This window comes from Gordonia sp. i37 (assembly GCF_002043085.1).
In the GTDB taxonomy this organism is placed as follows: domain Bacteria; phylum Actinomycetota; class Actinomycetes; order Mycobacteriales; family Mycobacteriaceae; genus Gordonia; species Gordonia polyisoprenivorans.
This window is the reverse complement of record NZ_MVPX01000357.1, coordinates 1-53,328: the sequence shown is the minus strand read 5'-3', so window position 1 is coordinate 53,328 and position 53,328 is coordinate 1. Positions and strand designations below refer to the sequence as shown.

Genomic DNA, 53,328 nt, shown 5'->3' with positions numbered 1-53,328 from the left:
GCGGCCGCGCTTTCCGTTCGAGACCGGCACCGTCGTGGAATGGCGGGGTATCCGTACCTTTCCGAACACGGCGTCGGCGCAAGAGCAGGTCGCGTGGCTCGAGACCGTCGTTGGTGATCTGGTGGCGCACCTCGGCCTCGTGTTCCACCGACTGATCGCCACGGGCTTGGCGATCACGATCGATGTTCTCGACGAGGCCATCGGACGTGCCGGAGCACCGCGGACGGTGCGCGGAATCGATCCGTTCGGCTACCGGGTGAGCGGGCGAGCCGGTTACCCGCGGCCACTGGCGGCCCTCGGTCGCGACGCGGTGCAGGCGCACATCTGGCCGGCTCGCAGTTCGGCACCCGAGTACAAAATCGGTGGCCTACCCGGTCGTGACTCGCAGGGATTTTTCGTCTACCGCAATGACCGCCTGCTCCATGCCGCCGGGTGGCTCGGCGTGCTCCGGCCCCGGCCGGACTGGGCGTTGGCACGAGTGAGTGTCGACCTCGATGACGTTCTCGCCCAGCACATCACCATCAATCCGGAGAAGTCCGGGGTGACCCTGGACGCGACGCTCTCCGCCGCGCTGCACCAGGCGCTCACCGACGACTACCTCGATGACGCGGCGACCACGGCCGTCGCGGCCCGCCGTGTGCAGCGCCGACCGATCAGCGTCGTCGAACCCGGGATCGGTCTACCGGATGAGGTGGCCGACGAGTTCGCCGACAGCTTCTCGTTCGTGGACACGGCGGAGCCGGTCGCGATCGGGTGGCGGGTGCTGGCCGCCGATCGGTTCTTCGAAGTTGATCTGGAGTCACGCACGTTGTGGCTCAACGCCCGGTTCCGCACCCAACTGGGTGGGCGTCGGCGTTCCGCCGACGACGTTCCGGTGCTGCGGACTCTGGTGTACCTCCTTGCCCAGGACATGTTCGACGCCGTGCGGCATAGTGCCAGACAGGTCGAGCAGATGGATGCCTGGCAACGTGTCCTGATCGCGGCGCTCGCCGCCGACGAGGGGAGTCCGAAGTGATCGACGTGGTGATTGACGCCCTGGTCCGAGAGTTCACGACCGACCTCGCACCGACTCGATTTCTCGGCGCGGTGGCCGGGCGCGTGATGGACGCCGGACACGACCCCTCCGCCGTCACCATGGATCTGGTGGTCGACGTCATGGTCTCCGACGAGGCCGCGTCGGTCCAGTCGGCGGTGCGATCGGCCCTGATTCGTTGGGACGCCGAAGAGGCTGCGGCGTGGACCGGTGGTACCGAGGCACAGACCCCCGAACGCAGGACCCTGATCTATACGCTCCTCGGGATTCCGCCCGCGGCCTTCGAGCCGCTCACCGAGGATTTCCCGATCACCGGCGGGCCGACGGTGATCGTTGCGCCGCAGCCCTGGGAGCCCTGGTACGTGCCGGAACGGCGTGCGGCGCAGGACTTCTACTGGTCTGCCTATCGTCGACTCCTCCTCGACAAGGGGTGGGACGGGGATACCGTCGATGATCTGGAGGTGGCCACCAACGCCGTCGTGCAGCGTCTGGCGGATCCGACTCGTGAGGAGCCGTATCAGTCCAAGGGGCTGGTCGTCGGCTACGTGCAGAGTGGCAAGACTGCCAACTTCACCGGTGTGATCGCGAAGGCGATCGACGCCGGGTATCGGTTGGTGATCGTGCTGACCGGGACGATCGAGTTGTTGCGCAGTCAGACCCAGCGTCGGCTCGACATGGAACTCATCGGCATGCAGAACATCGACGAGGTCGAGTACGCCAACGACGAGGATTGGCACGCCGGCAAGTTCCTCCATCACGTGCTCGACCCGAATCACTCCAACGAGGCTCCCGCCATCCGTCGACTGACCGGTCGTGTCGACGACTACAAGGCGCTCGCGAAGGGGATCGGCACGCTGCACTACGAGTTCGTTGATCATTCGAAGCCGTTGTTCGACCCGGTCAACCTCTTCCAGAGCAACGTTCGGGTTGCGGTGGTCAAGAAGAACGCGGCGGTGCTGAAGAAACTCGTCGCCGACGTCGGACGGATCCCTACACCGCTCGACCAGCTCCCGACTCTGATCATCGATGACGAAGCAGACCAGGCGTCGGTGAACACGCAGAACCCCAAGAGCTTTGCCGCAGGGCGGATCGAGCGCACCGCGATCAACGAACAGATCTCGCTGCTTCTCGAGCGGCTCGGACGCAGTCAGTACGTCGGCTACACCGCCACACCGTTCGCGAATGTGTTTGTCGATCCGGATGATTCAGTGAACATCTTCCCGAACGACTTCATCGTCAGCCTCGACCGCCCCAAGCAGTACATGGGTGGTGCCGACTTCCACGACGGCGACACCGACCTCGGCGATGATCTCTCCGAGACGGTCGAGAAGACCCCTGCCAACTCCAACGAGAAAGCCTTTGTCCGGGGTCTGCGAGCCCAATGCGACGAGGACCGTGACGCCGAACGGTTGGGGGCGCTGGACTCCTACGTGCTGGCCGGGGCGATCAAATTGTTCCGGCAGAGCCGGGGAGTTCGTGGGGACTTCCGTCACCACACGATGCTCGTGCACGAATCGGTCAAACAGCAGGAGCACGAGTCCCTCGCCGCCGACTTCGAGAGTCTCTGCAAAAATGCAGGCTACAGTCAGCCGCACGGACTGGCGCGCCTGGAGGGGCTGTGGGACAGCGATTTTCGTGTGGTCTCGGCCGATCGTGCCGAGCCGGGGACACCGACCCCTCAGACCTTCGACGAGCTCGAGGAGTTCGTCGGGGAGGCATGCGACCGGATCGGCGCGGGGATCAGTCCGGTGATCATCGTCAACGGTGCCGCGGACAAGGATTATGTACAGGAACCGTTGGACTTCCAGGAACGCTCGGTGTGGAAGATCCTGGTGGGCGGCACCAAGCTGAGCCGCGGCTTCACCGTCGAAGGGCTGACCACCACTTACTACACCCGGCGAACTGCACAGGCGGACACGCTGATGCAGATGGGTCGATGGTTCGGTTTCCGCCCCGGATACCGAGATCTGGTGCGGCTGTTCATCGGTCGGGAGGTTCCCGGACCCGGCGGGACGGTGGTCGACATGTATGCCGCGTTCGAGGCCATCGTCGGCGACGAGGAGGAGTTCCGCGACGAACTGCGAAGATTCAAGGGGCTGAACGAAGCCGGCGAGCCGATGGTCACGCCACGAGACGTGCCGCCGATGGTGTTCCAGCGGCTGCCATGGCTCAAGCCGACCGCCACCAACAAGATGTACAACGCAGAGTTGAGCTATCGCAGCGTCGGCGGCCAGAGTTTCAGTTTCACGATGCAGGCCCCGCGCGGCGACGGCGCCAACAATGCGAGCCATTTCCGCGCCGTTCGTCCGTTGCTCGACGCACTCGAGCGTACCGGTTCGTTCTCGTTCATCGACAAGGACCAGACGCCACGGATCTTCGAGGCGAGCTACGGGATCGTCGGTGCCGACGTCGTTCTCGACGCGATCAGCCAGTTCGTGTGGGATGCCAACTGGGACTTCGAGCCACACCGCAAGGCCTTCGAGTCGGCGATCGAGCGTGGTGCGCTGGAAGATCTCGCGATCCTGCTGCCGATCCCGAAGACCAAGAAGCCGGTGATGATCGGCGACTACCCGAGAGAACTTCCTCTCGTGAACCGCAAACGTGAAGAGGCCGAGTACCGCACCGGATTCACCGGCACCGCGGTGCGCGAGCGGGATGCCATCGAGCACATCGCCGGCAATCCGAAGAAAGACGTCGGTGGTCCACTCGCGGCGCAGCTCCGGAAGCGGACGCGCGGCGCGATGATCCTGTTGTTCGCCAGCGACCCACCGCCGCGAAGCCGGCATATCAAGTCGCACAAGCGCGGTGTGGCCGACCCGCGTGACGTGGCGACCCTGTTCTCCTACGCGCTTCCATACCTGGCCGATCCTTCGCCGAAGGTCGGATTCACCGTCCGCAAGGACGGAGCAGGAGCGATTGTCGATGCGTGATCACAAGAAAGGTGAGAGTTCTCGATGGCAAAGGTGATCGCGACGATCAGCTTGAAGGGCGGGGTCGGCAAGACCACCGTCACCGGCGGACTCGCTGAGTTCATGTCGGCGGAGTTCGGTCAGCGAGTGCTGCTCATCGACCTCGACTCGCAGATCAACCTGACCACGATGATGATCAGCGAGGCACGGTGGTTCGAGCTCAACACCAACGGCCGGACCCTGGCAACGCTGTTCTCCGACGCGGTCAACGGCACCGAGTACTTCCGGCTCGACGAGGCGATCGAGCGGGGCGTGTCGCCGGTGAAGCGGGTGACGACCGTCGATTTGCTCGCGTCGTCGCTCGATCTCATCGAGGTGCAGGAAGAACTGAGCGCCCTGCGCGTGCAAGGCGGGGTAGCAGACGGGGGCACCGGCTTTCTGCGGCAGGCGATCGCGCCGGTTATCGACTTCTACGATTACGTCCTGATCGACTGCCCGCCGAACATCGGACCGGTGACCCTCAACGGTCTGGCCGCGGCGGACGCCTACATCATCCCGACGATCCCGGATGTGTTGTCCACCTATGGAATTCCGCAGATCCAGAATCGCGTGCGCAAGTTCAGCGAGGAGATCGGACGGACCATCGTCGAACTGGGCGTGGTGATCACCAAGTACAAGGCCAATTCCGCTGTGCACCGGTCGACGACCAAACGTCTACGCCGTGACCCCACCATCCAGAACGTGCTGCCCAGCTACATCAACGAGGCCAACTCGGTGGCTGCGGCGGCGGAGTTCGCCGGCTACGGGACGCTCAAGACCAAGTACGGCACGCAGGGGCAGTTCGACCAGTTCCGCGCCCTCACCGTCGACGTGATGACCGAGGCACAGGGGAAGATCGAATGAGTTCTGACGACGCACGCCGCCGCACGGAGTACTCCGCCATCGGAGGAGCCCTCGCCCAGCTCGACAGCAAGAATCCGCAAGCGGCGCAACTAATTGCCGGGCTGACGCGGGTGATCATCGACGAGGCGGAGAAGTCCACGAGGTTTGCCGCGGCACTCGTCGGCGTCATCGACTCGCTGCGCGACGACGGGGCGACGGCGCCCGTTGCGGTACGGGCGCCGCGGAAGCGAGCACCGGCCAAGAAGAAGGTCGCGCGGCAACCGGGTGCTTTTGACCCGTTTGTGGTCTACCGGGAGTCGGGAGCTGTCGGACTCGGGGAGCGACTTGCGTCGCTGGATCTCGAGCAACTGCGTGACATCATCGCCGAACAGGAACTCGACACGCGCAAGGAAACCGCGCGCAAACGCAACCTCGAGGTGATCTCCGCCTGGATCGTCGAGCGCGTCGAGGCGTCGGAGAACAAGGGGAGTGTGTTCCGGTAGGGCATTGCCGGCGAGGCCCGTTCGAACGAGAAGGGTTCAGGGCTGCGGTCCGAACACATCGTCCGGGGTCACCGCGAGGATGTTGTCGGTAAGGCTGATCCGATTTCGTGCGGCCAGAAGGTAGGTGATCGAGTCGACGTCGTCGACGAGAGCCGCCGCCTTGTCTCGTAGCGTGCGCAGCAATCCGGGGTCGCTGATGTCGCTGCGCCACTTGACCTTTCCGCACAGGGTGACCGTCTCGGCTCGGCCGCTGAGCGCGACGAGATCGATCTCGACAGAAGACGTACGGTTCCACCAACGACCGACACGCACGATCTCGGGTCCGATGGTTCCAGCTGCCGCCATACGTCTGACATGGCGAAGCACCATGTCCTCCCATCGGTCACCCATGAAGTCATCGAGAGTGTCGATCAGCACGGGCAGGATCGATTCGCCCAGTCCGCGTTCGATCTCGGTTTTGTACGACTCCACAACTCGTAGGTAGAACGCGAGGAAGTTGTCGACGATGCGGTAGATTCGGCGTCGCGTCGAGCTCTCTTTCTCGGTGACGGGGACCATCCGCTCGACAATTCCCAGCGAGACAAGGCGATCGAGCGTACGCGTCGGGTTGAATCGGGTGATGTCCTGGATCTCGCTGTATCGCGTCCGACCGGAAGCGATCGCGTGCAACACCGCGGCGGGGGACTCCTGAGCCTCGAGTTCGGTTGCCATCACGAGTTCACCCTCGGTGAGCAGCGGCGCCGACGGAGCGATCACCAGTCGACGGAGGTTGTCGGTGATCGAGGCCGATGTGTCCCACCAATTGAGGTATAGCGGCATTCCGCCGAGCAGGCCGTATATCAGTGCCTGCTCCCGCGCGGAGATTCCGCTGAGGATCTGGGCGGCCTCCCATGGTTCGAACGGCTGCACATGGAGTCGCAGGGTGAATCGTCCGAACAGAGCCGAACGTTCGGCCTGCAATTCTTGCATCGCTCGCACCGCGGAGCCGCAGAGGAGAACGCGCAATCGCGAGCTGTTCCTGGTGCGTTCGAGGAACGCGCGCAGCAGATTGTCCAGGCGTGGAGTGGACCGCAGGATCTCGGGGAATTCGTCGAGTACGAGCAGGATCTGGCGGTCGGCGGCAGCAGTCGACAGGTGTTCGAGCGCGTCGTCCCAGTCTGCGAATGGCCGACCGATGAGGTCGCGTATGCCGGCGAGTCCCTGCCGATTGACCTCCCGACTGAACGTGATGAGTTCACCGCGCTCTGACTGACCGGTGGCGGTGTAGATGACTCCCGGAAGATCTCGCGCGAATTCGCTGATGAGCACGGTCTTGCCGACCCGGCGTCGACCCCACACGATGCCGGGCGATCTGTCTTCGGACGCCTACCACCGACGTAGCTCGGCCAGCTCGCGCGCGCGGTTGACGAAGTGCATACCAACCTCCCTAGCATACGCCTGGTGTATGTTACATCGCCTGTATGTTATAGCTGTCGCATGCTATTGCGTCGCTGCCTTGGTCGCGGCGAAAGTATCTGAACCCCGTTTCTGGCACAGTGGGGAGTGGATCGCCCGTTGCGCCCGCACTGAGTGCCGCGGTTGTGTGTCGCCTCCCGGCAGTGGTCGGGACTCCATTGAGGCGTATTTCTTGCAACGCAAACGAACGACACCGCGATCCGTCCCCCCAATAGGGGAACTTTGTATTACTTGCAACGCAAGCACTTGCCGAACGCCTTGACGCGATGCATCATCAGTACACCAGTTGGTACTGACAGTTATGGGACCAGCGACCTACGCACTCGAAGGAGCAGTGCATGTTGCAGTTCGAATCGTTCGACGACTTCTTCCGTGAGGCGACCGGGAGGCAGCCGTACCCCTACCAGGTGCGTGTCGCCACTGACGGCGCGAAGCTCCCCGACGTGATCGATGTACCGCCCGGACTCGGCAAGACTGCTGCCATCGTTCTCGGCTGGTTGTGGCGGTACCTGAATGACGAGACCGGTCAGGTCTCGCGCCGTCTGGTTCTCGCGCTTCCGATGCGTACGCTCACCCGGCAGTCGATGTCGGTGATTCCGCAGTGGATTCACGAGCTGGGGCTCAAGGACGCGATCGATGTCGTGCAGCTCGTCGGAGGCATCGGCGCCAACGGGCACGGCTGGCGCCGATCGCCCGGCAAACCTCAGATCATCGTCGGCACGGTCGACATGATCGTGAGTCGGATGCTGATGCGGGGCTACGGCTCGAGCCGAGGTGTCTATCCGATCGACGCCGGACTCCTGTGGAATGACACGCATCTGGTCGTCGACGAGACGCAGCTTGCGCCCGCATCGACCGTCACCGCTCGGCAGATTGCCGCGTTCCAGCGTGAGTCCGCTGCTCTGAACGTTGGCCTGACTTGTATGAGCGCGACAGTCGATGAGAACTTGCTCAACACCGTGAACAATCCACTGACACCCGAAGCCAACGTGCTTCGCCTGACCAATGAGGACCTGACACCCGAAGTGCGACAACGCCTCGATGCCGAGCGGGTCGTCCGCGAACTGTCCATTGCCCAGGCGAACCCCAAAGCGATTGCCGAAGCGGTTGCTGCGCACCATCGTCGGGGACTCACACTGGTCATCGTCAACACCGTCGCCACCGCTGTCGAAGTGTACAAACGGTTAGCGGGAAACAAACCCCCACTTGGTGAAACAAGGGTGATTCTGTTGCATTCGCGGTTTCGGCCGGTCGACCGCGATGGAAAGCTCGATGAACTTCAGCATCTCGACAACGCCGTGGTGGTCTCAACTCAAGTGATTGAGGCCGGCGTTGACCTCGATGCACGGACCCTGATCACCGAAGCCGCTCCGTGGCCCTCGCTCATCCAGCGCTCGGGTCGCTGTAACCGGGCCGGAATCACCGACGACGCCGAGCTCTGGTGGTTCGCGTCCGGCAAGAGGAGTCCTTACGAGTTGGAGGACGTCGAGGCTACGGCCGGGGCGCTGCGTGAGCTGGAGGGTCAGGCCGTGACCAACGCCCGGCTGTTGGATCTCGCCGATGAGGTCAAGACCTCCGCTCCTGCCATTCAGGTGTTGCGGCGCAGCGACTTTCACGCACTGTTCGACACCTCCCCGGATCTCTCCGGCAACGACCCGGATATCTCGCCTTTCATCCGTGACGCCGACGACCCCGACGTCCAGATCGCTTGGGTGGACTTCGTTGGTACCAGCCGGCCGAGTCAGGATCTGCGGTTGCCGGAGCATGACCACCGTTGTCGGGCGCGGATCGGTGATGTGAGAGACCTTCTTTCTGCCGGAAAACCGCTGTGGTTCTTCGACGTCGCGCAACCCGCATGGAGTGATGCGCGGTGGTCGGAACTCAAGACCAGCATGCCGATCCGTCCCGGCCAGGTATTCGTCATCGATGCGGAGAAGGGTGGGTACACCACCGGGTTCGGGCTGGACCCCAAGTCTTCCGCGCCGGTTCCGGTGCTTGCCGACGCGCCCGCCGACGGACCGCAGGGCGCCGAGGAGCCGGGGAGTGACGGCAATACCTCTGATAGCGGTGCCATCGGTTTCGGGGACTGGCTGGAGCTCGACCAACATCTCCGAGAAGCCGAAGACCAAGCGAAATCGATCGTCAACGCCCTCGATCTCGCCGCGGAACTCCGGGCCGACATCGTGCTGGCCGCGCGACTCCACGACATCGGCAAGGCACATCCCCTGTGGCAGAACGCTCTTCAGCGAACAGTAGAGGTCCCCGAATCAGGTAAGGTGTGGGCGAAATCGCCGGGGCGCGGACGGCTCGTGTACGCAGACGATGTGAAGTCGTTCCGGCACGAGCTGGCCAGTGTCGCGCTGCTCGACGCCGAATATGCGGATCTTCTCGAACCGGCTCGTGACCGGGATCTGGTGCGGTACTTGATCGCGGCGCACCATGGGAAGGTCCGAGTGCAGGTCCGCGACGACTCCGGTGACGCGAAACGTGTACTCGGACTTTCGCCCGGGGAGGTCATCATTCCTCGGTTGCTCGACGTGGAAACCCGCACCGCGACCATCAAGCTTGAGCCGTTCAAGGCGGTCTCGGATACCGCTGAGGTATGGGCCGATATGGTCCATCGCCTTCTGGGACAATATGGTCCGTTTCGCTTGGCGTACTTCGAGGCATTGGTTCGCATCGCGGACTGGAATGCGAGCGCACTTCATGAGGGACAGGCGAGCGCATGACTGAACATCGGTTTGTGGCTGCGAGAGGACGCAATCTGCAGCGATCACTTGCTGCGTTGGGGTTGGTGCGAGTGCTCGCTGAACAGCGTGATCCTGACCTGCGGTCCCGCGTCGACGGCGATGATCTCGTTATCGATACCACAGTGGATGACATCGCCCGATGGCTGGTCGACGAGTACAGGCCAAGGCCTGTGCTGAGCCCGTGGAATGGTGGCTCAGGCTTTGGGGAGAAGGACCGGAATCAGCGAGCGATTCTCGACGATTTGATCAACTTTTCGGATCGGGACCGGGTATCGGTGTTGCGAGCTGCGGTGGGCGTTGTCGATCGTCTGCTGGAACACGGGCGCGCAGAAGGGGGGGACAAGCGCGACCTGATCCGGGAGATCGGCAACAGATGTCCCGACGAGATGTTGCCGTGGCTGCGTTCGGCGGTAGTGGTACTCGGCAACGACGACCTGGCATTCCCACCGCTTCTCGGCTCTGGCGGCAACGACGGCCGTCTGGAATTCTCCAGCAACTACCACCAGCGACTGCTCGACGTGCTGCCCACCGATGCGAAAGCCGAACGCAGCAGCCTCGGGTGGGCGCAGGATGCGCTTGCCGGGACGTCGCGAGAGAAACTGGTGAAAGCGTCGGTCGGACAGTTCGATCCAGGAACTGCGGGGACCCCGAACTCATCGGCGTACGGCGCAGCGCCCGCAGTGGTGAATCCGTGGCTCTTCGTCCTGATGGTGGAGGGCGCCACACTGTTCGAGGCCGGGCCGGCTCGTCGTATATCCGCGCAATCCAGCGTGGACAAAGGCGCGGCCATGACGTTCATGACCCGCGGTTCGAGCGCAGGATTCGACTCCGGAAGCGACGACGAGGACATTCGCGGCGAGGTCTGGCTGCCATGGTGGAACCACTGGCTGCGTTGGCCGGCCATCCAACGAATCTTTGTGGAAGGTCGTGCGACCTGGCGCGGCAAGACTGCGACCAGATCTGGTGACATGTACCTTGCCGTCGGAACCCAGGGGGTGTCGGCGGTGGTATCGGAGTTCGATCGGTTCATCATCGCCAAACGAAATGGACTGGCATTCTCGGCTATTCGAGCAGACACAGTCGATGTCACCGATGATCAGCTGCTGCGTGTGGTGGCACTCGTCGAGGATTGGCCTCAACGACTCGGCGGTAGAACCACCGGGCTTCCGGGAACGGTCACCGAGGAAAGGCGGAGGTTTGATTCGGCGCGTGTCGACCTCGCGCGGAAGCGATCTCGCGCGGAGCGACTCAGCCACCTCCGATCACTGCTGCGATCTTTGACCCGACTCGAGGTTGCAGTCGGTCGCAGTCGGACGGTGAAGGAATCCGTGTGGCCACGGGCGACCAAGCGTGGAAGCGGGCAGGAGATGCTCACGATCCTCCGGGATGCGACGCTCCTCGACACTCTCGTCGAGACTCCGGAGTTTCGACTGGCACTCGGACTGGCATCACTCCGGTTGAAGTGGAGTGACGGACCGTGGGTGGGAACTCGGGACCTGCTACTTCCGATTATGGCCGGAGGAACGTCGAGACCTGCGTGGCGGGAGCGAAGCGAGATTGCCGGCTACGGAATTCGTCCACTCGCTGCTGTGATGACCGACCTGCTGGCACGAGTCGCTATCGATGCCGGTGCGATTGATGACGTCATGAGTGCAGGGGGGGATTCCATCTCCGGCATCGCGATGCCATCGAGTATCCCCGTGCCGCTTGCGCACCTGCATCAGTTCGCTGCCGGCGGTTTGGACGATGAGGAAGTCGCCGAGTGGTTCGACGCGTTGCTCGTCTTCGATTGGAGCGGAGAGCGAATCGAGCTCGACTCACCCGGATTGGATGCGGTGATTCCAGAGCCCGCGCTGGGGCTTCTTGGCCTGCTGCGGAACGGGATCGCGGCATCGGCGTCGGGAGCAAACGGCCACGACAAGTCTGACGAGCCAACAAAAGGCCTGACCGCCGAGGTACTCGGAGCACTTGTCGGTGGCAACGTGGATCGTGCCGTGCTGCTCGCGCGTCAACGTATTCATGAGGCAGGTCGCGTCGCCGTGTCGACAGTCCCGTCTCGGTCGGACTATCAGAAGATCTCGACCGCCCTCTTGCCGCGGTCTCCGCACCACGCAATAGCACCACAGTTCACCTTCTCGCCCAAGATCATCGACGACGAATCACCACAATCCGACCTGGCAGACGATCACCAATCAGAAAGTGAGGCCACCCATGGCCAGCAAGCGTGACATCCGTAAGTATCTCCTGGAACCTGTTGTGGGGAGCCGTTTCCAGCCGACAGGGTTTCCCGATCTGGGAGCCGCCACCTACGACGGACCGGGTGGTGACACACGACTGCTCGTGGAGTCGGTGCAGTCGCTGGCTAATCACCTCGAGGGAACGACCTGGGATGAGGCAGCACAGCAACCTGTGTCGACGGTCGAGGCAATTCCGTATGTCCGGGTCGTGGATGCGGACGGCGGATTCCTCACCAGCAGTCGGCTCGAAGCACATCGATTGGCGTCGGCGTATGTTCTCGATGCAAAGGATGGTGGTGTGGGGTTTCGCAAGACCCTCGTCGAGCGATTCGGCCTGGTGAAGAACAAGCCGCTCGACCTGCGGAAGGTCTACTCGGAGATCTACGCACTGGACCCGTTGAGCCTGTTGCACGGTGTGTTCTTCGCGCAGGGGTCGTGGCCCTGGCAGCCGAAGATCAGCCGGGCAGTGTCGGCATTCATTGAGGCGGAAGGGGTGAATTCTGCGGTCAGTGGCGGTGTGAAGAAGGACAGCGTCAACAACAACCTCGACAAGGACGCCGGCCGTACGTCGGATCGAGGTTATGGGATGGTTCCGCACCATCGCACCGAGTACACAGCCGACAAGATCACCCTGTTCGTGGTGATCGACGAGCAACAGATCCATTCCTACGGGCTCCCTGAATCTGCGACTGAATTGCTACTGGCGCTGGCGGACTGGGAGGTGGCGACACTCCTCGACGGTGGATTGCGACTGCGTACGGCGTGCGACTTCGAGGTGATCGGCGTGGATGGGGCGGGCGAGCTCCCGGACATCGAGGCGTCCGAGAAGCGACTGACCGAGGCCATCACGGCAGCCGATCTCGGTGCCGTCACCGAGCTGGTCTGGACCGGATCAAAGGGCTAGTGGCGCATGGGAACAACGGTTGATATCAGCTTTCCGCTCGGCCGATATCACGCGACCCCATGGGATGCGGGGGCGAACTCTGGGTACGTGGAGTGGCCACCGGCGCCCTGGCGGGTGATGAGGGCGTTGGTTGCAGTGGCGCATGCCCGATTCATCGATGTGGATGAGACGGTCGCGCTGCTGGGGCGACTGGGGAACCCATCGGCGTTCGAGTCTGCACCGATCACAACGGGCTCCACCAGGCACTACATGCCTGACATCAAACATCGCAGTGACGACCGTGGCGGTACCGACCTCGTCATCGACAGCTATGTGTCTGTCCAACGACGCAGTTCGTTGCCCGACCTCCGGATCCACTGGGATGCGGATCTTGCCGACGATGATCGGAAGCTGCTGTCAGAGCTTGTCGAGAACTTGCCGTACCTCGGACGGAGTGAGTCCGTGTGCGAGGCCGTGCTTGCAGAACAGTCGGCGCAACCGGATTCGACCTGGTGGCGAATCGGGGCGGTGGGCGATCGAGTTGAGACGGTTGTGGTGCTGGGGGCAGAGGGCGTTCCGACGCGTGCCGAACTCGAGGCGACACCTACATCAGTGCGAACGAAACTGCGGACCGTCTATCCGCCGGGAACTCGACTCCTCGGATACGGGCGGAATCGATCGGAACCCAGTTCTTTTCGTCGAGCAGAGGTACTGCGTTCGTCGAGGACGTCGGACAAGCCGATCACGACCGTCCGATTCGAGCTCCACGGGTCCGCTTCGGTAAGGATGCGGGACTTTCTGATGCCGACGGACGTCGCGCACAGCGCGGTACGAAAAGCGTTGCATGCCTTGGGCGATGATCCGGAGGTTGCGGCCGTCATCGGTAAGGACGGTAAGGATCCGCGCCAACAGGGGCACGACCATCTGCACATTGTGCCGCTGCCGTCTGAAGTGGATGGACTCCGCTTTGACGGATCCCGGCCCATCAGTTCGGTGGTGCTCTGGACGCCACGTGGGATGTCCCGTGAGGCGGTGGCGCGGATTTCCCGGCTGGGATGCCTGTGGACACCAGATCGGATCACCGAGAATTCTTTCCCGAAGCAGACGATGCTGGTCGCCGGTCTGGGTGATGTCTCCGACGTCGCACCTGAGATCGTTGCCGATGATGCAGGATCGACCACCTGGGTCTCGGCGACGCCGTACTTTCCCGTGCGACATCGCAAGAGGCGGTCGGTGCGCGATTGGATCGAAGTCGACCTGAACAAGGAACTGGGTTACCGAGCCGCGACGGCAGGAGTTGAGGTGGTGGACGTCAACGTTGACGACTCTCGCGCGACGGTATCGGATCTGGTGCATTTCCGTCGTCGACGGTTGTGGGAGCAACGCGACAGTACCCGCCAAAGTTTTGCTGTGACGGTCACATTGTCGAAGCCCGTTGCTGGACCACTCTTGCTTGGACAGCTGAGCCATTTCGGTGCTGGACTGTTCATTCCGGCGCGATCGTGATCATCTGACCGAACGACGGTATGCGGCAAGAATGTCGGAGGTCGGTGCGAAGGTTTCCTCGCACCGACCAACGACGGCCGGGGTTCCCACACCTCTTCCCACCACACGGAGCCCGTCATGACCACCGACTTGCCGGAACTACTGCCCGCCAGGATGCTCAACGAATACGTGTACTGTCCGCGTCTGTTCTACTTCGAATGGGTCGATCAAAGGTGGGCTGACAGCCACGACACCGAACAAGGGCACTTCACTCATCGCGCCGTCGACAAACGAACGGGCTCCCTCCCGGAACCCGAATCAGGAGACCCGGCCAAGCGTGTGACGTCGTTGCGAATCGAATCGCATGCGCTCGGTCTGGTGGCAGTGCTCGATCGCGTGGAGGACGGCGGAGACGGCACAGTGGTGCCCGTCGACACGAAGAAGGGTAAACCCGCGGCGAACGGGTTGCCGTGGTCGGCTGACGTCGTCCAGCTCTACGCGCAGGCAGCACTGCTCCGGGATGCCGGATACGAGGTGGATAGGGGCGTTCTCTACTATGCCGCGGTGCACAAACGAGTTGTGATTCCGATCAGCAACACCGAAGTTGCTGCGGCAGTGGAGATTGCGGATGAAGCACGCGAGGTGGCGTCAAGGGAGAACGCGCCGTTACCGCTCGTCGGCAGCAAGCGATGCCCGCGCTGCTCACTTCTGGGCTTGTGCATGCCCGATGAGACGAATGCGCTTCTGCGGCGCGACGAATCGCCGCCGCGGAGGATCGTTCCGCGCGATCCAGATAGTCGTCCGCTGTATGTCACCACGCACGGGGCGGCTGTCGGACTCAAGGGCGGGGGCATCCGCGTCGTCCAGAAGGGTTCGGAGCCGGCCGAGATTCTCCTCATCGATGTCAGTCAGTTATGCGTCTTCGGCAATGTGCAGGTGAGCTCACAAGTCCTGGCCGAGCTGTGGGCGCGCGGTATCCCGGTGCTGTGGTTCAGTTACAACGGATGGCTGCGTGGGTGGGCGCAGGGAGAGATGTCGAAGTACGTCCAATTGCGCACCGCCCAAGCATGTCTGGACGAAGCCACCGCCCTGGGGATCTCACGATCGATAATCTCGGGGAAGATCAAGAACGCGAGAACGCTTCTGCGCCGCAATTCTCGGACTGACGCCGAGCAAACCGTCCAAGCACTGGCCGGAATGGCCGATTCGGCCACCGGTGCCGCGTCGCCCGCAGAGTTGCTCGGAATTGAGGGCGCAGCGGCCAGAGTTTATTTCGAGAACTTCAGCGCTCTGCTCCGCGGCTCGCAGGATCAGATTGCGTCGGAGTTCGATACGAATGGGCGGAAGCGACGGCCGGCGCCGGACCCGATCAACGCACTTCTGGGATATGTGTATTCGCTACTCGTGAAAGATCTCGTTGCTGTGTGTATCGGCGTGGGCCTCGACCCGTATCTCGGCGTCTATCACCGTCCGCGATACGGGCGCCCCGCACTTGCCCTCGACCTGATGGAAGAGTTCCGCCCATTGCTTGCGGACTCGGCAGTCGTCGGAATGCTCAACAACGGGGAAGTCACTTCTGGTGATTTCGAACGACGCAGTGGCGGATGTTGGTTGACGCTTCAAGGACGACGGAAAGTGATCCGCGCGTACGAACGGCGACTCGACGTGCAAGTGACCCACCCGGTATTCAAGTACAAGGTCTCGTATCGTCGAGTGCTCGACGTCCAGGCGAGGATTCTTGCCGGTGTCATTCTCGGTGAACTTCCCACGTACACACCGATGGTGACCAGGTGATTCGCGATGGCCAGACGACGTCACCTCATCGCATACGACATCTGCGAGCCGGCGAGACTGAGGCGGGTGTGCAAGGTCATGGAAGCGTACGGCACCAGGTTGCAGTACTCGGTCTTTCTCTGCGACCTCTCCGGGCTGGAACGCACTCGTTGGAGGACAGATATCCACGGAGTCATGGACTACGGTGAAGATTCTGTGGTGGTCATCGACCTGGGTGCAGTGGGAAGCGCGGCGACCGTGACCCAGTTGGGTCGTCCGCGTACTCTGCCGGCGTCTGGACCGACGGTCGTGTGATCCTGGACGCGAGCGGTGAGTCCGCCACACAAACCCTGGGCAGCGCTCGCACGCTGGTCAAAGCGCTCTTTGAGAACTTCAGATGCGAAGGTAAAGTGTTCCTAGCACTCCGTCTATCGCACCCCTCGCGGGAGGCCTCGTTTCTGCAGGTCAGGAATGGTGAATTTCGCGAGCGGTGCTCCCGGTCTTCACGGCCGGGTTCCATTGCAGCAGGAAGTCGGATCGGCTGGTTTGCTCGTCGGTCTCTGGGTGCTCCCGGTCTTCACGGCCGGGTTCCATTGCAGCCTTCGGTAGAAGTCAACGTATGCGCCGATGGCTTCCGCGTGCTCCCGGTCTTCACGGCCGGGTTCCATTGCAGCTCGAACGAGATCCGTGGCTTGGCCGCGCCCTCCGCGACGTGCTCCCGGTCTTCACGGCCGGGTTCCATTGCAGCAGGATCTCGATGGAGCGGCGGTTGGGCGTGCGCGGGAGGGTGCTCCCGGTCTTCACGGCCGGGTTCCATTGCAGCCGTAGGGTTAATCGGACGCGCGCTGCGACGTGGGGAAGGTGCTCCCGGTCTTCACGGCCGGGTTCCATTGCAGCACGTCATTACCCACGCCATCGGTGCGTGCCTGAGTGGAGTGCTCCCGGTCTTCACGGCCGGGTTCCATTGCAGCGATACTCTGTTCGAACAACCGAGATGGCCGATCTTCCCGGTGCTCCCGGTCTTCACGGCCGGGTTCCATTGCAGCGACATGGCCTGGTGGGACTGCGATGTCACCAACTGGGTGTGCTCCCGGTCTTCACGGCCGGGTTCCATTGCAGCACGGTCACGAGCTGAAAGGCAGTCATGGGAACCGTCGTGCTCCCGGTCTTCACGGCCGGGTTCCATTGCAGCTCCGTGTCGCCCCACGCATCATCCGGATCAACGGGCGGGTGCTCCCGGTCTTCACGGCCGGGTTCCATTGCAGCAGCGAGGCGTTGCGCGACAACCCGAGTGTCGAGGACACGGTGCTCCCGGTCTTCACGGCCGGGTTCCATTGCAGCGCGTTGAGTTCGCGCATTCGCGCCACCGCTTTTGAAGTGCTCCCGGTCTTCACGGCCGGGTTCCATTGCAGCACCAACTCGTGGCCGAGTCGTTCATAGGCCCCCGTAAGCGGTGCTCCCGGTCTTCACGGCCGGGTTCCATTGCAGCGGCGTTGCAGTGCAAGCAGGTCATTGCGCACGTCAAGGGGTGCTCCCGGTCTTCACGGCCGGGTTCCATTGCAGCGCCAGTGGTGCCATTGCCGTGTAGCTCCATGTCGTAGAGTGCTCCCGGTCTTCACGGCCGGGTTCCATTGCAGCGACAGATTGCTTGCGCTTATTATTGCGCGGCTTTTTCGGGTGCTCCCGGTCTTCACGGCCGGGTTCCATTGCAGCGGGGAGTCTGGTCCGCCCGCAGCGGGCGCGTCGTACGTGCTCCCGGTCTTCACGGCCGGGTTCCATTGCAGCGGGGCCGTCGCGGTCTTCGTGTTCCCGTCCGTGTTGTGGTGCTCCCGGTCTTCACGGCCGGGTTCCATTGCAGCGTGATCCCTAGACTATGAATGTGCATATGCACACTGTGGTGCTCCCGGTCTTCACGGCCGGGTTCCATTGCAGCTCGGCACCGGCCACCGCCAACGGCCCGTTCACCTACACGGGTGCTCCCGGTCTTCACGGCCGGGTTCCATTGCAGCGTTTCGCCTGTCGAGGCGGAAGAGTTGAAGTGTGCTCGTGTGCTCCCGGTCTTCACGGCCGGGTTCCATTGCAGCGTGCCTCATCAGAATACGATGGGTCTTGGGTGGCGCGCGTGCTCCCGGTCTTCACGGCCGGGTTCCATTGCAGCGAGCAGCAGCAGGACGTAGCCCGCAGGGTGACGCCCGGAGGTGCTCCCGGTCTTCACGGCCGGGTTCCATTGCAGCGTCATCGAGAAGGCCCGCGTGTCGGAGGTCGCCGAGAGTGCTCCCGGTCTTCACGGCCGGGTTCCATTGCAGCGTGGTCGACATTGTCGACAACTCCGGCATCTACATCGGTGCTCCCGGTCTTCACGGCCGGGTTCCATTGCAGCTGATGGCGCGGCCGGTGGTACTCGGTGGCAATTACCCGGGTGCTCCCGGTCTTCACGGCCGGGTTCCATTGCAGCCCCCAGGCGAGCACCCCCTCAGGCGAGGGCATCGCCCGTGCTCCCGGTCTTCACGGCCGGGTTCCATTGCAGCGAGGCATGTTTGGTTGATCCAGGCTTCGAGGGTTCCGTGTGCTCCCGGTCTTCACGGCCGGGTTCCATTGCAGCGGCGGTTAGACAGTCACCCCGCACGGCGACCAACCACCGTGCTCCCGGTCTTCACGGCCGGGTTCCATTGCAGCGTATTGGTCGCCGCAGGTATATCCCGTTGTCGCAGGGTGCTCCCGGTCTTCACGGCCGGGTTCCATTGCAGCGAGTGCCTGGGCGGCGGCGACGCGGTCGTCGGTGGTGTGCTCCCGGTCTTCACGGCCGGGTTCCATTGCAGCTTCTTCACCAGACGATCGATGTCATCCTGTGCCTGTGTGCTCCCGGTCTTCACGGCCGGGTTCCATTGCAGCGTGACGGTCGCGCCGGAGAACTGGGCGGCAGTGAAGGCGTGTGCTCCCGGTCTTCACGGCCGGGTTCCATTGCAGCAAGTCGATGATGGAGCGCTACAAGCAGTCCGACGGCGGGGTGCTCCCGGTCTTCACGGCCGGGTTCCATTGCAGCTACTTCTCGCCCGAGGTTGCCAAGCCGATCCTCTCGCTGTGCTCCCGGTCTTCACGGCCGGGTTCCATTGCAGCGAGGAGACCGCGCCGGTCATCTCGCAAGCGATTGGCGGGTGCTCCCGGTCTTCACGGCCGGGTTCCATTGCAGCGTACTGTGCGGGCACTGTGCCCGGTCTGAGCTGGGCGGGTGCTCCCGGTCTTCACGGCCGGGTTCCATTGCAGCATCGGGCTGGCACGTCTCGACGAGCTCACGCTCAACAAGTGCTCCCGGTCTTCACGGCCGGGTTCCATTGCAGCGACGACAGCAGCCGTCGCTCTACCGCGCTGCTCGCGAGTGCTCCCGGTCTTCACGGCCGGGTTCCATTGCAGCGGGATTGAGATAGATGGATGTCTCACTTGCACCATTCGTGCTCCCGGTCTTCACGGCCGGGTTCCATTGCAGCTCGTTGCGCCACTTGATGATCGTTTCCTCGGCATCAGGTGCTCCCGGTCTTCACGGCCGGGTTCCATTGCAGCGAGCCATGAAATCAGTTGGAGCACCGAGGGTCTCGGGTGCTCCCGGTCTTCACGGCCGGGTTCCATTGCAGCCCTGTTTGTGGTCGAGGTGACCGAGACCATCTGCACGTGCTCCCGGTCTTCACGGCCGGGTTCCATTGCAGCAGGGAGAGCCGTTGGGCGTGCTGCCAGACTTCCCAGTGTGCTCCCGGTCTTCACGGCCGGGTTCCATTGCAGCGGTTCGAGGTGATACTCACACCCAGCGGCGAGCAACGGTGCTCCCGGTCTTCACGGCCGGGTTCCATTGCAGCGAGCGCGGCCTCGATGGTGGCCTGATCGATGCGTGGGCTGTGCTCCCGGTCTTCACGGCCGGGTTCCATTGCAGCGTCGGCGGGATGAGCGAGTTCCCGATCCCGGACCCTCCAGTGCTCCCGGTCTTCACGGCCGGGTTCCATTGCAGCTTGTAGAGCTTCTTGATCTGCTCACGCTTACGGGCGCTCGTGCTCCCGGTCTTCACGGCCGGGTTCCATTGCAGCTGGCTCATGTTGAGCGCGACGGCGCCGCTGGCGGCAGGGTGCTCCCGGTCTTCACGGCCGGGTTCCATTGCAGCTGCTGCTGCTGGAACAGCCCCACGCTGGTGCCGTCGGGTGCTCCCGGTCTTCACGGCCGGGTTCCATTGCAGCACCGTCTGCGACGAGGACGGCGAGGACATCTTCGACCAGGTGCTCCCGGTCTTCACGGCCGGGTTCCATTGCAGCCAGTTCGGCTCGCTCGAATGGGACCCGTCTGGCGCGGGTGCTCCCGGTCTTCACGGCCGGGTTCCATTGCAGCGGATACATGACAAACACGGAACATGAACTGAAAGAAGTGCTCCCGGTCTTCACGGCCGGGTTCCATTGCAGCAGAAGGGTGTCGATTGCACCACCGATCGACCCGACCTCGTGCTCCCGGTCTTCACGGCCGGGTTCCATTGCAGCTCGAGCTGCCCGAAGAAGTAGTCGCGCTCACGCCGGGGTGCTCCCGGTCTTCACGGCCGGGTTCCATTGCAGCGTCTGCGAGATGCGGTCGCCGTGTTTCCAGCCGCGCGGGTGCTCCCGGTCTTCACGGCCGGGTTCCATTGCAGCGACCCCGACGGGATTCACTACACCCCCGACGGCACCAAGTGCTCCCGGTCTTCACGGCCGGGTTCCATTGCAGCGGGCGGCTCGCCGGGCAACGAGACGGCAGGTGTTCGAGTGCTCCCGGTCTTCACGGCCGGGTTCCATTGCAGCTGAGATTCGTTGCGGCTGCTCGGCCCACCATTGGCGCGTGCTCCCGGTCTTCACGGCCGGGTTCCATTGCAGCCGTATCCGCGAGATCAACAAGTTGCTGGCTGTGGCGAGAAGTGCTCCCGGTCTTCACGGCCGGGTTCCATTGCAGCGGCCAACAGCTCGGCGGGATCGGTGCGGACGCGCTGTGTGCTCCCGGTCTTCACGGCCGGGTTCCATTGCAGCTGGGCCGGCGGCACAGTCCCGGGTGTCGGCAACACGTGCTCCCGGTCTTCACGGCCGGGTTCAATTGCAGCGCCGATTCGGCGCTGGGTAGTCGCGGGCGCGGTGTGGTGCTCCCGGTCTTCACGGCCGGGTTCCATTGCAGCCCGGGGGTTGCGAATCGTTCGATGACGGGCTCACCCCGTCGTGCTCCCGGTCTTCACGGCCGGGTTCCATTGCAGCGCGGGTGCGATGGTCGCCAACGACGGCACGGTGGACGTGCTCCCGGTCTTCACGGCCGGGTTCCATTGCAGCTCGATCTGGATCGCTCCGTCGAGTTCGGTGACCTTCGTGCTCCCGGTCTCCACGGCCGGGTTCCATTGCAGCGAGATCAAGAAGGCCAAGGGTTTCATCGAGCGTGCGGGGTGCTCCCGGTCTTCACGGCCGGGTTCCATTGCAGCGTCCCGGGCGCGGTGAACACCGCCTGCTGGGAGGTGTCGTGCTCCCGGTCTTCACGGCCGGGTTCCATTGCAGCGTTCTGACGTCCGAGGCCAAGGAGCTCTCGACACCCCGGTGCTCCCGGTCTTCACGGCCGGGTTCCATTGCAGCGAGCAGGTTCCGCATGTTGCGCAGGTCGATGGGCCGGTGCTCCCGGGCCTTCATGGCCAGGTTTCATTGAGGTCCAAAGAACTGGGTGGACGTGTTACCGCTCACCCGCGTGCTCCCGGTCTTCAGGCCCCGAGTTCCATTTGAGTTCACGGAGCGATCTACAGCTACGATCAGCACGCTTTCGTCTTCGCCGCCGGGTGTCATCGGGAGGTAAGGCACCACCTGAGCGAAGTGGAGTGTAGTTAGGTGTGTTGGGTCTCTCCAGCGACCCGAAAGCCCTACCCCGTGATCACCGTCAGCAGAATCGCCGAATCCTGTTGTGCCGACAGCCTGTGCCGCGCGTCGGGCAGCATCACCAGATCGCCCCGACGCCCCTTCCAGACATCGTCGCCGGCGGTGATGGTCACCCGGCCGTGCAGCACCTGCACGCTGCCCTCCGCGGGGCTCTCGTGTTCGGCCAGTTCACGCCCGGCCACCAGGGCGATGACGGTGTGCCGAAGCCGATGTGAGGAGTCGCCGTGCAGGGTCTGCGCCGCCCGGCCGCTGCGGCTGCGGTGGGCGGTCCCGATCAGTTGGTCGACGAGCGAGGTCAGGTGGCTGGTGTCCATGCCTTCACTCTTGCACCCGGGGGCCGGGTTCGGAACCAACCGCGAGGGAACTGTGGATCGTGCCTTTCGGCGGCTGTGGATCAGTGTCCGTCGGCGACGGCTGCCCGCTCGACCGTCAGCAGACTCTCGGCGCTGTGCTGGGCGTGGTAGGCCTCCCCGCCGCCGCGCACCCCGAACAGGCGTTTGCTCCAGATCAGCCAGATGACCGCGGCCACGTTGACGGCGAGCAACAGCACCTTGAACACCGTCACACGCTCGACGAGTTCGTAGACCTCGAGCGGGATGAAGATGCTGGTGACGATCACCGCAAAGTACTCGCCCCATCGTTTGGCGAACCACAAACCGAAAGCCTCGACGAATTGGCTTGCGCCATAAGCGAGCAGGGCGCATCCGACAAGGACGATCGTCGTGCTCGAGAGCGTCGTCGCCTTCTCGATCCAGCTGACGACCTTGGAATCGTCGATGTTCCAGCCGATTTGGTCGGCGATCGGCCGCAACAAGGGCAGCTCGGCGTCGAACTTCTCCTGCAGGGTCTGCTGGCTGTGGCGTAGCTCGATGACGAAGACCCCCGCGAGCACCAGGAACAGGCCGCGGAGCAGCCGCTCGACGGCCAGCACCCGCATGATGATCAGGTCGCGCAGCAGCGCGCCGCGTGGAACCTCGGGTGCGTGGTCGGCGGGACCGCTGCGTCGGGGCTCACCCACGGCGAAGTCGCCGCATCGCAGACACCGCCACGCCTGGCCGGCGGCGCTGTCGACGTGCAGGCGATCGGCGAGTTCGGACTCGTCGGGGCGATAGGTCTCGTGACCGCGCAGGCCGCATGACAACACTTCCCAGTTCACTTCGGCAGACTAACGCCGAACCCGCCGCACGGGGCCGATGGTCATCCGGTCGGTCGAGCCGATCTCGACCGCCGGCGGCTTCGGCGCCGCTACCCTCACCGACATGAGCCGGCGTCTCGGGGATCGAAAGGTGATGGTGGTGGTCTGGGGGAGCGGGCAGCTACTGACCCCGACATTTCGAGCCGACTGCGCGTCCGCGGGAGTCCGACGTCTCCAGATCAACATCTCCGACGACGCGGTGCAGGGGGCGATGCGGATCTCCACCTTCGACCCGCCGATCGATGCGGTGATCAGCGTGTGGGCCCCTGATGCCGCCGCAGCGCTCGAGAGCATCGACGCACATGTGGACAGCTTCGCGGCGTGGGAGGTGCAGACCCGTGCGCCGCTCGACCCGACGCCGACCGCCGACGGCACGCGCGTCGACGCACTGGCCAATATCGCCCTCCTGCGACGGCCGCAGGATCTCGCCTATGACGAATGGTTGCGGATCTGGCTCGATGAGCACACACAGGTGGCCATCGACACCCAGGCGACTTTCGGCTACTACCAGAACATCGTCGAGCGTTGTCTGACAACGGATTCCGGTGACCGAGGAGATGTGCGGGTGACCGGCATCGTCGAAGAGCTGTTCCCGATGGCGGCCATCTCCGATCCCCACGCGTTCTATGGCAGCGATGGCGACGACGAAGAACTGCAGCGGCGGCTGACCGCCATGCTGGCCAGCGTCGCGCGCTTCGGCGCCGACCGGGAACTCGACGTCGTGCCGACCTCGCGATACGACTTCTCACTCACGCCCTGAGCGCTGTCGCGGTGGAGACGGGCGCTGTCGCGGTGGACAGGGGCGCTGTCGCGGTGGGGACGGGCGCTGTCGCGGTGGAGACGGCGCTGCCGGCGGCGATTTGGGTCTGGCCAGCGAATTCTCTACACTAGACCGGTTGCCTGTGCACCTCAGGTGCCAGGGACTCACCACACGTACGCGTGTGGACCACAACTGAACAGTCTCCGGTGCTGGTGAAAAGCCAAGGGCATCGGCGACGAGAACAGATAACAACTATCCACTTCGTGGAAGGCCCACCGCAGGTCAGGGGAGCGATCCTCTGGAGTCACATCGCTGACCGGCGCTGTATGGGAACCGCTACGAGAAAGGTTGACGGTCAACCATGACCATGACTGACCCGATCGCAGACTTCTTGACACGTCTGCGTAACGCCAATTCGGCGTTCCACGACGAGGTGACTCTTCCCTCGTCGAAGATCAAGGTGAACATCGCCGAGATCCTCAAGCGTGAGGGCTACATCACCGACTACCGCACCGAAGATGCGGAGGTCGGCAAGAACCTCGTCGTCGCCCTCAAGTACGGCCCCTCGCGGGAGCGCAGCATCGCCGGTCTGCGCCGCGTGTCCAAGCCGGGTCTGCGGGTGTATGCCAAGTCCACCAACCTGCCCAAGGTCCTGGGTGGCCTCGGCGTGGCCATCATCTCCACGTCGTCCGGTCTGCTCACCGATCGCCAGGCAGCCAACCAGGGCGTGGGCGGCGAAGTCCTCGCCTACGTCTGGTAAGGGGAGGTACACAAACATGTCGCGTATCGGTAAGAACCCGATCGAGATCCCCGCGGGCGTCACCGTCTCCATCGACGGCCAGACCATCACCGTCAAGGGACCCAAGGGCGAACTCAGCCACACCGTCACCGCGCCGATCACCGTCGCGCAGGAAGACGCCACCATCGTGGTCACCCGGCCCAACGACGAGCGCCGCAACCGTGCCCTGCACGGCCTGAACCGCTCGCTGGTCGCCAACCTCGTGGAGGGCGTGACCAAGGGCTACACCAACAAGATGGAAATCTTCGGTGTCGGCTACCGCGTCCAGGCCAAGGGCAAGGACCTCGAGTTCGCGCTCGGTTACAGCCATCCCGTGCCGATCGAGGCTCCCGAGGGCATCACCTTTGCCGTCGAGTCGCCCACCAAGTTCTCGGTGTCGGGTATCGACAAGCAGCAAGTCGGCCAGATCTCGGCGAACATCCGCCGCCTGCGTCGCCCGGACCCGTACAAGGGCAAGGGCATTCGCTACGAAGGCGAGCAGATCCGTCGCAAGGTCGGAAAGACGGGTAAGTAAGCCATGAGTGATACAGCAGCCAAGACAGTCCGCAAGCCCCTCGGCAAGGATGTGTCGACCCGCCGTCGCACCGCGACCAACCGTCGTCACTTCCGCCTGCGCAAGAAGGTCGCCGGCACGCCGGTGCGTCCGCGTCTCGCGGTCAAGCGCAGCAGCCGCCACATCCACGTGCAGCTGATCGACGACCTCGCCGGCCACACGCTGGCCGCGGCGTCGACCATCGAGGCCGACGTCCGCGCGGCCGGTGGCGACAAGTCCGCCCAGGCCCGCAAGGTCGGCGAGCTGATCGCCGAGCGCGCCAAGGCCGCCGGCATCGACGCCGTCGTGTTCGACCGTGGTGGCAAGGACTACCACGGCCGGATCGCCGCGCTCGCCGACGCCGCCCGTGAGGGAGGCCTGCAGTTCTGATGATGACCACACGTACCCAAACCAAGACCGGAGGGATCCTCTGATGCCCGGACGTCAGCGTGACGGCGGAAACGGACCCGCCGGAAACGACAACAACAACAACGCAAGCGGAGACCGCAACGATCGCCGGGGCGGCCGTGACCGTCGCGGCGGTGACCGCGGTGGCCGCGACAACGACCGCAACCAGCTCGAGCGGGTCGTCGCGATCAACCGTGTCTCCAAGGTGGTCAAGGGTGGCCGCCGGTTCTCCTTCACCGCTCTCGTGGTGGTCGGCGACGGCCAGGGCATGGTCGGTGTCGGCTACGGCAAGGCCAAGGAAGTCCCGGCCGCGATCCAGAAGGGCGTCGAAGAGGCTCGCAAGAACTTCTTCCGCGTGCCGCTGATCGGTGGCACCGTGACCCACCCGGTTCAGGGTGAGGCCGCCGCCGGTGTCGTGATGCTGCGTCCGGCCAGCCCCGGTACCGGTGTGATCGCCGGTGGCGCGGTGCGTGCCGTGCTCGAGTGCGCGGGCGTCCATGACGTGCTCGCCAAGAGCCTCGGCTCGGACAACGCGATCAACGTCGTCCACGCCACCGTGGCCGCCCTGAAGATGCTGCAGCGTCCGGAAGAGGTCGCGGCTCGTCGTGGTCTCCCCATCGAAGACGTGGCACCGGCCGGTATGCTCCGCGCCCGTGCCGGCCAGGGAGTGTGAGAGAGATGGCACAGCTGAAGATCACCCAGGTCAAGGGCACCATCGGTACCAAGAAGAACCAGCGTGACAGCCTGCGGACGCTCGGCCTCAAGGGCATCCGCAAGTCGGTCACCCGCGAGGACACCCCGATCAACCGCGGTCTGATCAACGTGGTTTCGCACCTCGTGACAGTCGAAGAGGTTAAGTCATGACCATCAAGCTCCACCATCTTCGCCCCGCTCCGGGCGCGAAGACCGACAAGACCCGTGTGGGTCGCGGCGAGGGCTCCAAGGGCAAGACCGCCGGCCGCGGCACCAAGGGCACCAAGGCACGCAAGAACGTGCCCGCCGCCTTCGAGGGTGGCCAGATGCCGATCCACATGCGGCTGCCGAAGCTCAAGGGCTTCACCAACCGCAACCGGATCGAGTATCAGGTCGTCAACGTCGGCGACATCGCCCGTCTGTTCCCGCAGGGCGGCACCATCGGCGTCGACGAGCTCGTCGCCGCCGGAGCCGTCCGCAAGAACAAGCTCGTGAAGGTCCTCGGCGACGGTGAACTCGGTGTGGCGGTCAACGTCACCGCCGACAAATTCACCGCATCGGCCAAGGAGAAGATCGCCGCTGCCGGTGGCAGCGCGACCGAGCAGTAAGAAAAAATGCAGGTAGCCGAGGTCCGTAGCGGATGCGACACCGCGTCGTCGCCGCTGCGGACCTCGGCGTCGGGGCACCCGGCCGACCACGACGTCTATTGTGGTCACCGGCGCCCGGGGGGATGACGTCCGAGCGTCGGCCGCCATCGGAAGGTGGCGGCCGCGACGGCCGTGCCCGGCCGACGACGTCACACCAGACGTCGGACGGGCCGCGGGCGAGCGGCTGTTAGAGTTTCACCGTTGTTGCCCCGCAACCACTGATCAATGTCGATTGCCGAGCACGTGAGCCGGACACCCGGTGCAAGATGACGCGTGGTCGTTCTAGGAGGAATTAGTGCTCTCCCCCCTCATCGCGGCCTTCAGGACGCCCGATCTGAGGAAGAAGATCCTCTTCGTCATCGGCATCATCGTGCTGTATCGCCTGGGGGCGACGGTTCCCTCACCGGGCGTGAACTACGTCGAGGTGCACAAGTGCATCGACACCATCAACAGTGGTGGCGGCAACCAGGTCTATTCGCTGATCAACTTGTTCTCCGGCGGCGCACTGCTGCAGCTGTCGGTGTTCGCGATCGGCATCATGCCCTACATCACGGCCAGCATCATCGTGCAGTTGCTGACGGTGGTCATCCCGCGCTTCGAGCAGCTCCGCAAGGAGGGCCAGTCGGGTCAGGCCAAGATGACGCAGTACACCCGCTACCTGACGGTCGCGCTGGCGTTGCTGCAGTCCACCGGCATCGTGGCACTCGCCGTGCGCGGCAACCTGCTGCCCTCGAGTTGCGGCGACAACATCCTCAACGACAAGTCGATCCTGGGCCTGACGATCATCGTCCTGGTGATGACCGCAGGCGCCTGCCTGGTGATGTGGTTCGGTGAGCTGATCACCGAACGCGGCATCGGCAACGGCATGTCGCTACTGATCTTCGCGGGCATCGCCGCCCGTATCCCCGCCGAGGGACGCACGATCCTCACCAGCCGAGGCGGCCTGGTCTTCGGGCTCGTCGTGGTCGCGGTGCTCATCATCGTCGCCGGTGTGGTCTTCATCGAGCAGGGCCAGCGGCGCATCCCGGTGCAGTACGCCAAGCGCATGGTGGGCCGCAAGATGTACGGCGGGTCGTCGACCTACCTGCCGCTCAAGGTCAACCAGGCCGGCGTCATCCCGGTCATCTTCGCCTCGTCACTGCTTTATCTGCCGCAGCTCATCGTGCAGCTCACGCAGAGCTCGTCGGAGGCGCCGTCGGGCTGGCAGCGTTGGGTCAGCACCTATCTCGCCGACCCGAGCAACTACGTCTACATCATCGTGTACTTCCTGATGATCATCTTCTTCACGTACTTCTACGTGGCGGTGACCTTCAATCCGGAGGAACGTGCCGATGACATGAAGAAGTACGGTGGCTTCATCCCGGGTATCCGCCCGGGGCAACCGACCGCGGACTACCTCGGGTATGTGCTCAGTCGCATCACCCTGCCGGGTTCGATCTACCTGGGTATCATCGCGGTACTGCCGAACCTGTTCCTGGAGATCGGGAACAGTGGTGGTGTTCAGAACCTGCCATTTGGGGGCACGGCCGTGTTGATCATGGTCGGCGTGGGACTGGACACGATGAAGCAGGTCAACAGTCAATTGATGCAACGCAAGTACGAAGGATTCCTGAAGTGAGACTTGTCATTCTCGGCCCCCCCGGAGCAGGCAAAGGTACCCAGGCGGAACTGTTGAGCGAATCGCTCGGCATCCCGCACATCTCCACCGGTGATCTGTTCCGCGCCAACATCTCACAGGGCACCGCCGTGGGCATCGAAGCCAAGCGGTATCTCGACGCCGGTGACCTCGTGCCCTCGGAGATCACCGTAGACATGGTGCGCGCCCGGGTCGGCGAGCCGGATGCGTCGAAGGGATTCATCCTCGACGGATTCCCGCGGTCGACCGAGCAGGCCGACGCCCTAGCCGAGATCCTCGACGGTCTCGATTCCTCGCTGGATGCGGTGCTGTCGTTCGTGGTCGACCCCGACGTCGTCGTCGAGCGCATGCTGGCCCGTGGCCGTGCCGATGACACCGAAGAGGTCATCCGCAATCGGATGTCGGTGTATCAGAAGGAGACCGCGCCGCTGCTGGACTACTACGGCGATCAGGTGAAGACGATCGACGCGGTCGGCGACATCCAGGACGTGCATCAGCGGGTGCTGAGCGCACTCGGTGCCGGCGTCTCCTGACGTCCACCGACACAAGTATTTTCCGGCGCCGGGGAACTCGACGCGATGGAAGCCGCCGGTGCCGTCGTGGGTGCCGCGCTCGTTGCCGTGCGCGCGGCGGCAGCGCCCGGGGTGAGCACCCTCGAACTCGACGAGGTCGCCGAGACCGTGATCCGTCAGGCCGGGGCGGTGCCGTCGTTCAAGGGCTACCACGGATTCCCGGGATCGATCTGCTCGTCGGTCAACGACGTGGTGGTGCACGGAATCCCGTCGAGCACTGTCATTCTCGCCGAGGGCGATCTGGTCTCGATCGATTGCGGTGCCATTCTCGATGGCTGGCACGGGGATTCGGCCTGGACCTTCGGGGTCGGTGAACTGTCGCAGGCCGATGCCGAGCTCTCCGAGGCAACCCGGCTGTCGATGGAGGCCGGGATCGCCGCCATGATCGACGGCGCACGCCTCACCGACATCTCGCACGCCATCGAGACCGGCACCCACGACGCCGAGCGAAAGTTCGATCGTGCGTTCGGGATCGTCGACGGCTATGGCGGTCACGGTATCGGTCGTGAGATGCACATGGAACCGTTCCTGGCCAATGAGGGTGCGCCCGGCTCGGGCCCCCTGCTCGTCGTCGGGTCGACCCTCGCGATCGAGCCGATGCTCACCCTGGGCACGACCGAGACAAGCGTTCTCGACGACGACTGGACGGTCGTCACCGACGACGGCTCGCGTGCCGCACATTGGGAGCACACCGTGGCGGTCACCGCCGACGGGCCGCGAATCCTCACCAACCGACCGTCCTGATCTTTCGGCCCAGCTGACCGCGGCGACGCGCCGTATCCGATTCAGGCGGCGACACCTGCCGGACACGTATCGCTCACCGGCGCTCAACGCAGCCGTTCGCGTCCGGTCAGGCGCCGGCTGAATACTCGCCGGGTGCCATCGGTGAACGAACATGTGCTGCCCCGCGCGGGCCGGCGTCGGCCGTGGAAGTCCTATGCCCTGTTCCTTGCCATCGTGGGCCCCAATCTCGTTCTGCTGGCGGTGTTCACCTATCGGCCGCTGATCGAGAACATCCGGATGTCGTTCTACGACTGGAACATCTCCTCGCCCGGCTCGACGTTCATCGGCCTCGCGAACTATCGCGAATGGTTCACCCGTGAGGACACCGCGACCATCGTCGTGAACACGGTGGTGTTCACCGTCGTCGCGGTCGTCGGCAGCATGGCCCTCGGACTGGCGCTGGCGTTACTGCTCGATCGGCAGCTCAAGGGCCGAAACCTGGTGCGGTCGGTGGTTTTTGCCCCGTTCGTGCTGTCGGGCGCGGCGGTCGGCATCGCCTTCCAGTTCGTGTTCGACCCGAATTTCGGCCTGATCAACGACCTGATGCATCGGCTCGGACTGGGGTCGGCGCCGGACTTCTATCAGCAACCCCACTGGGCGCTGTTCATGATCACCGTCACCTACGTGTGGAAGAACCTCGGATACGCGTTCGTGATCTATCTCGCTGCGCTACAGGGTAAACGGGCAGATCTCGACGAGGCGGCAGCCGTCGACGGCGCCTCGGGCTGGACACATTTCCGCAAGGTGCTCCTGCCGCAGCTGCGTCCGACGACGTTCTTCCTTTCGATCACCGTGTTGCTCAACTCATTACAGGTCTTCGACATCATCAACGTGATGACCCGCGGTGGTCCCCTGGGTAACGGCACGACGACGATGGTCTACCAGGTCTACGAGGAGACCTTCCGCAACTTCCGCGCCGGGTACGGTGCGACCGTCGCCACCATCATGTTCCTGATCCTGCTCGTGGTCACCGTCGCCCAGGTACGGCTGATGGATCGAGGCGCACGATGACCTCGACCACGGACACACCGGTTGCGGACGCGCACCGACGCGGCGGGGCGATCGTCTCCGACGAGCGCGGACGGATTGCCGTACGTGCGCGCAGGCGTCGGCGGACGGTGCAGGTGCTGGGTTATCTCGCGATGCTCGTCGCGTTGGCCGTCGTCGTGGTGCCCCTGGCGTGGATCGTGTTGACCTCCTTCAAGGATCGATCCGAGATCTACGTACAGCCCGCGGTGTGGTGGCCCTCGACGTGGCATCCCGAGAACTACCGGGAGGCCACCACCTCGGTGCCGTTCTGGCAGTTCCTGCGCAACTCGCTGATCGTCACGCTGATCCTCGGTGTCATCAAGTTCGTGCTCGGCGTGCTCAGCGCCTACGGTCTGGTCTTCTTGCGATTCCCGGGCAAGAACCTCGTGTTCCTGGTGATCATCGCGGCGCTGATGGTGCCAAATCAGATCACCGTCATCACCAACTACTCGCTGGTCGCCCAACTCGGTTTCCGCAACACCTTCGCCGGGATCATCGTGCCGCTGGCCGGGGTCGCGTTCGGAACCTTCTTGATGCGCAACCACTTTCTGTCGATCCCACCGGAGATCATCGAGGCCGCCCGCATGGACGGCGCCGGGCACATCCGGTTGCTCGTGCGTGTGGTGTTGCCGTTGTCGATTCCGACGATGGTGGCGTTCGCCCTCATCACCCTCGTCAACGAATGGAACGAATACCTGTGGCCGTTCTTGATGGCCGACGACTACAGCGTGGCGACACTGCCGGTGGGACTGACGCAGCTGCAGAACAACGACGGCGTCACCAACTGGGGACCGGTGATGGCCGCGACGGTCCTGGCGATGCTGCCGATGCTGATCGTCTTTCTCGCACTCCAACGCCACATGATCAAGGGCCTGACCTCCGGTGCGGTCAAGGGGTGATCGCGTACACCGTTGTGGCCCCACCTGTTTGACCATCCCGACCCACTCTCATCACTCATCACACATCCAGGAGAATGCGCATGACCGACTTGACCCGCCGTGGATTCCTCGGCGCCGGACTGACCGTGGCCGCTGCGGCCGCCCTCGCTGCATGTGCCGGCTCGGGTGGCGGCTCGAGCAATGACGGTGATCCCAACAACCTGACCTTCTGGTCGAACCATCCCGGCAAGTCGACCGACGTCGAGAAGGAACTCATCAAGCAGTTCGAGGCGGCCAACCCGGGCATCAAGGTGCAGTTGATCGATGCGGGAAAGAACTACGAGGAGGCGGCGCAGAAGTTCAACGCCGCACTGTCGGGCGGCGCACTGCCCGACATCATCATCCTCAGCGATGTGTGGTGGTTCAACTTCGCCCTGATCGGTGCGATCGCACCGCTCGACGACCTCTTCGGCAAGGCTGGCGTCGATCCGTCGGGCTACGTCGATTCCCTTGTCGGCGACTACAAGTGGAACAACAAGACGTGGGCGCTGCCGTACGCGCGGTCGACCCCGCTGTTCTACTACAACGCCGATGTGTGGAGCCAGGCCGGGCTGCCCGCCCGCGGTCCGGCGTCGTGGCAGGAGTTCGCCGAGTGGGGTCCGCGCATCCAGTCGGTGGTGGGCTCGGGCAAGTCGGCGCACGGGTGGGGCAACGCCGTGGACTACCTGGGCTGGACCTTCCAAGGCCCCACCTGGACTTTCGGTGGGGCCTACTCCGACGACTGGACGATGACCTTCACCGACCCGAAAACCGTTGCCGCTGCCCAGTATCTGAGCGACACGATCAACAAGGACCGGTACGCGAAGATCTCCAACGACATCGCCGGTGATTTCAGCGCGGGACTCCTCGCCTCGACGGTCGCCTCCACCGGTGACCTCTCGGGCATCACCTCGGATGCGAAATTCCGGTTCTCGACGGCGTTCCTTCCGGCCCCGGACGGCACGATCGGTTGTCCGACCGGGGGTGCGGGACTGGCCATCCCGGCCCGCAATTCCGACGAGCGCAAGGTCAACGCGCTGAAGTTCATCGACTTCATCACCAACACCGACAACACGGCCTACTTCTCGCAGAACGTCGGTTACATGCCGGTGCGCAAGGCGGCGGTCACCGCGCCGTCGATGACCGCATTCCTGGACAAGAACCCCAACTTCCGGACTGCGATCGAACAACTGCCGAAGACCAAGCCGCAGAACTACGCTCGGGTGTTCATTCCCGGCGGCGACAAGATCATCGGCACCGGTTTCGAGAAGATCGGTCTGCAGAACGCCGACGTCGCCGCGACGATGGCCGATACGCAGAAGCAGATCGAGCAGATCTACACCACCCAGATCCAGCCGAAGCTGCCCAAGTAATGGCTTCGGTCACCTACGCCAAGGCCACCAAGCGATTCGGCGACGGTTCGCCCGCCGTCGATGCCCTTGACCTCGAGATCGCCGACGGCGAGTTCATGGTGCTCGTCGGCCCGTCGGGTTGTGGCAAGTCGACGAGCCTGCGCATGGTCGCCGGCCTCGAGTCGGTGGAATCGGGCGCCATTCTCATCGACGACGCCGATGTCGTCGGTCTGCCGCCGAAGTCCCGTGACGTGGCGATGGTGTTCCAGAATTATGCGCTGTACCCGAACATGACGGTCGCCGACAACATGGGTTTCGCCTTGCGCAACGCCGGGATGAGCAAGGCCGACACCGCCGTCCGGGTCAACGAGGTGGCGGCGATGCTCGAGCTCGACGCGCTGCTCGACCGCAAACCCGCGAAACTGTCCGGCGGGCAACGTCAACGGGTCGCGATGGGTCGGGCGATCGTCCGGCACCCCAAGGTGTTCTGCATGGATGAACCACTGTCGAATCTCGACGCGAAGCTGCGTGTGAGCACACGTGCGCAAATCGCCGCGCTGCAGCGCAAGCTGGACACCACCACGCTCTACGTCACCCATGATCAGGTCGAGGCGATGACCATGGGCGATCGGGTGGCGGTCCTCGATCGCGGTGTGCTGCAACAGGTCGGGACGCCGCGGGAGATCTATCGGCATCCGGCCAATGTCTTCGTCGCCGGTTTCATGGGCACGCCACAGATGTGTCTGATCGACGTCGAGGTGCACGACGGGCACGTCGATCTCGGTGGTGCCGACCTGCCGGCGCCGCGGGCGGTGCCGGGGAAGGCGGTGGTCGGGATGCGCGCCGAATCCTGGGAGCTGGTCGCGGCCGGGACACCGCGGTCGGTGACTGCACGGGTCGAACTGGTCGAAGAACTCGGCGCCGAGCAATTTGTCTACAGCGCAGCCGGTCTGCCGGTGCGCGACGGGCGGGTGGTGGTGCGTGCCGATCACCGGCAGATGTTCACCGTCGGTGACGAGATCGGTCTGCTGCCCGTCGCCGACGAGGTGCACTGGTTCGACGGACAGACGGGGGAGCGGGTGTGAGAGCGGCGGTGTCGGAAGCAGGGTCGTGGGTGGCTCACCGGGCCGGTGAGCCCAGAACGCGGTCGGGCCGGCTGTAGAGCACCAGGGAATCACCGCGCACGAACCCCGCCAGCGTCATCCCCTGCCGTTCGGCGAGGTCCGCGGCAAGGGAGGACGGCGCGGACACCGCCGAGAGCATCGGGATGCCGGCCATCGCCGCCTTCTGCACGAGCTCGAAGCTGGCCCGCCCCGAGACCTGAAGCACGGTGCCCCGCAACGGAAGTCGATCCTGGGCCAGGGCCCAGCCCACGACCTTGTCGACGGCGTTGTGGCGGCCGATGTCCTCTCGGATCACCAGCATCTCGCCGGTGGTGCCGTCGAACAGGCCTGCGGCGTGGATGCCGCCGGTCCGGTCGAATGCCTTCTGCCCCTCACGGAGACGGTCGGGGAGTGCGAGAACCGTGCCGGCGTCGAGGGCCAGCGGGTCGTCATCGACGATGAATCGCGACGCCGTCGTCACCGCGTCGATGCTGTCCTTGCCGCAGACTCCGCAGGCACTGCTCATCGTGAAGCGTCGGGCGGGCACGGCGTCGGGCGCACCGATCCCGTCGGCCAGGGCGAGGTCGAGGATGTTGTAGCTGTTGGGTTCGCCGGGGGCCTGGGCGCCTGCACAGTAGCGGGCCGTGACCAGGTCCTCGGCGCGGGCGATCAGCCCTTCCGACACCAGGAAGCCGGTCGCGAGCTCGACGTCGTGGCCGGGCGTGCGCATGGTGACGACCAGTGCCCGCCCGCCGATTCGGATCTCCAGTGGTTCCTCGACGGCCAGCACGTCGGCGCGGGCCGTGGGTTCGCCGCGCCGGACGCGGATCACCCGGCGACGTGCGGTGATACGTCCCATGACCTCGAAGCTACCGGTGTCAGGTCGCCACGATGATGGTGACCGGGCCATCGTTGATCAGGCGTACGCTCATGTGCGCGCCGAAACGCCCGGTGGCCACCGTCGCCCCTGCGGCCCGCAGGGCGTCGACGACCGCATCGACGAGGGGCTCGGCGACCGCCCCCGGCGCCGCCGCGTTCCACGAAGGGCGTCGACCCTTGGCGGTGTTGGCGTACAGCGTGAACTGGCTGATCACCAGGATCGGTGCGTCGACGTCGGCAGCCGACACCTCCGCCGGCGCCCCGCCCGTGGCCTCGCCGTCGAGGATCCGCAGACGCCAGATCTTGTCGGCCAACTTGGTGGCGTCGGCCTCGGTGTCGTCGTGCGTGACGCCGATCAGGGCTACCAGACCGTGGCCACCGGGTGCGATGACGAGCTCCCCCACGACGTTCCCGTCGACGACGACCGAGGCCTCGGTGACCCGCTGGATGACAGCACGCATGGGCACAGCCTGCCATCACCGATAGTCCCCGGTCGACTCCGCACCACCAGCACCTGACGACGGCGACCGCTTGCCAGTACGCTGCCCGTGATGGGTAAGCGATCGCGAGGCAAGAAGAAGGATCCCAAGCGTAGGCATCTGCAGCCGGTGCGCTCGGCAAAGGGCGGCGGGCGCGGCGGTAGACCGATGCCAGGGGCGGACGAGCAGCCGCTCATCCAGAGCATCCGGCTCGCGCTGCGGACCGGTGAACCGATCGACATGCTGGTCACCCTCAGTACGCTGCTTGAGGCCACCGATCCCGAACCGCATCCGCTCGCCGACCGGGAAGATCGGGCCACGCGCGACACGCTGATCGAGTCCTTCGTGGAGATCTCCTTCGCCGAGACTACAGCCGCACTGACGGTATTCCGGGAACTACTTGCCGATGAACTCCAGGCTGACGAGCTCCTCGCGGCGCGCATCACGCGCACGCTGGCCGGTCGTCGCCAGCCCATGCCGGCGTGGCTCGGCACGTTCGGCGAGGCACGTGTGGTCTCCGAGGTCTATGTCGTCGGCGACGAACTGAGCGATGGCGAGTCCTACATCTTCACTATCGGGTGGCCGCCGGAACACGAGCTCTCATTCCTGGTGTACGTCGACCACAACATGGGTTCGATCGTGAAGGATGCCTTCGTCGTTCCGGCGCCGGTGGAGGACTTGCTCGCGCATTTCCGGGAGAGCGCATCCTCAGCGATGACCACGGTGGTGTGCGATCCCGTCGACGCGGGTACCGCTCGGGCGACCCTCGAGGAGGCGATGAAGATCGGTCGGATGACTTTCCCGCCGGCCGAATCCGACTCGTGGCCGATGTGCCGTCCGCTGGTCGAGTGGGCGCTGCGGCTGTTACCTGAGGCCGGTGCTGCGCCGTCACCGCGCGAGTGGACCGACGCCGAGTACTCCGAGCTCGCCGACGCGTTCTTCGCCTCGCCCCACGGTCGGCCCCTCGACGACGCTGAGCACCGCAGCGCTCTCGAACCGTTGATGTGGATGGCTGCACCGGATCCCATGCGGTGGAGTCCGGTGGTCGTCGAGATCATGTTGCTCGATCGCATCCCGCGCAAGATCATCGACGACGTCGAATCGCTTCAGCGGTACCCGGAGTTGATGCGCCGCTTCGTCCGCTACTGCCACGGTGAGCGCGGGATCAGCAGGGCCGCCACCACCGACACCCTCGCCGCGATCGACGAATGCGAAGCAGAGTTCCGGGAGGAGATCCGGCGTGACCGGCCATCGAACGCCGTACTGCTGGCGCAGCTCGCCCGGGCGTCCGCGCTCGGGCAGGATGCCTCGATCCTCGACGGGCTGTCCGATTATCCACCGGGTTTCGACTCCAGTGGGTCATCTCTCGAAGAGTTCATTCTGCGCGAGTTGGACAAACGGGTCGGCGGACGCCCGACGCTGCTGAGCCTCGACGCCGAGCCGCTGCCCGACGAACAGTTCGACGTCACGGGAATTGCCGAGGACATCCTGCCCGTGGTCGAGGTGATCCGGCAGCGCTGCGATGCGAGCGCGGAGGTCTTCTTCGACGTCGAACACCGCACGGCCATGCGGCGATTGCTGGGCCGGGCGGCGCGCCGCGATCCTGCGATCTTTCGTCGGAAAGCGTCGACCGATCGGGCGGCGGCAGCCATCGGCTGGATCATCGGGCGCGCCAACGACACCCTCGGCGGGGATCTCCTGACGACGACCGTTGCCGAGTTTCTCGACTGGTTCGGCGTGAAAGGCAGTGTGTCGCAACGGGCCGAGCCGTTCCTGCGGGCCAACGGCGTAAATCCGCACGACAGCGGCCACATGATGGCACTGGGTACCCCGACGCTGCTGACCTCACAGATGCGAGCGTCGATCATCAAGCGGCGCGACGACATGCTCGCCGGAATGTAGCAACTCCTCTATCGGCCGGTGAGATCCCGCCGACGCACCACCCACTCAGTCCACGATCAGGGCTTCGATCAGCCGCTCGATTGGCACGACGCCGAGGAACGCTCCGGACATGTCGCAGCACGCGAGGGGATCGAACCGGGTCGGCCGCGGTCGCGTCATCGCACGCCGCAACGCCTCTCGCTGATCGGTGGAGTTGAGGACCCGCAGCACGTCGCGCCGCTCGATCGTCGTCGGGTCGCTCTGTTGAGCCAGTTGTGTCGGGCGACCACCGGAGTCGAGCAGAATGACCAGCGGAAGAGTCGAACCGTCGGAGAGCGCGGTACGCAATGTGCCGTCGGGTGAGTCCAGAGGTGCGGTTTGGCAGGCATGCGCGAGACGAGCCACCGTGGACTGCGGTGCCGCCGTCACTGTCGGGTCGATGGTCGGGGCGAGGGTGCTCGGATCGAGGTCGAGAGAACCCATCTCGGGTGCAGGACGCCCGAGGAGGTACCCCTGACCCAGAGGGACGCCGAGCTCCACCAACCGATGCAACTCGTCGCGTTGCTCGATCCCCTCGGCGACGATCCACGAATCCATCCGGCTGGTGAAACCGCCGAACATCTCGACGAGCGCGGCCTTGGCCTCGTCGTTGTGAAGGCCGGTGATCAGTTCACGATCGAGCTTCACGAAGTCCGGCCGGATCGCCAGAATCCGGTACAGACTTGCATACCCGGCGCCGACGTCGTCGACACCGATGAAACCGCCGCGGTCGCGTACCTGGGCCACCGCTCGGCGGACGACATCGTAATCGGGGACCGCGGAGTGTTCGGTGAGTTCGATGACCACCCGCGTCAGGTCGGTGTGCTGCAACAATTCCTGGATGGGCGTCGAGACGAGCGCCTCGGGCGCCACGTTGATCGTCAGAAAACAGTTGGCCGGCAGTTGCACTCGCGCGGCGAGTGCCTTCTCGACGACCATCGCTTCCAGCTCGATGGCCCGATCGACGCGTACCGCCGCCGCGAACCACCGGTCCGGGCTGGCCTGCAGGGGTCCCGGAAAACGGCTGAGTGCCTCGTATCCGACGACACGCAGACGCGCGATGTCGACGATGGGCTGATAGACCAGTCGCGGTGCGCGGCCGGCGTCGAGCAACTCAGTGACGGCTGCATCCAGCTCGTCGACCGGCTCGCTCACCGCAGGGTGGTGCATCCCACCAATCGCTTTCCGCGTCCGCCGGTCTGCGCGCGTCGCCTGATCACTCGGATATGTCGGAGATCAACCGGCGGACCCGGTCGACGGTGGCGGCGGGCAGGTGGTCGAGTCCGTGCAGGCCGGCGGCGTGGGCGGCCACCTGCCTGAGCACGTCGGGTTCGTCGCTGCCGACAAAACGCGTATCGCAGTCGGGAATGACAGCCCCACACCAGAAACTCTTCACCAGGGAACTCCTTTCCGGTGAGTATTCGGATCGTACCCCGTCTCGGATGGGAGGCCGGGACGCCGGAATAGGCATTCGCCGATTCCGGTTGGCCAGGACATGACTGGCTCGGAGAAGGCGGCACACATCCAGCGATTCGGACGGCACGGGGTGTGGGGATGGTTCGGACGGTTCTCGCCCGAGGAGTCCCGGCAGATCGAGGAACTCGGGTACGGCACGATCTGGCTCGGTGGTTCGCCCAAACATCTCGGTCCGATCCGCAAGGTCCTCGACGCGACCGAGAACATCACGGTGGCCACCGGCATCGTCAACATCTGGAACACCGACGCCGCCGCGATCGCCGACGAATTCCACGAACTCGAGCAGGACTTCCCGGGCCGCTTCTATCTCGGCATCGGTGCCGGCCACCCGGAGGCGACCGCCGAGTACAAGAAGCCGTACGAGGCGGTCGGGGAGTATCTCGACGTCCTCGACGAGAAGGAGGTGCCGACCGAGCGGCGTGTGCTGGCCGCCCTGGGGCCGAAGATGTTGCGCCTGTCCGCCGACCGCGCGCTGGGGGCGCACCCGTATCTGACGCCTCCCGCGCACACCGCGATCGCCCGCAAAACCCTGGGCGAGGGCGTGTTGCTGGCTCCCGAGCACAAGGTGGTTCTCGACACCGATCCGGAGGCGGCGCGAGCCGTCGGACGCCCGCCGGTCGACCAGCCTTACCTGCACCTGCGCAACTACACGTCGAACCTGAAGCGACTCGGGTGGACCGACGACGACATCGCCGACGGTGGCTCCGACGCCCTGATCGATGCGCTGGTCGCCCACGGCGATGCGGCCACGATCCGCAGGCAGGTCGACGAGCACCTCGCCGCCGGCGCCGACCACGTCGCCATCCAGGTGCTCGGCGACGGATCGCCGATCGAGCAGCTGACCGCGATCATCGCTGCCGGGGCCTGACTTCCCGGCCGGCCGGTGACAGCTGGTGGAGGAGCGTCAGCGGACGGGCTCCTTGAGGACCATCGAGATCAGCCAGCTCACCACCGAGATGACCAGTGCGCCGAGTACCGCAGACCAGAAGAAGTGGTCGACCTGTAGGCCCCAGGACGTGGTGTTGTGGGTGATCCACGAGGTGATCTCGAGCATGAACGCGTTGATCACGATGTGGATCAGCCCGAGGGTGAGGATGTAGAGCGGGATCGCGAAGATCTGCACGATCGGTTTGATGAACGCGTTGATCACGCCGAAGATCAGCGCGACCAGCACGACGATCCCCAATTTGACGCCGAAGCCCGCGTTGTCGGGGAACACGAAGTCCAGGCCGGGCACGATCAGTGTCGCCACCCACAGGGCCACGCCGCTGAGAGCGCTCTGGATCAAGAAGGCACGCATGGCAAATAGTGTGCCATCGTCGGCGCGAGATGCCGGATTCGTGCGGCCATGGTTCCGGGTTTCTCGACGGTTTGGAGTGTTCCCGCAGTTCGCGTAGCATAGGACGGCGGTGCGCAAAGCGTGCCGGCATTCGTGTGTCCACCGTAGGAGTCTCTCCGCAGGTGGTTGCACGGGCCGGGGCGTGAGGTATCGAGTTCCGGTCAGCACCGGAACGGGCATCTGGTGACGCTGTCCCGGGGTGCCCACACAGTAACGGATCGGAACGAATTCAACCGGGTTACGCGCCTGATGAGGGCGCGCGACAGGATCGCGGAGGACATGGCGAAGAAGGACGGGGCCATCGAGGTCGAGGGTCGGGTGATCGAACCCCTGCCGAATGCGATGTTTCGCATCGAGCTGGAAAACGGTCACAAGGTGCTCGCCCACATCAGCGGCAAGATGCGGCAGCACTACATCCGCATCCTGCCCGAGGACCGGGTCGTCGTGGAACTTTCGCCCTACGACCTCGGTCGTGGGCGCATCGTCTACCGCTACAAGTAAGACCTCCCGGGCCGGTGCGGCCCGGGGTAACCACACCCGCCATCGGTGCGGCCATCGGCCGTGCCCGGCGGGCGAGTAACAGGAGAGATTGACGTGAAGGTTCAGCCGAGCGTCAAGCCGATCTGTGAGAAGTGCAAGGTGATCCGCCGTAACGGTCGGGTCATGGTGATCTGCGAGAACCTGCGTCACAAGCAGCGTCAGGGCTGATCATCACTCGCCACCCTCCGGGTCGCTTGAGAGACAACTGAATACACCAGAAGAGCTGAACAGGATTTGTGAAGCCCTCTTGGCACCAGCGTCGACACACGGGTCGGCGCCCACCTCCGGTTCAGAGGCCGGAGCCCGGCAAGAGTCCGGGACGGACCAGGAGCAGACCTCTGAGAAGTGAAGGAATCCCGCCACATGGCACGTGTTGCTGGTGTGGATCTCCCCCGCGAGAAGCGGCTGGAGATCGCACTGACCTACATCTATGGAGTTGGGCGTACCACCTCCAAGGAGATCCTGGCCGGAACCGGGCTCAGCCCGGACCTGCGCGCCAAGGATCTCACCGACGCAGACGTCGCGAAGCTGCGTGAATACATCGAAGCCTCGGTGAAGGTCGAGGGTGACCTGCGCCGCGAGGTCCAGGCCGACATCCGTCGCAAGATCGAGATCGGCTGCTACCAGGGTCTGCGTCACCGTCGTGGCCTGCCCGTCCGTGGACAGCGCACCAAGACCAATGCCCGTACTCGCAAGGGCCCGAAGAAGACCATCGCCGGGAAGAAGAAGTAATGCCTCCTAAGTCACGAAGCGCAGGCCCGAAGAAGGGCGCACGCCGTCGCGATAAGAAGAACGTCCCGCACGGCAACGCACACATCAAGTCGACGTTCAACAACACCATCGTGTCGATCACCGACCCCAACGGCAACGTCATCAGCTGGGCGTCGTCGGGCCACGTCGGGTTCAAGGGCTCGCGCAAGAGCACCCCGTTCGCGGCTCAGCTCGCGGCCGAGAACGCCGCGCGCAAGGCCCAGGAGCACGGCGTCAAGAAGGTCGACGTGTTCGTCAAGGGACCGGGTTCGGGTCGCGAGACCGCGATCCGGTCGCTGCAGGCCGCCGGCCTCGAGGTCGGCACCATCTCCGATGTCACCCCGCAGCCGCACAACGGTTGCCGTCCGCCCAAGCGGCGTCGGGTCTAGCGGGAAAGGAAAGAATAGACAATGGCTCGTTATACCGGCCCCGCCACAAAGAAGTCCCGTCGTCTTCGCGTCGACCTCATCGGAGGCGACCAGGCGTTCGAGCGTCGCCCCTATCCGCCCGGCCAGCACGGCCGTTCGCGGATCAAGGAGAGCGAATACCTCCTGCAGCTGCAGGAGAAGCAGAAGGCTCGCTTCACCTACGGCGTGCTCGAGAAGCAGTTCCGTCGCTACTACGAGGAAGCCAACCGTCGTACCGGTAAGACCGGTGACGAGTTGCTCAAGCTCCTCGAGACCCGCCTGGACAACGTCGTTTACCGTGCCGGCATCGCCCGCACGCGTCGTCAGGCCCGGCAGATGGTCAGCCACGGCCACTTCACCGTCAACGGTGTGAAGGTCGATGTGCCCAGCTACCGCGTCAGCCAGTACGACATCATCGACGTCCGGCCGAAGTCGCTGCAGACCACTCCGTTCCAGATCGCCAAGGAGCTCGTCGGCGATCGTCCGGTCCCGGGTTGGCTGCAGGTGGTTCCCTCGACCCTGCGCATCCTCGTGCACAACGTGCCCGAGCGCGCCCAGATCGAGGTTCCGCTGCAGGAACAGCTCATCGTCGAGTTCTACAGCAAGTAGTCCGTCGAATCAGTAATTGCCAAGCAGCACAAGCTGTTCGGTTCACTTCTAGGCCGTCATATAGCGGTCGGCCACAAGGAGAAATCTCAGAATGCTCATCTCACAGCGACCCACCCTGACCGAGGAGATCCTCGCCGACAACCGGTCGAAGTTCGTCATCGAACCGCTCGAGCCCGGCTTCGGCTACACCCTCGGCAACTCGCTGCGTCGTACCCTGCTCAGCTCGATCCCGGGTGCTGCGATCACCAGCATCCGCATCGACGGTGTGCTCCACGAGTTCACCACCGTCCCCGGGGTGAAGGAAGACGTCACCGACATCATCCTGAACCTCAAGGGCCTCGTGGTCAGCTCCGAAGAGGACGAGCCGGTCACGATGTACGTGCGCAAGCAGGGTCCGGGCACCGTCACCGGCGCCGACATCGTCCCCCCGGCCGGTGTCACCGTGCACAACCCCGATCTGCACATCGCCACCCTGAACGACAAGGGCAAGCTCGAGATCGAGCTCGTCGTCGAGCGGGGCCGCGGATACGTGCCGGCCGTGCAGAACAAGGCGTCGGGTGCCGAGATCGGCCGCATCCCGGTCGACTCGATCTACTCGCCGGTGCTCAAGGTCACCTACAAGGTCGAGGCCACCCGTGTCGAGCAGCGCACCGACTTCGATCGGCTCGTGCTCGATGTGGAGACCAAGAACTCGATCAGCGCGCGTGATGCGTTGGCGTCGGCGGGCAAGACCCTGGTGGAGCTGTTCGGGCTCGCCCGGGAGCTCAACGTCGAGGCCGAGGGCATCGAGATCGGGCCGAGCCCGGCCGAGGCCGATCACATCGCCTCGTTCAGCCTGCCGATCGAGGATCTCGACCTGACCGTCCGGTCCTACAACTGCCTCAAGCGCGAGGGTGTACACACCGTCGGTGAGCTCGTGGCACGGACCGAGTCGGATCTGCTCGACATCCGCAACTTCGGGCAGAAGTCGATCGACGAGGTGAAGGTGAAGCTGCACGCCCTGGGTCTGGCTCTCAAGGACAGCCCGGCGAGCTTCGATCCGTCGCAGGTGGCCGGTTACGACCCGGCGACCGGAACGTGGTCGGACGACGTGTCGTTCGACGGTGACTCCGGTGAGGATTTCGCAGAGACCGAGCAGCTGTAGCCGCTGCACGCCAACCCTGACTTCCCCATTCAGCGATGGGGGAGTCCGTCTAGGAGAAGACAATGCCCAAGCCCACCAAGGGTGCCCGCCTCGGCGGGTCGGCGAGCCACCAGAAGGCGATCCTGGCGAACCTCGCCACCTCGCTCTTCGAGCACGGCCGCATCACCACCACCGAGGCCAAGGCCAAGCGCCTGCGGCCGTACGCGGAGAAGCTGATCACCCACGCCAAGGCCGGCAAGCTGGCCAACCGTCGTGAGGTGCTCAAGGTGATCCGCGACAAGGACATCGTGCATGTCCTGTTCGAAGAGATCGGTCCGAGCTTTGCCGATCGCAACGGCGGCTACACCCGCATCATCAAGACGCTGCCGCGCAAGGGTGACAACGCCCCGATGGCCGTGATCGAACTCGTCACCGGGTCGACCGCGTCCAGCGAGGCCGACCGCGCCACCCGCGTCGCCGCGTCCCGCAAGGCCGCCGAGGCCAAGCTCGACGAGACCGAGGCCGCGGTTGCCGAGCCTGCGGGCGACAACGTCGTCGAGGCCGTGGAGGCCGACGCCGACGACGCCGCGAAGGCCAACGCCGAGGCTGTGGCCGAGGCCGTCGACGACGAGTCGACCGCCGCGACCGCCGTCGAGGCAGACGAGCAGGGTGCCGACGTCGACAGCTCGACCGAGAAGAAGTCGGACGACTGAGCCGGACAGTGCCGCACGACCCCGCCGCCACCGATTCCGGGGACGGCGGGTTCGTTCGTCTGCGCTTCGACATCGGTTATGACGGAACCGATTTCGCCGGCTGGGCACGTCAGGTCGGGCAGCGCAGCGTGTGCGGGGTACTCGAGGACACCCTCACCACGGTGCTGCGTGTGCCGATCCGCCTGACCGTCGCCGGACGCACCGACGCGGGCGTGCACGCGACCGGTCAGGTCTGTCACGCCGACATCCCGGCCTCGGCGCTGGAAACGCGCAGTCTGGCCGGCGGTCCTGCGTTGCTCGTCGGTCGGCTGGCCAAGATGCTGCCCGACGATGTGCGCGTCAAGACCGTCACCCCGGTGAGCGAACACTTCGACGCCCGGTTCGCGGCGCTGCGTCGCCACTACCGGTATCGGCTCACCGATGCGGTCTTCGGTGCCGAACCCACCCGGGCGCGGACCACCGCGACGTGGCGTCGCCCACTCGACGTCGAGGCGATGAACGCAGCGTCCTCGACGCTGCTGGGGCTCAACGATTTCGCGGCCTTCTGCCGTCGCCGGGAAGGCGCCACCACGGTCCGCGATCTCCAACGCTTCGCGTGGCGCCGTGACGACGAGGGGGTGCTGATCGGCGAGGTGAGCGCCGATGCGTTCTGCTGGTCGATGGTGCGCTCGCTCGTCGGTGCGGTCGCCTGCGTCGGCGACGGCCGTCGCGATGTCGAATGGTGCCGTGGGTTGTTGGCGCAGCGCGCGCGCAGCAGCGAGGTCCCGGTCGCCCAGGCGCGTGGTCTCTGTCTGGTGGGTGTCGACTACCCGGCGGCCGACGAGTTGTCCGCGCGCAACGCCGTCACGCGTGATGTCCGCGACGCGGTGCCGCCGGTTTCCGGCGGATGCTGCGGGGATTGAGGCCGTTCAGTCCGGGGTGGACGTGTCGGTGAGATAGGCGACGATCATGTCGCCGATCATGCGTCGTTGATGAACGCGTTGGTCGGTGGCGGCGAGATCGCGGTCGAACAGGGTCTTCCACGAGAACCGGTTGGCCACCCGGAAGAAGCAGAAACTGCTGATCGCGAGATGGACGTCGAGGGCATCGACGTCGGTGCGGAACACCCCTTTCTCACGACCCGACTCGAGGATTCGCGACAGCACGTCGAGCGCCGGATTACCCAGCCGCCCAACGCCTGCCGCATGTTTGAGGTGCGCCGCCCGCAGGATGTTCTCACCCGCGACGATGCGGATGAAGTCGGGGTTGCGGTCGTGATGGTCGAAGGTGATCTCGGCGACGTGGCGCAACGCGGCAACCGGGTCGTCGGCGATGTGGGTGACCTTCTGCTCGAGGCGCCGGATACGTCCGTAGGACGCCTCGAGGACGGCTTGGTACAGACCGTCCTTGTCGCCGTAGTAGTAGTAGATCATCCGCTTGGTGGTGTGGGTCTTGGCGGCGATCTCGTCGACCCGCGCACCCGCAAACCCCTTGTCGGCGAACTCTTTCGTCGCGACCTTCACGATGTCGGCCTTGGTGCGTTCGCTGTCGCGGCGTCGGGGTGCGGGATCGGTCACACCATGAACTCTATCGTTCGTTCACTGTGCCGAGGGCGCTCGCCACGACGCCGACAGCGCTCTTCCCGGCGCCGACAGCGCCTCATCGAGCGCTGTCGGGACTGAGCTCAGCGCTGTCGGTGAACTGGCGGGCGCCCTCGGCGTTGTGACGGGCGTCCTCAGGCGGTCCGGCGTTCGGCGAGGTCCTCGGCGGCGATGAGTTCGGCGATGTGGGCGGCCATCCGGTCGGCGTCCGGCTCGATGCCGGTGAACAGCCGCAGCGCGTCGACGGCTTGCCCGACCGCCATCCCGTCGCCCGGCAGGGTGCGTGCGCCGACCGCACGGGCCGACGCGATCAACTCGGTGACGGCCGGACGGTAGACGACGTCGGCGACCCAGAGGTCGGCGCGCAGCAGCGCCGGGTCCACCGCGATGCCGGGGTGATGGGCCATCCCGATCGGGGTGGCGTGCACCAGTCCGTCCGCGCCGGCCAGCGCGGCGGCAACGGAATCGACTCCACCGGAGGTGATCTCGGCATCGAACATGGCGCGCAGGGTGGCGGCGAGTCCGGCGGCCCGGGTGGTGTCGGTGTCGACGAGGTGGAAGTGGGCCACTCCGGTGGTGAGTACGGCATAGGCGACGGCAGCACCTGCTCCGCCGGCGCCGATCTGCACCACCGACTTCCGGGGGGCGGCCGCTGCGCCGAGACCGGCGCCGAGGCCTCGGTCGAAGCTGCGCGCGAACCCCGACCAGTCGGTGTTGTGGCCGATCGCGCGACCGCCGTCGAAGACGACCGTGTTGACCGCACCGAGACGGGCGGCGTCGGGCGAGAGATCGTCGAGATGAGCCAGTATGCGTTGCTTGAACGGATGGGTGACGTTGAGCCCGACGAGCCCGGCGTCGGCGGCGCGGGCCAGCAGCGCCGCGAGGTCGACGGTGGCCGCGGCCGACGCCGGGACGTCGAGGGTCAGATATGTGTAGTCCAGTCCGTGGTGGGCGGCCTCGCGCTCGTGCATGCCGGGCGTGAGCGACCGGGAGATCCCCTGCCCGATCAGGGCGGCGACCACGGCACCGCCGGATGCGCGGCGGGCTGCGGTGGCGAATTCGATGTCGAACATTGGTGTGTCCTTTGATGATCGGGCCGGGGAATCGTCCCGGAGCCGGGTGTGGGCGAGCGGTGTCAGGCCATCGACGGCGAGGCCGGTGCCGACGCGGTCATGGTGTCGGCTCCTTTGACGGGTTCCTCCCCGAGTCGCATCGTGTCGGTCTTGTGCGTCTCGACCGCGGTGGCGGCAGCGAGTGCGGCAACCACGGCGAAGGCGGCGACGACCACGGCGACCGGGACCCAGCCCATCCGGCCCTCGCCGAGGATCGCCGCGGCGATCAGGGGCAGGAAACCGCTGGCCATGAAGCCGATCTGGGTGCCGATGGCCACGCCCGAGTACCGGACCTTGGCCGGGAACATCTCGGAGTAGAACGACGGCCAGACGGCGTTGGCGGCGGCGTAGACGACGGTCTGGATGATCAGGGTGGCCACGAGGATCGCCCAGAAGGAGCCGGTGGTGATGATCAGCAGGTAAGGGAATGCCAGGATCGCGCAGCCCAGCGCTCCGCCGATGAAGATCGGCTTGCGTCCGATGCGGTCGGCGGCCAGGCCCCACAGCGGCTGGCTGAGCAGCATGACAAGGTTGGCGATGACGCTGACGAGTAACATCGAACTCTTCGAGACGGCGAAGTCGGTGGTGGCGTATTTGAGGGCGAAGGTCGAGAACAGGGTGCTCATGACCGAGATCGTCGAGCAGGCGATCACCCGGACCAGGGCCCGCCAGTGGAAGCGCAGCAGCACCAGCAGCGGGATGTCGGAGACGCCTTCGGTCGAGTCCTTGATCTTCTCGAAGACGGGGGTTTCGGGCATCGTGCGGCGGATCAGGTATGCGACGAACATGACCACGGCGCTGAACCAGAACGGGACACGCCAGCCCCAACTGAGCAGGGTGTCCTCGGGGAGCGCGGCGACGGGGATGAAGGCGAGGGTGCCGACGAGCAGCCCGGCCTGGGTGCCGTTGAGCGTCCAGCTGGCGTAGAACGCGCGCTTGCCCTGGTCGGCGTGTTCGACCGTGAGCGAACTGGCGCCCGATTGCTCGCCTGCCGCCGAAAGTCCTTGCAGCAGGCGAAGAGCGACGAGAGCAATCGGTGCGGCCATGCCGATCGAGTGGTAGTCGGGCAGGCATCCGATCGCGAAGGTGGCCAGGCCCATCAGGATGAGGGTGAACACCAGGACCCGCTGACGGCCGATGCGGTCACCGAAGTGGCCGAGGACCACCGCGCCGACCGGGCGGGCGATGTAGGCGACGCCGAATGTGGCGAAGCTGGCCAGGGTCCCTGCCGTGGGGCTGATGTCGGGGAAGAAGATCTTGTTGAACACCAGCGCCGAGGCGGTGCCGAAGATGAAGAAGTCGTAGTACTCCACCAGGCTGCCCATGAAGCTGGCCAACGCGGCCTTGCGCGGCTGGGCTGCCGGCAGATCGGAAGTGGGTGCGGTCATCGGTCCTCCAAGTTGTGCTCGCCAACACAGGGTGTCGGGCGTGTGACTGACGATACAAAGGACCTTCGTCCCGGTCAAGACAACTAACCAGATCGTTCATAAGGATCTCAATATGCGCAGGTGAGAGCCTTGACAAACTCCACTCATATCAGCGTTCCAGGGAAACTCAATGAACCATCTGGTACATTTTTCTCATCGTGTCCCGGATCACAGGAGGCCATCTCATGTCGCTGACCCGCACCGCGCAGACCGCTTCGGGTGCCCCTGGATCGGCGCTGCCGCTCGGCGCCCGAACGTCGATCGCGACGGTCTGTCTGTCGGGAACTCTCGGCGACAAACTCGACGCCATCGCCCACGCCGGCTTCGACGGGGTGGAGATCTTCGAACCCGATCTGATCGCCGCCCCCGGTCGGCCTGCCGAGCTGGCGCGCGCCACGGCCGATCGCGGACTGGCCATCGACCTCTATCAGCCGTTCCGCGATCTCGACTCCCACAATCCGGACCGATTCCGGCGCAACCTCATTCGCCTCGAGCGCAAATTCGACGTGATGGACGACCTGGGTTGCGACCTATTGCTGGTGTGCTCGTCGCCGCTGGCGTCCGCGGCGTGCGATGACGGACTACTCACCGAACAACTCGCGACCGCGGCGCAGCTCGCCGCGGCGCGTGGCAAGCGACTGGCCTACGAGGCGCTCGCCTGGGGGCATCACGTCAACGACTACCGCCACGCGGCCGCCATCGTTGCCGCCGTGGATGATCCGGCACTCGGTACCTGCCTGGACAGCTTTCACATCCTCTCGCGGGGTGATGACCCGTCCGGTATCGCCGACCTGCCCGGCGACTCGATCTTCTTCCTGCAGCTCGCCGATGCCCCGCGGATGGCGATGGACCTGCTGCAGTGGAGTCGCCATCATCGATGCCTGCCGGGGCAGGGCAACTTCGATCTCGCATCGTTCGCCGACCACGTTCTTGCGGCGGGCTATCGGGGCCCGTGGTCGTTGGAGGTGTTCAGCGATGTCTTCCGCCATGCGGATCCGGTACGTACCGCACGCGATGCGCACCGCTCGCTACGATATCTCGCGGAACTGGTCGGCGCCGGCCGTCCTGGATCATCCGAAACCATTGTGTTGCAGGGGAGTTCGGCGAACGATGAGCAACGGCGGCCCGTCACCGGCGGTGTCGTGTCGATCCGGGTCGCGGCCGGCCCGACCTCGGCTCCCCAACTCGGCGAGGTCCTCGGCGCCATCGGCTTCGATCTGAGCGGCGTCGACAGCTCCACCGGTCTGCAGCTCTACCGTGATGCCGAGTTGGCCGTCGTCGTCGATCCGACCGTCGGCACCGTCTGGACGTCGCCGGGAGCGCCGGCCGACATGCCGACCATCGCGCAAATCGGTTTGCGCAGTGCCGATCCGGAGGCGTGGGCGGCACGTGCCGCGGAGTTCGACGTACCGGTTGCATCGATCGCGGCACCCGGGCCGTCGTCGAAGCCCGAGGCGGCGGTGGAGGTCGTGCGACTCGACGTCACCGACACCCTCGCCGTCGACCTGCGTCCCGCCTTGTCGGCGGGGACCTGGCAGCGCCATTTCGATCTGGTGCCGCGCGAGCCCGCCGCGGTCACCTCGCTCTACACCGGGGTCGACCACATCGGCATCGGCATGAGCCCCGCGGACTGGGAGGCGGCAATGTTGTTGCTGCGCTCGGTATTCGGCATGTCCGTCGAGGAGGGGCTCGACGTGCCCGACGCGGTCGGAACGATGCGCTCGCAGGCACTGACATCGGCAACCGAGAGCGGTGAGCCGATCCGACTCGTCGCGTCCCTGGTGCCGTCGCGACTCGACGGTCACGGCCCGCTGCGCCGGCGTGGCGGACTGACCCATGCGGCATTCGCCTGCGACGACATCATCGCCACCGCCCGCGCATGCCGCTCCCGAGGGCTGATCACACTGCCGATCCCGGAGAACTACTACGACGACCTGCGGGCGCGCTTCGACCTCGATGCCGATCGGATCGATGCGCTACGCCGCTACGACATCCTCTACGACGCCGACGAGACCGGCGGAGAGTTCTTCCACTTCTTCACCCCGACCATCGCCGACGACCTGTTCTTCGAGGTGGTCTGCCGTCGCGGGGGATACCGCGGGTACGGAGAGGCCAACTCGCCGGTGCGGGTGGCCGCGGCGCTCGCCTTCGACGCCTGAACCGGTATGTCGCGTGTGTGCTCGCCGCTCAGCTGCGGAGCTTGCGTCCCTGCGGGTCGCGGACGCTGCCGGCGAACATCATGATCGCGTCGACGAGGACCCAGATGCCGAAGCCGAGGATCACCAGCCAGCCGACGAGCAGCATGATTCCGCCGAATGCCGCTCCGCCGGTGGAATTGCTGTTGGCCCCGGCGGCAACGACGACGAAACCCACGATCACCAGGAGCCAGCCGACGATGTGGCCGCTCAACTGGATCACAGCCAACTTCATGTCGCCGATGTAGAAACGACCGGCGGCGAAGCCCCCGAGGAACAGCTGCAGCAGGCCTGCGGTCAGCTTGCTCTTGTCCGACAACGGTTCACCGGTCGCCGGGTCGACGTTGAAGTCGCCGTATCCGGGCACCCCACCGTAGGCGGGATACGGGGACTGGCCGGGGGCAACGCCGTACGGCTGGGCGCCGTAGCCCGGCTGCGATCCGAAGCCCGGCTGAGATCCATAACCTGGTTGGGACCCGTACCCGGGCTGGGAACCATAGCCCGGCTGGCCTGCGCCGTACGCCTGGCCCTGACCGCTGTTTCCCGGATACTGCTGATAGCTCATGGCGACCATGTTCTCACGGGGATCGGCGGCAGGGGAGTCGAGCGTAGGTCACCCGATCGACACCTCGTCCCCCGCCCGCAGGTCAGGTTGCGCTGCGCTCGTCCTCGATCGCATCGAGCACCGCCTCGACGGTGTCCTCGTCGCCGACGAACTCCTCCGGCCGGGCACCGCCGGTGGACATCAGATGCCGCCAGTTCTGCGGATCGAAGTCCACCGGCTGCGTGCGCTCGAGGAAGCTGGTGATCACCTGCACGAAACGCTCGGGATCGTCGTGGAAAGGGAAGTGACCGGCGCCGGGGAACGTCGCCAATTCCGAATGCGGGATCGCAGAATGCCCGATCAGCGCATGCTCGTACGGGATGACGGTGTCGAGTTCGCCCCAGACGAACAGCACCGGAAGGCGTTCGGTCAGGTAGCAGCGGTCGAGCATCGTCACCGCCTGACCACGCCAGTCGACCACCGCGCGCAGGGTGCGCAGGAAAGCCGCCTGCGCGTGCGGATCGGCGAGATCGCCGAGTACGCGCAAGAGATCCTCGTGGTCGTTGAGCGCCCGGCGCGGTGAGATCTCCTGCGGTACACCGGGAAGGTGGGGCAGGCTGACCAGGGCCTTGGCCGCGCCCTGCAGCGCGGGCATCACCCCGGGTATCCGCAGCAGCGTCAGGACCTCGTTGACCACCGGAAGTGTCACCAGCCGCAATGCCGGATTGACCTCGCGCGTCACACCGCCGGCGGCCACCAACACCAACCGCTCGACGAATCGCGGGAACTGGTAGCAGAACTGCATCGCGACGCCGCCGCCGAGGGAATGGCCGACGACGGTCACCTTCGTGACACCGAGGACGACGAGCAGATCACGCATCCCGTTGGCGAATGCCGGTACCGAGTAGTCCGCGCGGGGTTTGTCCGAGCGGCCGTGGCCGAGGAGGTCGGGCGCGATGACGGTGTAGTGCTGGGCGAGCATCGGGATGACCTCGTCCCAGGTCGAGGAGTTGTCCCCGATGCCGTGGATCAGCAGGAGTGCCGGACCGCTTCCGGCGATGCGGTACGCGCGGCGATAGCCGTGGATCGTGTGGTATTCGATCCGGACCTCGGTGTCGGAGACGGGCCGCAGATTCGGCGTGGACGAACCCGCCGTCTTCGTCCGGCCGGAGGTCGGGGGAGGCTGGGTGGTGGACACGGTCGGCTCCTTGAGGTCACGTCGTCGTGAGAGTCGGCGGGCTGGGGTCGTGCGCGGTGGATTCGCGCCGCATGTTTACGACCGAGTAAACCCCACATGGGCGCGCTCTGCCCAGCATGTTGCATCGAGTTAACGTGGGCATCGACACCCCGGCGGGCCGGGGCCGGTGGTGCTCGCAGCACCTAGGGTGGACCATGATGAACCCCTTCGATGTCGACTCGTTCCTCGCCTCCGGCGGCGTGATCGGCCTGTGCGTCCTCATGTTCGTCGAAACCGGCATCCTGATCGGGTTCCTCTTCCCGGGCGATTCGGTATTGTTCACCGCGGGAGTGCTTGCCGCGCAGCCGAATCCGTTCGCGAAGCTGTGGTGGTTATGTCTCGTGGTGCCGCTCGCGGCGGCGGCCGGTGATCAATGTGGCTATTTCCTCGGTCGGCGTCTGGGCCGGTCGGTGATCGAGGGCCGGATGATGCGCGCGGTGGGACCCGAGTACGTCGAGCGCACCCATCGCTATTTCCAGCGCTACGGCCCGCTGACGGTGTTCTTCGGCCGATTCATCGGAGTGGTTCGGACGCTCACTCCGTTGGTCGCCGGATTCAGCGGCATGCCGCATCGGGTGTTCACGCTGTTCTCGTTGCTCGGCAGCGTGGTGTGGGCGGCCGGACTGATCCTGCTCGGCTACTTCCTCGGGCAGGTGCCGTTGATCCGCGACCACCTCGAGGTGTTCATCATCGCCTCGATGCTCACCGTCGTGATCCCGATGGCCGTCGGGATCACCCGACGCTGGCTGGGGG

General features: G+C 65.0%; 48 protein-coding genes, 2 pseudogenes and 1 CRISPR repeat array. Of the genes and pseudogenes, 36 read left to right on the top strand and 14 right to left on the bottom strand.

Features of this window, described 5'->3' with window-relative positions:
• The 4 genes from B1964_RS17395 to B1964_RS17380 all read left to right on the top strand — a co-directional run.
• Nucleotides 1-1,015: ATP-binding protein (locus B1964_RS17395; protein WP_079930650.1), on the top strand; the 1,015-nt coding region annotated here is incomplete at its 5' end.
• Complete coding sequence (locus B1964_RS17390) at nucleotides 1,012-3,963, top strand: Z1 domain-containing protein (protein WP_079930649.1); 2,952 nt, start codon at nucleotides 1,012-1,014, stop codon at nucleotides 3,961-3,963. The genes B1964_RS17395 and B1964_RS17390, both read left to right, overlap by 4 nt.
• Nucleotides 3,964-3,987: 24 nt before the next feature.
• Nucleotides 3,988-4,845 carry a ParA family protein gene (locus tag B1964_RS17385; protein ID WP_006370421.1) on the top strand — a complete coding sequence of 286 codons (858 nt, stop codon included), beginning with the start codon at nucleotides 3,988-3,990 and terminating at the stop codon, nucleotides 4,843-4,845.
• Nucleotides 4,842-5,327, top strand: coding sequence for a hypothetical protein (locus B1964_RS17380; protein ID WP_079930648.1), 486 nt, complete (start codon nucleotides 4,842-4,844; stop codon nucleotides 5,325-5,327). The genes B1964_RS17385 and B1964_RS17380 overlap by 4 nt, the downstream gene beginning before the upstream one ends.
• Nucleotides 5,328-5,363: 36 nt before the next feature.
• Here B1964_RS17380 and B1964_RS31450 read toward each other — a convergent pair whose 3' ends face one another.
• Together B1964_RS31450 and B1964_RS31445 are read right to left on the bottom strand one after the other, a co-directional pair.
• Nucleotides 5,364-5,885: a DUF234 domain-containing protein gene (locus tag B1964_RS31450; RefSeq protein ID WP_290440714.1), complete on the bottom strand. Its 522-nt coding sequence runs from the start codon at nucleotides 5,883-5,885 to the stop codon at nucleotides 5,364-5,366.
• Nucleotides 5,886-6,143: 258 nt separating this feature from the next.
• Nucleotides 6,144-6,674 (bottom strand): annotated as a pseudogene (locus B1964_RS31445) (ATP-binding protein); the annotation flags it as partial.
• 446 nt (nucleotides 6,675-7,120) lie between these two features.
• Here B1964_RS31445 and B1964_RS17370 point away from each other — a divergent pair.
• The 6 genes from B1964_RS17370 to cas2 all read left to right on the top strand — a co-directional run bounded on the left by B1964_RS17370 (nucleotide 7,121) and on the right by cas2 (nucleotide 16,225).
• Entirely contained in the window at nucleotides 7,121-9,511 is a 2,391-nt protein-coding gene (locus tag B1964_RS17370; protein WP_079930646.1) for a CRISPR-associated helicase/endonuclease Cas3, read from the top strand.
• Nucleotides 9,508-11,760 carry a type I-U CRISPR-associated protein Csx17 gene (csx17, locus tag B1964_RS17365; RefSeq protein WP_079930645.1) on the top strand — a complete coding sequence of 751 codons (2,253 nt, stop codon included), beginning with the start codon at nucleotides 9,508-9,510 and terminating at the stop codon, nucleotides 11,758-11,760. Before B1964_RS17370 ends, csx17 begins: the two co-directional genes overlap by 4 nt.
• A complete protein-coding gene (gene cas7u, locus B1964_RS17360) occupies nucleotides 11,744-12,673 on the top strand; it encodes a type I-U CRISPR-associated RAMP protein Csb1/Cas7u (RefSeq protein WP_079930644.1) in 930 nt (309 codons plus the stop codon). Before csx17 ends, cas7u begins: the two co-directional genes overlap by 17 nt.
• A 6-nt stretch (nucleotides 12,674-12,679) precedes the next feature.
• The gene (gene csb2 / locus B1964_RS17355; RefSeq protein ID WP_079930643.1) at nucleotides 12,680-14,158 is read left to right on the top strand and encodes a type I-U CRISPR-associated protein Csb2; all 1,479 of its coding nucleotides are present in this window, start codon (nucleotides 12,680-12,682) and stop codon (nucleotides 14,156-14,158) included.
• A gap of 117 nt (nucleotides 14,159-14,275) precedes the next feature.
• Nucleotides 14,276-15,931, top strand: coding sequence for a CRISPR-associated endonuclease Cas4/Cas1 (locus B1964_RS17350; protein ID WP_079930642.1), 1,656 nt, complete (start codon nucleotides 14,276-14,278; stop codon nucleotides 15,929-15,931).
• A gap of 6 nt (nucleotides 15,932-15,937) precedes the next feature.
• Complete coding sequence (gene cas2 / locus B1964_RS17345; RefSeq protein ID WP_079930641.1) at nucleotides 15,938-16,225, top strand: CRISPR-associated endonuclease Cas2; 288 nt, start codon at nucleotides 15,938-15,940, stop codon at nucleotides 16,223-16,225.
• 175 nt (nucleotides 16,226-16,400) lie between these two features.
• Nucleotides 16,401-21,670: direct repeats of the CRISPR family, unit length 36 nt; unit sequence GTGCTCCCGGTCTTCACGGCCGGGTTCCATTGCAGC.
• 133 nt (nucleotides 21,671-21,803) lie between these two features.
• On the opposite strand, the gene B1964_RS17340 is transcribed toward cas2, so the two are convergent.
• Together B1964_RS17340 and B1964_RS17335 are read right to left on the bottom strand one after the other, a co-directional pair.
• Nucleotides 21,804-22,133 carry a cupin domain-containing protein gene (locus B1964_RS17340; RefSeq protein ID WP_079930640.1) on the bottom strand — a complete coding sequence of 110 codons (330 nt, stop codon included), beginning with the start codon at nucleotides 22,131-22,133 and terminating at the stop codon, nucleotides 21,804-21,806.
• 80 nt (nucleotides 22,134-22,213) lie between these two features.
• Nucleotides 22,214-22,975, bottom strand: coding sequence for a DUF2127 domain-containing protein (locus B1964_RS17335; RefSeq protein ID WP_079930639.1), 762 nt, complete (start codon nucleotides 22,973-22,975; stop codon nucleotides 22,214-22,216).
• 37 nt (nucleotides 22,976-23,012) lie between these two features.
• Between B1964_RS17335 and B1964_RS17330 the strand changes: the two genes are divergently transcribed.
• The 14 genes and pseudogenes from B1964_RS17330 to ugpC all read left to right on the top strand — a co-directional run bounded on the left by B1964_RS17330 (nucleotide 23,013) and on the right by ugpC (nucleotide 34,227).
• Nucleotides 23,013-23,774 carry a hypothetical protein gene (locus B1964_RS17330; protein ID WP_079930638.1) on the top strand — a complete coding sequence of 254 codons (762 nt, stop codon included), beginning with the start codon at nucleotides 23,013-23,015 and terminating at the stop codon, nucleotides 23,772-23,774.
• Between the two features lie 361 nt (nucleotides 23,775-24,135).
• Complete coding sequence (rpsH, locus tag B1964_RS17325; protein ID WP_006370416.1) at nucleotides 24,136-24,534, top strand: 30S ribosomal protein S8; 399 nt, start codon at nucleotides 24,136-24,138, stop codon at nucleotides 24,532-24,534.
• Nucleotides 24,535-24,550: 16 nt separating this feature from the next.
• Nucleotides 24,551-25,087, top strand: coding sequence for a 50S ribosomal protein L6 (rplF, locus tag B1964_RS17320; RefSeq protein ID WP_006370415.1), 537 nt, complete (start codon nucleotides 24,551-24,553; stop codon nucleotides 25,085-25,087).
• A gap of 3 nt (nucleotides 25,088-25,090) precedes the next feature.
• Complete coding sequence (gene rplR / locus B1964_RS17315) at nucleotides 25,091-25,495, top strand: 50S ribosomal protein L18 (RefSeq protein ID WP_006370414.1); 405 nt, start codon at nucleotides 25,091-25,093, stop codon at nucleotides 25,493-25,495.
• Nucleotides 25,496-25,538: 43 nt separating this feature from the next.
• Nucleotides 25,539-26,186 (top strand): 30S ribosomal protein S5, encoded by a 648-nt coding sequence (gene rpsE / locus B1964_RS17310; RefSeq protein ID WP_006370413.1) that lies wholly within the window; start codon nucleotides 25,539-25,541, stop codon nucleotides 26,184-26,186.
• A 5-nt stretch (nucleotides 26,187-26,191) separates the two neighbouring features.
• The gene (gene rpmD, locus B1964_RS17305) at nucleotides 26,192-26,377 is read left to right on the top strand and encodes a 50S ribosomal protein L30 (RefSeq protein WP_006370412.1); all 186 of its coding nucleotides are present in this window, start codon (nucleotides 26,192-26,194) and stop codon (nucleotides 26,375-26,377) included.
• Nucleotides 26,374-26,814, top strand: a complete 441-nt coding sequence (rplO, locus tag B1964_RS17300; RefSeq protein WP_006370411.1) for a 50S ribosomal protein L15 — start codon at nucleotides 26,374-26,376, stop codon at nucleotides 26,812-26,814. Before rpmD ends, rplO begins: the two co-directional genes overlap by 4 nt.
• Before the next feature lie 334 nt (nucleotides 26,815-27,148).
• Nucleotides 27,149-28,471 (top strand): preprotein translocase subunit SecY, encoded by a 1,323-nt coding sequence (secY, locus tag B1964_RS17295; protein WP_006370409.1) that lies wholly within the window; start codon nucleotides 27,149-27,151, stop codon nucleotides 28,469-28,471.
• Entirely contained in the window at nucleotides 28,468-29,022 is a 555-nt protein-coding gene (locus B1964_RS17290) for an adenylate kinase (RefSeq protein WP_014360943.1), read from the top strand. Before secY ends, B1964_RS17290 begins: the two co-directional genes overlap by 4 nt.
• Nucleotides 29,023-29,049: 27 nt before the next feature.
• A pseudogene (map, locus tag B1964_RS17285) lies at nucleotides 29,050-29,805 on the top strand (type I methionyl aminopeptidase); the annotation flags it as partial.
• Between the two features lie 132 nt (nucleotides 29,806-29,937).
• Nucleotides 29,938-30,855, top strand: a complete 918-nt coding sequence (locus tag B1964_RS17280; protein WP_020170473.1) for a sugar ABC transporter permease — start codon at nucleotides 29,938-29,940, stop codon at nucleotides 30,853-30,855.
• Entirely contained in the window at nucleotides 30,852-31,772 is a 921-nt protein-coding gene (locus B1964_RS17275; protein WP_006370401.1) for a carbohydrate ABC transporter permease, read from the top strand. The genes B1964_RS17280 and B1964_RS17275 overlap by 4 nt, the downstream gene beginning before the upstream one ends.
• A gap of 80 nt (nucleotides 31,773-31,852) precedes the next feature.
• Nucleotides 31,853-33,163, top strand: coding sequence for an ABC transporter substrate-binding protein (locus tag B1964_RS17270; RefSeq protein WP_079930651.1), 1,311 nt, complete (start codon nucleotides 31,853-31,855; stop codon nucleotides 33,161-33,163).
• The gene (gene ugpC / locus B1964_RS17265; RefSeq protein WP_079930636.1) at nucleotides 33,163-34,227 is read left to right on the top strand and encodes a sn-glycerol-3-phosphate ABC transporter ATP-binding protein UgpC; all 1,065 of its coding nucleotides are present in this window, start codon (nucleotides 33,163-33,165) and stop codon (nucleotides 34,225-34,227) included. The genes B1964_RS17270 and ugpC overlap by 1 nt, the downstream gene beginning before the upstream one ends.
• 34 nt (nucleotides 34,228-34,261) lie before the next feature.
• On the opposite strand, the gene fdhD is transcribed toward ugpC, so the two are convergent.
• A complete protein-coding gene (gene fdhD, locus B1964_RS17260; RefSeq protein WP_079930635.1) occupies nucleotides 34,262-35,104 on the bottom strand; it encodes a formate dehydrogenase accessory sulfurtransferase FdhD in 843 nt (280 codons plus the stop codon).
• Between the two features lie 19 nt (nucleotides 35,105-35,123).
• Nucleotides 35,124-35,585 (bottom strand): D-aminoacyl-tRNA deacylase, encoded by a 462-nt coding sequence (dtd, locus tag B1964_RS17255; RefSeq protein ID WP_079930634.1) that lies wholly within the window; start codon nucleotides 35,583-35,585, stop codon nucleotides 35,124-35,126.
• A 90-nt stretch (nucleotides 35,586-35,675) separates the two neighbouring features.
• Between dtd and B1964_RS17250 the strand changes: the two genes are divergently transcribed.
• Nucleotides 35,676-37,505: a hypothetical protein gene (locus B1964_RS17250; protein ID WP_079930633.1), complete on the top strand. Its 1,830-nt coding sequence runs from the start codon at nucleotides 35,676-35,678 to the stop codon at nucleotides 37,503-37,505.
• Nucleotides 37,506-37,550: 45 nt separating this feature from the next.
• Here B1964_RS17250 and B1964_RS17245 read toward each other — a convergent pair whose 3' ends face one another.
• Both B1964_RS17245 and B1964_RS17240 read right to left on the bottom strand, forming a co-directional pair.
• Complete coding sequence (locus tag B1964_RS17245) at nucleotides 37,551-38,678, bottom strand: EAL domain-containing protein (protein ID WP_253194040.1); 1,128 nt, start codon at nucleotides 38,676-38,678, stop codon at nucleotides 37,551-37,553.
• A gap of 61 nt (nucleotides 38,679-38,739) precedes the next feature.
• Entirely contained in the window at nucleotides 38,740-38,919 is a 180-nt protein-coding gene (locus B1964_RS17240; protein ID WP_079930631.1) for a DUF1059 domain-containing protein, read from the bottom strand.
• A gap of 99 nt (nucleotides 38,920-39,018) precedes the next feature.
• Between B1964_RS17240 and B1964_RS17235 the strand changes: the two genes are divergently transcribed.
• Entirely contained in the window at nucleotides 39,019-39,867 is an 849-nt protein-coding gene (locus B1964_RS17235; RefSeq protein WP_079930630.1) for an LLM class F420-dependent oxidoreductase, read from the top strand.
• Nucleotides 39,868-39,903: 36 nt separating this feature from the next.
• On the opposite strand, the gene B1964_RS17230 is transcribed toward B1964_RS17235, so the two are convergent.
• The gene (locus B1964_RS17230; protein WP_006370390.1) at nucleotides 39,904-40,299 is read right to left on the bottom strand and encodes a phage holin family protein; all 396 of its coding nucleotides are present in this window, start codon (nucleotides 40,297-40,299) and stop codon (nucleotides 39,904-39,906) included.
• A gap of 318 nt (nucleotides 40,300-40,617) precedes the next feature.
• On the opposite strand from B1964_RS17230, the gene infA reads away from it, so the two are divergent.
• From infA to truA, 8 genes are all read left to right on the top strand, one after another.
• The gene (infA, locus tag B1964_RS17225) at nucleotides 40,618-40,839 is read left to right on the top strand and encodes a translation initiation factor IF-1 (RefSeq protein ID WP_005170487.1); all 222 of its coding nucleotides are present in this window, start codon (nucleotides 40,618-40,620) and stop codon (nucleotides 40,837-40,839) included.
• 93 nt (nucleotides 40,840-40,932) lie between these two features.
• Nucleotides 40,933-41,046, top strand: coding sequence for a 50S ribosomal protein L36 (gene rpmJ, locus B1964_RS17220; RefSeq protein ID WP_005207978.1), 114 nt, complete (start codon nucleotides 40,933-40,935; stop codon nucleotides 41,044-41,046).
• 195 nt (nucleotides 41,047-41,241) lie between these two features.
• Nucleotides 41,242-41,610 (top strand): 30S ribosomal protein S13, encoded by a 369-nt coding sequence (rpsM, locus tag B1964_RS17215; RefSeq protein ID WP_005170495.1) that lies wholly within the window; start codon nucleotides 41,242-41,244, stop codon nucleotides 41,608-41,610.
• The gene (gene rpsK, locus B1964_RS17210; protein WP_005207980.1) at nucleotides 41,610-42,017 is read left to right on the top strand and encodes a 30S ribosomal protein S11; all 408 of its coding nucleotides are present in this window, start codon (nucleotides 41,610-41,612) and stop codon (nucleotides 42,015-42,017) included. Before rpsM ends, rpsK begins: the two co-directional genes overlap by 1 nt.
• A gap of 21 nt (nucleotides 42,018-42,038) precedes the next feature.
• Nucleotides 42,039-42,644, top strand: a complete 606-nt coding sequence (gene rpsD / locus B1964_RS17205; protein WP_006370388.1) for a 30S ribosomal protein S4 — start codon at nucleotides 42,039-42,041, stop codon at nucleotides 42,642-42,644.
• Between the two features lie 91 nt (nucleotides 42,645-42,735).
• On the top strand, nucleotides 42,736-43,788 hold the full coding sequence (locus B1964_RS17200; protein ID WP_006370387.1) for a DNA-directed RNA polymerase subunit alpha: 1,053 nt from the start codon (nucleotides 42,736-42,738) through the stop codon (nucleotides 43,786-43,788).
• 62 nt (nucleotides 43,789-43,850) lie between these two features.
• Entirely contained in the window at nucleotides 43,851-44,480 is a 630-nt protein-coding gene (rplQ, locus tag B1964_RS17195) for a 50S ribosomal protein L17 (protein WP_006370386.1), read from the top strand.
• A gap of 8 nt (nucleotides 44,481-44,488) precedes the next feature.
• On the top strand, nucleotides 44,489-45,382 hold the full coding sequence (gene truA, locus B1964_RS17190) for a tRNA pseudouridine(38-40) synthase TruA (RefSeq protein ID WP_079930629.1): 894 nt from the start codon (nucleotides 44,489-44,491) through the stop codon (nucleotides 45,380-45,382).
• 6 nt (nucleotides 45,383-45,388) lie between these two features.
• Here the strand turns inward: truA and B1964_RS17185 are convergent, their stop codons facing one another.
• The 3 genes from B1964_RS17185 to B1964_RS17175 form a co-directional block, all read right to left on the bottom strand.
• A complete protein-coding gene (locus B1964_RS17185) occupies nucleotides 45,389-46,036 on the bottom strand; it encodes a TetR/AcrR family transcriptional regulator (RefSeq protein WP_014360933.1) in 648 nt (215 codons plus the stop codon).
• Nucleotides 46,037-46,194: 158 nt separating this feature from the next.
• Nucleotides 46,195-47,133: a shikimate dehydrogenase gene (locus B1964_RS17180; RefSeq protein ID WP_079930628.1), complete on the bottom strand. Its 939-nt coding sequence runs from the start codon at nucleotides 47,131-47,133 to the stop codon at nucleotides 46,195-46,197.
• A gap of 62 nt (nucleotides 47,134-47,195) precedes the next feature.
• Nucleotides 47,196-48,560 (bottom strand): MFS transporter, encoded by a 1,365-nt coding sequence (locus B1964_RS17175; protein ID WP_079930627.1) that lies wholly within the window; start codon nucleotides 48,558-48,560, stop codon nucleotides 47,196-47,198.
• Between the two features lie 224 nt (nucleotides 48,561-48,784).
• Here B1964_RS17175 and B1964_RS17170 point away from each other — a divergent pair, with 224 nt between their 5' ends.
• Nucleotides 48,785-50,758: a sugar phosphate isomerase/epimerase and 4-hydroxyphenylpyruvate domain-containing protein gene (locus tag B1964_RS17170; RefSeq protein ID WP_079930626.1), complete on the top strand. Its 1,974-nt coding sequence runs from the start codon at nucleotides 48,785-48,787 to the stop codon at nucleotides 50,756-50,758.
• Between the two features lie 28 nt (nucleotides 50,759-50,786).
• Here the strand turns inward: B1964_RS17170 and B1964_RS17165 are convergent, their stop codons facing one another.
• Together B1964_RS17165 and B1964_RS17160 are read right to left on the bottom strand one after the other, a co-directional pair.
• On the bottom strand, nucleotides 50,787-51,359 hold the full coding sequence (locus B1964_RS17165; RefSeq protein WP_271353842.1) for an NINE protein: 573 nt from the start codon (nucleotides 51,357-51,359) through the stop codon (nucleotides 50,787-50,789).
• A gap of 82 nt (nucleotides 51,360-51,441) precedes the next feature.
• Nucleotides 51,442-52,536: an alpha/beta hydrolase gene (locus B1964_RS17160; protein ID WP_020170483.1), complete on the bottom strand. Its 1,095-nt coding sequence runs from the start codon at nucleotides 52,534-52,536 to the stop codon at nucleotides 51,442-51,444.
• 197 nt (nucleotides 52,537-52,733) lie between these two features.
• Here B1964_RS17160 and B1964_RS17155 point away from each other — a divergent pair.
• Nucleotides 52,734-53,328: DedA family protein (locus tag B1964_RS17155; RefSeq protein ID WP_139765775.1), on the top strand; the 595-nt coding region annotated here is incomplete at its 3' end.

Excerpts from the sequence above, each read along its gene's own strand:
- B1964_RS17180 (WP_079930628.1), bottom strand. The coding sequence starts at position 47,133 with ATGTTCGACATCGAATTCGCCACCGCAGCCCGCCGCGCATCCGGCGGT.
- rpsK (WP_005207980.1), top strand. The coding sequence starts at position 41,610 with ATGCCTCCTAAGTCACGAAGCGCAGGCCCGAAGAAGGGCGCACGCCGT.
- dtd (WP_079930634.1), bottom strand. The coding sequence starts at position 35,585 with ATGCGTGCTGTCATCCAGCGGGTCACCGAGGCCTCGGTCGTCGTCGAC.
- B1964_RS17250 (WP_079930633.1), top strand. The coding sequence starts at position 35,676 with ATGGGTAAGCGATCGCGAGGCAAGAAGAAGGATCCCAAGCGTAGGCAT.
- rplQ (WP_006370386.1), top strand. The coding sequence starts at position 43,851 with ATGCCCAAGCCCACCAAGGGTGCCCGCCTCGGCGGGTCGGCGAGCCAC.
- B1964_RS17370 (WP_079930646.1), top strand. The coding sequence starts at position 7,121 with ATGTTGCAGTTCGAATCGTTCGACGACTTCTTCCGTGAGGCGACCGGG.
- cas7u (WP_079930644.1), top strand. The coding sequence starts at position 11,744 with ATGGCCAGCAAGCGTGACATCCGTAAGTATCTCCTGGAACCTGTTGTG.
- rpsD (WP_006370388.1), top strand. The coding sequence starts at position 42,039 with ATGGCTCGTTATACCGGCCCCGCCACAAAGAAGTCCCGTCGTCTTCGC.
- ugpC (WP_079930636.1), top strand. The coding sequence starts at position 33,163 with ATGGCTTCGGTCACCTACGCCAAGGCCACCAAGCGATTCGGCGACGGT.
- rplO (WP_006370411.1), top strand. The coding sequence starts at position 26,374 with ATGACCATCAAGCTCCACCATCTTCGCCCCGCTCCGGGCGCGAAGACC.
- B1964_RS17230 (WP_006370390.1), bottom strand. The coding sequence starts at position 40,299 with ATGCGTGCCTTCTTGATCCAGAGCGCTCTCAGCGGCGTGGCCCTGTGG.
- B1964_RS17235 (WP_079930630.1), top strand. The coding sequence starts at position 39,019 with ATGACTGGCTCGGAGAAGGCGGCACACATCCAGCGATTCGGACGGCAC.
- B1964_RS17340 (WP_079930640.1), bottom strand. The coding sequence starts at position 22,133 with ATGGACACCAGCCACCTGACCTCGCTCGTCGACCAACTGATCGGGACC.
- rplR (WP_006370414.1), top strand. The coding sequence starts at position 25,091 with ATGAGTGATACAGCAGCCAAGACAGTCCGCAAGCCCCTCGGCAAGGAT.
- B1964_RS17275 (WP_006370401.1), top strand. The coding sequence starts at position 30,852 with ATGACCTCGACCACGGACACACCGGTTGCGGACGCGCACCGACGCGGC.
- csx17 (WP_079930645.1), top strand. The coding sequence starts at position 9,508 with ATGACTGAACATCGGTTTGTGGCTGCGAGAGGACGCAATCTGCAGCGA.
- rplF (WP_006370415.1), top strand. The coding sequence starts at position 24,551 with ATGTCGCGTATCGGTAAGAACCCGATCGAGATCCCCGCGGGCGTCACC.
- rpmD (WP_006370412.1), top strand. The coding sequence starts at position 26,192 with ATGGCACAGCTGAAGATCACCCAGGTCAAGGGCACCATCGGTACCAAG.
- B1964_RS17200 (WP_006370387.1), top strand. The coding sequence starts at position 42,736 with ATGCTCATCTCACAGCGACCCACCCTGACCGAGGAGATCCTCGCCGAC.
- B1964_RS17350 (WP_079930642.1), top strand. The coding sequence starts at position 14,276 with ATGACCACCGACTTGCCGGAACTACTGCCCGCCAGGATGCTCAACGAA.
- B1964_RS17270 (WP_079930651.1), top strand. The coding sequence starts at position 31,853 with ATGACCGACTTGACCCGCCGTGGATTCCTCGGCGCCGGACTGACCGTG.
- rpsH (WP_006370416.1), top strand. The coding sequence starts at position 24,136 with ATGACCATGACTGACCCGATCGCAGACTTCTTGACACGTCTGCGTAAC.
- B1964_RS17165 (WP_271353842.1), bottom strand. The coding sequence starts at position 51,359 with ATGAGCTATCAGCAGTATCCGGGAAACAGCGGTCAGGGCCAGGCGTAC.
- B1964_RS31450 (WP_290440714.1), bottom strand. The coding sequence starts at position 5,885 with ATGGTCCCCGTCACCGAGAAAGAGAGCTCGACGCGACGCCGAATCTAC.
- B1964_RS17175 (WP_079930627.1), bottom strand. The coding sequence starts at position 48,560 with ATGACCGCACCCACTTCCGATCTGCCGGCAGCCCAGCCGCGCAAGGCC.
- infA (WP_005170487.1), top strand. The coding sequence starts at position 40,618 with ATGGCGAAGAAGGACGGGGCCATCGAGGTCGAGGGTCGGGTGATCGAA.
- rpsE (WP_006370413.1), top strand. The coding sequence starts at position 25,539 with ATGCCCGGACGTCAGCGTGACGGCGGAAACGGACCCGCCGGAAACGAC.
- cas2 (WP_079930641.1), top strand. The coding sequence starts at position 15,938 with ATGGCCAGACGACGTCACCTCATCGCATACGACATCTGCGAGCCGGCG.
- B1964_RS17380 (WP_079930648.1), top strand. The coding sequence starts at position 4,842 with ATGAGTTCTGACGACGCACGCCGCCGCACGGAGTACTCCGCCATCGGA.
- rpsM (WP_005170495.1), top strand. The coding sequence starts at position 41,242 with ATGGCACGTGTTGCTGGTGTGGATCTCCCCCGCGAGAAGCGGCTGGAG.
- B1964_RS17330 (WP_079930638.1), top strand. The coding sequence starts at position 23,013 with ATGGTCATCCGGTCGGTCGAGCCGATCTCGACCGCCGGCGGCTTCGGC.
- fdhD (WP_079930635.1), bottom strand. The coding sequence starts at position 35,104 with ATGGGACGTATCACCGCACGTCGCCGGGTGATCCGCGTCCGGCGCGGC.
- csb2 (WP_079930643.1), top strand. The coding sequence starts at position 12,680 with ATGGGAACAACGGTTGATATCAGCTTTCCGCTCGGCCGATATCACGCG.
- B1964_RS17385 (WP_006370421.1), top strand. The coding sequence starts at position 3,988 with ATGGCAAAGGTGATCGCGACGATCAGCTTGAAGGGCGGGGTCGGCAAG.
- B1964_RS17170 (WP_079930626.1), top strand. The coding sequence starts at position 48,785 with ATGTCGCTGACCCGCACCGCGCAGACCGCTTCGGGTGCCCCTGGATCG.